Below are 55,939 nucleotides of genomic sequence, written 5' to 3'. Positions count from 1 at the left end.
GCCGGCGCAGCAGGACCTGGCTGTCGAGGCCCGCGGGCAGCTCTGCCACTGTGCCGGCGGCTTCCTCGATCGAGGCGGGCAGAAGCGCCGGATCGATCGGCGCGCCGACGAGCAGTTGCAGCGCATTGATATCCTGCGCCAGCGCGGTGCGCTGGCTGGCGATATTGGCTTCCGCCGTGGCCAGGATCTGCTCCGCCTGGCGCAGGTCGGTGCGCGGCGCAATGCCGCCAGACACGCGCGCGCGGGTGAGGTCCACCGACCGCCGTGCGGCTGCGGCGGTGTCCTGCGCGATCTTCAGCAGGCTCTGGTCCGCGGCATAGGTAAGCCAGGCACTGGCAACATCGCCGGTCAGCGTCAGGCGGACGGCGCGTGCAGCGGCCTCCTGACCGAAATAACGCGCGAGCGCGGCGTCGCTGAGCGAGCGGACACGGCCGAACAGATCCAGTTCGAACGCGCTCGTTCCCAATGTTGCTTGATAAGTGGTGCCGCCGACGGCGAAATTGCCGCCCGCCGCCTGCCGGCCGATCTCGCGCCGGGTGATGGTGGCGCCGGTGTCCACCTGCGGGAACAGCTCCGCACGTTGGATGCGGTATTGCGCACGCGCTGCCTCGATATTGGCGACGCTGGCGCGAAGATCGCGATTGTTCGCGAGCGCCTGGTCGATGAGACGCTGCACCCGTGGGTCGCGGAAGATGTCACGATAGGTGACGCTGGGCAGCGCGGCCTCGCTCTGCTGCAGATAGGCGTCGCCCGTCGGCCACGACGCCGGGACCGGAAGGTCGGGTCGCACATATTTGGGCGCCATGCCGCATCCGGCGAGCGCGGTGCCGAGCAGAAGCGGCAGGAGGAGGCGCATCACGATTGCTCCAGCTGCGGTGTGCCCTTGGGGGGCACATTATTGTCTTCAGGCGGGCGGTGGCCGGGTTCCTCGCCGCGCAGCTTTGCCATGCCGTCACGGAAGCCGCGACGCACCAGCACGAAGAACAACGGGATGTAGAAGATCGCCAGCACCGTCGCGGTGAACATGCCGCCGATCACCGCCGTGCCGATGGCAATGCGGCTGTTCGCGCCAGCGCCGGTGGAAATGGCAAGCGGCAGCACGCCGAAGATGAAGGCGAGGCTGGTCATCAGGATCGGGCGAAGGCGGATGCGCGCTGCGGTCAGCGCCGCTTCGATGACGCGCGCGCCCTTTTTCTCTTCCTGCTCGGCAAATTCGATCATCAGGATGGCGTTCTTCGCCGCGAGCCCCATGGTCGTGAGCAGGCCGATCTGGAGGTACACGTCGTTCGTGAGGCCGCGCAGCGTGACGAAGGCAACTGCGCCGATCAACCCGACCGGGATGACGAGCAGCACCGCCAGCGGGATCGACCAGCTTTCGTACAAAGCGGCGAGGCACAGGAACACCACGATGATCGACAGGCCGTAGAGCAGCGGGGCCTGGCCCGCCGACAGGCGTTCCTGATAGGAGATGCCGGCCCAGGCTACGCTGGTTCCCGGGATCTGTCGCGCGAGTTCCTCGATCCGCGCCATTGCGTCACCCGAGCTGCCACCCTGCGCCGCCGAACCCTGGAATTCGAACGACTGGATGCCGTTGAAGCGTGACACGGTCGTTGGCGCCTGCGACCAGCTGGTCGACGCGAAGCTGGAGAAGGGCGCCATCTGCCCGTTCGCGCCGCGCACGAACCATTGGTTCAGCGAATCGGGATTGTCGCGATAGGGTGCGTCGCCCTGCACGAACACGCGCTTCACGCGGCCACGATCGACGAAGTCGTTGACGTAGCGGCCGCCCCAGGCGGTCGACAGCGTCGTGTTGACGTCGGTCTGCGACAGGCCAAGCGCTGCGATACGTTGCGGATCGGTGTTCACGCGCAGCGTGCCGATGTCCGGCAGTTCGGACAGGCGCACGCCTGACAGCTTCGGATCGGCATTCGCCATCGCGAGCAGCTTGTCGCGCGCGGCGGCAAATTCCTTGGTGCTGAGGCCGCCGGTATTCTGAAGCTCCATGGTGAAGCCCTCGGACTGGCCGAGGCCACGGATCGCGGGCGGGACCAGCGCGAACACCTGCGCATCGCGGAACGCGCGGAAGGCGGCTGCGGCACGCGCGACGATCGCGTCGGCCGAGTTTTCCTTGCCCTTGCGGTCGGCCCAATCGGTCAGCGAGATGAAGCCCTGACCGGTATTCTGCCCGGAAGCGCCGCCACCGCCGCCGCCGGCGACGGTCAGCATCGTGCGGACGTTGTTCTTCTCATACTCCTGGAAATAATGCTCGACTGCCTTCTGCACTTCCTCGGTGCGGGCACGGGTGGCGCCCGCAGGCAGGCGGAACTGCACCTGCGTGCCGCCCTGATCCTCGGTCGGCAAGAAGCCGGTGGGAAGGCGAAGGAACAGCACCGCGAGCAGTGCGACGATCACCAGATAGATGCCGACGAACAGCCACTTGCGATCGATGACGCGGCGGGTGGCAGCGACATATCGCTCGGTCGCACGCTCGAAACTGGTGTTGAACCAGTGGCTCGCGCGGTCCAGCCGGTCGCTGACCCAGCCGAAATGGCGCGCGAAGCGACCTTCGCGGTGGTCCTCATCCTTCTTGTGGCGCTGCTTCAGCAGCGTTGCCGTGAGGGCGGGCGACAGGACGATCGCCACGGCAACCGACAGCACCATTGCCGAGATGATGGTCAGCGAGAACTGGCGGTAGATCACGCCGGTCGACCCGCCGAAGAACGCCATCGGCAGGAACACCGCGGAGAGCACCAACGCGATCGCGATCAGCGCAACGGTGATCTCGTTCATCGACTCGATCGTCGCTTCACGCGGCGTCATGTCGGGATTTTCCTCAAGCAGACGCTCGACATTCTCCACGACCACGATCGCGTCATCGACGAGCAGACCGATCGCCAGCACCAGCCCGAACAGGGTCAGCGTGTTGATCGAGAAGCCCGCCAGATAGAAGACCGCGAAGGTGCCGAGCAACACGACCGGCACCGCAATCGTCGGGATCAGCGTCGCGCGCCAGCTCTGCAGGAAGACGAACATGACGATGACGACGAGGATGATCGCCTCGATCAGCGTCTTCACCACCTCGTCGATCGACAGCTTGATGAAGTCCGTCGAATCGTTGGCGTAGGCGACCTTGATGTTGGGCGGATAGGTTTTGGCGATGCGTGCGATTTCCGCCTTCACCAGTTCCGCGGTGGTCAGCGCGTCGGCGCCCGGCGCGAGCAGGATGGCGATGCCGGCGCCCGGATGGCCGTTGATCCGGCTGCTGGCATTGTAGTTTTCGGAGCCGAGCTCCACCCGCGCGACATCGCCGACGCGCACGGTGGCGCCCGATGGCAGCGTCTTGAGAATGATGTCGCGGAATTGCTGCGGCGTCTGGAGACGCGATTGCGCGGTGACGGTCGCATTCAGCATCTGGTCGGACGGCATCGGCTGTCCGCCGATCTCGCCCGCCGCGACTTCGGTATTCTGCGTCTGTATCGCGCTTACCACGTCGCCCGGCATCAGCTGGAAGCTCGCGAGCTTCGCCGGATCGAGCCAGATGCGCATGGCATATTGCGAACCGAAGACATTGGTGTCGCCGACGCCCTGCACACGGCCCAGTGGGTCCTGCAGCGTCGAGGTCATCAGGTCGGAGACGTCCCGGTTGGTCATCCGGTCGCTCTCATCATAGACGCCGGCGATCATCAGGAAGTCCGGGTTGGACTTGCGCACGGTGACGCCCTGCTGTTGCACCTGCGCCGGCAGGCGGGTGAGCGCCTGCTGGATCGAGTTCTGGACCTGGACCTGCGCAATATCGGGATCGGTGCCCTTTTCGAACGTCGCAGTGATCGACACCGAGCCGCGCGAGCTGGACGACGAGGCGAAGTAGAGCAGGCCGTCGATTCCCGTCAGCTGCTGCTCCAGAATCTGGGTGACCGAGTTCTCGATCGTCTCCGCATTCGCGCCGGGATAGGTGGCGCGGATCGACACCTGCGGCGGCGCCACGTCGGGATATTGCGCGATGGGAAGGCCCATGATCGCACCGGCACCCGCCATCATGACGATGATGGCAAGAACCCAGGCAAAGATCGGACGGTCAATGAAGATGCGCGACATCTCAGCCGCCCTTCGCCTTCTGCTGTTGCTTCAGCTGTTCGGGCGTGGGGGGCTTGGGTTGCTGCGGCGCCGAGGCGGGGACAGGACGTACCGTGCTGTTGGGACTCAGGCGGGCGGTGCCCTGCGTGATGACGCGATCGCCGGGATTAAGCCCGCCGGTCACGATCCAGTTCGCGCCATCGGCGCGGACGGTCTGCACCGTGCGCTGCACGGCCTTGTTGTTGGCATCGACGACCCACACGGTCGCATTGCCCTGCGGATCGCGCGCGACCGCTTGCTGCGGCACGAGGAAGGCGTTGGCCTCGATCGCTTGAGCGAACACGGCACGCACGAACATGCCCGGCAGCAGCAGCCCGTCCGGATTGGGGAAGCGGGCGCGCATCGTCACGGTGCCGGTCTGCTGATCGACCACCACTTCGGAGAATTCGACAAAGCCGGTGCGACCATAATCGCTGCCGTCTTCCAGCTTCAGGCGGACGGCGGCGCTGGCCGGCAATGCGCCACCGCTGGCGAGTTGCCGGCGCAGCCGCAACAGGTCGGCCGCGGATTGCTGGATATCGACATAGATCGGGTCGAGCTGCTGGATCGTCGCCAGCGGGTCCGCCTGGCTGGTGGTCACCAGCGCACCGACGGTGAACAGCGACCGGCCGATCCGGCCGGTGATCGGGGCGGGAACGGTGGTAAAGCGCAGGTTGACGCGCGCCGTTTCCAGCTGGGCGCGGTTCTGCGCGATGCTCGCCTCCGCCTGACGCTGGGTTGCGACCGCGTCGGTATAATCCTGCTTGCTGACTGCCTCGATCTCCGCGAGCGGACGGAAGCGTTCGGCACGCACACGTGCGGCGGCCGCCGTCGCCTGCGCGCTTTGCACCGCGGCCGATGCCTCGTTCACGGCCGCGCGGTACAGGCTCGGATCGATCTGGTAGAGCGGCTGCCCCTGCCGCACCAGGGAGCCCTCCTTGAACAACCGCTTCTGGATGACGCCGCTAACCTGAGGGCGCACCTCGGAGCTTTGGTAGGCGAAGGTCCGGCCGGGCAGTTCGGTCATCAGCGGGACACGGGTCTGCTGGACCACGACATAGCCAACCTGCGGCGGTTGCCCGCCGTCACCCTTGCCCGCGGCCTTGCCCTGGGTTCCGGCGCCCTGATTGCCGGTGTCGCCGCCGCTGCTGCACGCCGCCAGAGCCACCGCGCTGACCAACGCGAGCGTTCGCACCTCTATCAACCGCATCAATCCTGCTTGCTCGTCAGATCATTAGCCGACCGGGCACACGCGAGTGCACGAACTTTCGCTCGATACATTGACCATGATCTCCGCAGAAAGCGGCCGCTCCGGTGCGGCAGCCCAGTGGCATCGTTAAGCCTGTCGCGTAATCGCTTTCAAGCGGGGTTGCCACCCTGAACATGTCGCAACTTGTCGCACCGGTTACGGTGCGGAAACTTATCGTTCAACAAAGCGTTGGGCCATGAGGGGGGATTCGAAAAATCGGACGTCCCGAGGTTGAGAAGGGGCGTTTGTGCGGTTCAATTCGGGGTGTCATCGGTGGCTCGCGGTAGCGCTGGTTGCTGCATCTTCAGCGGCAGCGAGCGGGCAGATGGCAAAGCCGGGGACCGCCCCTGCAACTGGACCTGACGCACCCAAATCAGCGACGGCACCGCAGAATGCGCAAGGGAACGAGCCCATCGTGCCCGATGCGGCATTCGACGCCGCGCTCCCGTCGCTCTCCGGCGATATCAATGCGCCGCTCGAGCCGATGCCGCCGCAGACCGTTCAGCCGTCACCCGACGGATCGTCTGCCGCGCCGATCAATGGAACCGCCACCATCCCGCCGCCCGCACCCGAGGACCCGGCGCTGAACCAGCCGTTGCCGCCGCTCAGCGCGACCGACACGGTGCCGCTGCAGACCGCCGCGGACGTCACGGACAGCGATGCACCCGAGATCCGGTATGAGACGGTGGTCCGCGGGTTGAATGACATCGGATTGGAGGATGAGTTCAATTCGCTGTCTGCATTGCGCGAAGGCGGCGGCAAGGCGGCCAATGCGACGCAGGTAAATGCGCGCGGGCGCGAGGACGAACAGCTTGCCGTCCGGCTGATGAAGTCGCTCGGCTATTATGATGGCACCGCGTCGATGGTGCTGGAGACGATCCCCAACGAACCGGGCCGTCTTCGCGTGGTCCTGACCGCGACGCCGGGACCGATATTCAAGCTCGGCACCATCACCGTGGTCGCGAACCCGACGGTGCCGCCCAATCTGGTGCGCGAGCAATTGCCCCTGAAGACCGGCGACCCGATCGAGGCCGCGCGCGTGCAGGGGGCAGAGGCAAATGTCTCGCTCGTGCTGCCGCAGCGGGGCTATCCGTTCGTGGAGGTAGGAGAGCGCGACATCCTGCTCGACGACGAGACGATGACGGGCGATTACACGCTGCCGGTGGATACCGGGCCGCGATCGTCCTTCGGCGTGGTGCAGACCGAGGGCGATAACGTCTTCGACCTCGACCATCTCAGCATCTTCCCGCGGTTCAAGCAGGGCGAATTGTACGACCAGCGGCTGCGCGACGATCTGCGCGAGGCGCTGATCGCGACCGGCCTGTTCGACACGATCAGCGTCGAACCGGTGCGAACCGGACGGCCGGGCCCGGAGGGGACCGAGCAGATCGACATGATGGTCCGCCAGACCAAGGGGCCGTGGCGCAGCCTGGCGGGCAGTGCTGGTTACGGCACGGGTGAGGGCGTCAAACTGGAAGGCGGCTGGACCCATCGCAACCTGTTCCCGCCGGAGGGCGCCTTGATCCTCGCCGCAGTGGCGGGCACGCAGCAACAGGGCGCGGCGGCCACGTTCCGGCGGCAGAATGCCGGGCGCCGCGATCGCAGCTTCTTCACCGGCATCACCGCCAGCCATTCCAATTATGATGCATTCGATTCCTACACCGGTTCGCTCTTCGCGCGCTGGGCATATGAATCGACGCCATTGTGGCAGAAGCAATTCACCTACGCGTTCGGCGGCGAGCTGATCGCGACCAACGAGAGTGTCTTTGACTTCGACCTGAACGAGCGCGTGCGCCGCACTTATGGCATCGCGGCGATCCCGATGCAGACCGTGTGGGATCGGTCGAACGACCTGCTCAACCCCACCCGCGGCTTCCGCCTCAAGCTGAACGTCAGCCCGGAGGCATCGGTGCATGGGCAGGTGCGGCCCTATGCGCGCACCATGCTGGAGGCGACAGCTTATTACCCGGTCACCGACAGCCTGGTGATCGCGGGCCGCGCGCGGGCGGGATCGATCTTCGGCATCTCGCGCGATGATCTGGCGCCGTCGCGGCGCTATTATGGTGGCGGCGGCGGATCGGTCCGCGGCTACGGCTATCAGCGTCTCGGGCCGCTCGAGCCGGTATCGTCGCTGAAGCCAAACGAGGACGGCGAGATCAACCTCGCCGATCTGCGCCCGGTGGGGGGACGAAGCATCAACGAATTTTCGCTGGAGGCGCGCTACCGGTTCGGCAATTTCGGCATCGTGCCGTTCATCGACGCCGGCAATGCCTATGAAAGCACGTTCCCCAATGCGTCTGACCTGCGGTTCGGCGCGGGCATCGGCGGGCGCTTCTACACCAATTTCGGACCCTTGCGCGTCGACGTCGCCACCCCGCTCAATCCGCGGCCGGGCGATCCCAAGGTCGCGCTGTACGTCTCGATCGGGCAGGCATTCTGATGGTCGAGGACAACACAGCGCCCACCACCGAGGTAATCATCGAGCGTCGTCCGCTCTGGCAGCGCGTCGTCAAATGGATCGGCATCGCACTGGCGGCGCTGGTGCTGCTGCTGCTGGCGATCGTCTTCGGCATCAACACCGATCCCGGGCGGCGCTTCGTCGCCAACCAGTTGGGCAATTACACGACGGCTGGCGGCCTCAACATCAAGGTCGGCCGGATCGACGGGTCGTTGTACGGGCGGATGGTGCTGACCGATGTTCGCGTAAGCGATCCGAAGGGCGTGTTCATTGTGTCGCCGCGCCTTGACGTGGACTGGCGGCCGTTCGCGTTCCTCATCAATCACGTGAACGTGAAGAGCCTGCAGAGCGAGCTCATCACGATGGCGCGCAATCCCGAACTGATCCCGCAGCCGAGCGACCCGAACGCGCCACTGCTGCCCGATCTCGACATCGATATCGATCGGCTGCGCGTGGCTCGCTTCGTCATGGAGCCGCCGGTGGCCGGTCGGCGGCACATCGCGCGGATCGACGGGTCGGCGCATATTGCCGATCGGCGTGCCCAGCTGACGGTGGATGCCGGGGCGCTGCGGGGACCGGGCGTGGCCGGTGGCGATACGCTTCGCCTACGGCTGGATGCGGTTCCCGACGACAACAAGCTAACGATAGACGCGCGCCTGTTCGCGCCCGCTGGCGGCCTCGTTTCCGGCCTGGCCGGTACCAAGGCGCCGCTTACCGCCACGATCGACGGTCGCGGCAGCTGGAAGTCGTGGCAGGGCAAGTTGAACGCGACGCTCGGCGGCGGGCGTCTGGCGGATCTCAACCTGTCGGCCCGCGACGGGCATATCGAGGTGCGCGGCACGACCCGGCCGGGGCTGTATCTTGAAGGGCCGGTCGAGCGACTGACCGCGCCGCAGCTCGACGTAGCAATCGATTCGACGCTCGCCGAGCGGCGTGCGGATACCCGGTTCAAGCTGCGCTCCAGCGCGCTGGCGGTGGACGGCGGCGGCATCGTCGACCTGGCGAACAGCCGCTTCGGCAATTTCGCGGTCGATGCCAAGCTGCTGACGCCGGGCGCCATCGCCCCCAATCTGCGTGGTCGGGACGTGCTGGCACGAGTAGTGCTGAACGGCGCCTTCGCGACGCCAACGGTGGACTATAAGCTGCGTGCGACCACGCTGGGCTTTGCCGAAACCACGGTCGAGAACCTGTATGCCGAGGGGCTGGCACGGGTGGATGCGGATCGCATCCTGGTGCCCGTCCATGGTCGTGCGCGGCGCATTTCCGGGCTGAACCCTGCACTGGGTGGCCTCACGACTAACGTCCGGCTAGATGGCGATATCGCGATCGACATGCCGCAGATCCTCTCCGACAATCTGCGCATCCGCTCCGACACGATCGATGCGACCGCGATCATCGCCGCCAATATGGAAACCGGCCGGTACACGGGCGCGCTCAAGGGCCGGGTCAACAATTTCCGGGTCGAGAGTGTCGGCATCCTCAACCTGACGACCGATGCCGAATTGGTGACAAAGCCCAATGGCGGGTTCGGGATCGTCGGTCGCGTGGGCGTGCAAACGCGCCAGATCTTCAACGACGGCGCGCGCAGCTTCCTCGGCGGCAACGCCGTCGCCTTCACGAACTTCGGCTATGATACCGACGGAATCGTCACCTTCCGCAACATGAAGCTGACGGCGCCGCTGTTCCGCGTGACGCGGGGCGAGGGGCGTTATGACCTGAATACCGGTGCGGTCGCGGTGTCGGCCGACGCCTATTCCAACCAATATGGCTCGCTGTTCGCGCGGGTCAGTGGAAGCGCTGCCGCGCCGGTGGTGAACCTGCGCGCGCCGCGCCCCGGCGTCGGGATCGGCCTTGCCGACCTCAACGCGCGTATCGTCGGCCGCAACGGCGCCTATGCCGTGACCGCGACGGGCGGGACCACCTATGGTCCGTTCAATGCCGACGTCTTGGTCACGCCGGGATCGCAGCTGGCGATCGACATCCGCCGGGTCATCTTTGCCGGGGTCAATTTCGCCGGACGCGTGGTGCAGACCGCGGCGGGGCCGTTCGCCGGCCGCGTGCAGTTTGCCGGCTCGGGCACGCGAGGCACCGTCCAGTTGGGCGGGCAGGGACGCTATCAGACGGCTGCGATCGACGCGCGCGCCAATGCGGCCCGCTTCCCCGGCGACGTCGACTTCGTCATCGGCCGCGCGATCGTGAAGGCCAATGTCGTCCTCTACGATCAGCCCCAAGTGATCGCGGACGCCCAGGTTGCGGACCTGCGCTATGGCCCAACGGTGATCGAGAGCGGCCGCGTGAAGGTGAATTACGCCGGCGGCAATGGGACGGCACAGGCCCTGTTCACCGGCTCCAACAGCGTGCCGTTCCGACTGGCCGCTAACGCCCGTCTGTCGCCCGACAATTATCTGGTGGCGTTGCAGGGACAGGCCAACAACATCAACTTCCGCACCGGCAATCCGGCGCGCATCACCAACAATGCGGGCGTGTACCGGCTGGCGCCGACCCAGATCATCTTTGACCAAGGTCGTTTGCGCATTGCTGGCTCCTATGGTGACGGGCTCAGTGCGCAGATGCGTCTCGACAGCCTCGACCTGTCGATCGCCAATGCGCTGGTCCCGAACCTCGGCCTTGGCGGCAAGGCGACGGGCAGCCTGGACTTCGTCCAGGCGAGCGCCGAAGCCTTCCCGCAGGCGGACGCCCGGATGACGATCACCGGCTTCCAGCGGTCCAGCCTAGCCACGGTGTCGGAACCGGTGGACGTCGTCTTTGCCGGCCGGCTGTCGAGAAGCGGTGCCGAGGCGCGTGCGCTGATCAATCGCGGTTCGACGACGGTCGGCCGGTTGCAGGCGTTCCTGCGACCGCTCGGCACCGGCGGATCTTGGGCATCGCGCCTGATGGCCGCCCCGCTGAGCGGCGGCATCCGCTACAATGGCCCGTCGGGCGTGCTATTCAGCCTGAGCGGCCTCGCGCACCAGCAGCTGACCGGGCCGATCGTCGTCGCCGCGGACTTCGGCGGCCGTGTTTCGGCGCCGCAGCTGAACGGCCTGATCCGCGCCGACAATCTGACCTATGACAATGAAACCTACGGTACGCGCCTGTCGAACATGGCGATCCGCGCGCGGTTCAATAACGACCGGCTGCAGCTCGACAGCCTGACGGGGCGGGCGGGCGACGGAACCGTGCGCGCGCAGGGTTATGTCAGCCTGGCGGCGGATCAGGGGTATCCGATGCAGATCGATGCCCAGCTGAACGACGCACGGCTCGCCCGGTCGGATTCGCTGGGTGCGACCGCCACCGGCACTCTGTCGGTGACCAACGGGCGTGGCGGCGGGCTGATCAAGGCGGATCTCACCATCCCCGAGGCGCGCTACCAGATCATCCGCCAGGGGTCGGCGGAAGTGCCCGAGCTGACGGGCGTTCGCCGCAAGAGCGACATTCGTCCGGCGCGGATCACCGATCGGCCGGCGGCGGCGGAACCGCAGTCCATGGGGCTGTTCCGCCTCGATATCCGCATTCGCGCCGACAACCAGCTGTTCGTCTCCGGCATGGGGCTGGAGAGCGAGTGGGAGGCCGACATCAAGGTGGGCGGCACGTCCGCGGCGCCGCTGATCACCGGCGGGCTGGATCTGGTGCGCGGCACCTATTCCTTCGCCGGCAAGCGCTTCGACCTGGAACAGGGCCGGGTCCGCTTCCGCGGCGGGGCGATGACCGACCCGGATATCGATATACGCGCGACCACGGTGAACGACGGCGTTACCTTCGCCATCAACATCGCCGGCACGGGCCAGCGGCCGCAGATCACCTTCTCCTCCACGCCCTCGCTGCCGCAGGACGAGGTGCTGAGCCGGTTGCTGTTCGGCACCAACCCGGAGAATCTGTCGGCGATCGAGGCGCTGCAACTCGCATCCGCACTCAACTCGCTGCGCGGGTCGGGAGGCGGGCTGAACCCGCTGGGCAAGCTTCGGTCGGCCACGGGCTTCGATCGCCTGCGCATCCTCGGCGCGGACGATGCGGCTGGGCTCGGCACGGCGCTTGCCGCCGGAAAGTATCTGACCGACGATATCTATATCGAGATCGTCACGGATGCCCGCGGCTTCACCGCCACGCAGTTGACCATTGCGCTCAGCCGTTCGCTCAGCCTGCTGACCCAGGCGGGATCGTTCGGCGGATCGAATGCGCAGCTGCGCTACTCCAAGGATTATTGAGGGAGGCGGCGGCCAACGGATCATCAGCGATCTGGTGGCCGCCACTTACTGACACGCGAGTAAGTCTGGTCCTTTCCCCGCCCGGCGTGTTGCGGTACGCTCGGGCACAAGGAGAGGATCGGCCATGACCGAACACGTCGACGTCATCATCGTGGGGGCCGGACTGTCCGGCGTAGGCGCCGCGCATCACCTGCAGCGGCGTTGCCCGAACCGATCCTATCTGATCCTTGAGGCGCGCGCGGCGATGGGCGGGACGTGGGACCTGTTCCGGTATCCCGGCATCCGCTCCGACAGCGACATGCACACGCTGGGCTACAACTTCCGGCCGTGGACCAAGGCGAAGGCGATCGCCGACGGCCCGTCGATCCGCGAATATATCGAGGATACGGCACGGGAAGGCGGCATCGATCGCCGCATCCGGTTCAATCATCGCGTGACCGGCATGTCCTGGTCCACCCCCGATGCGTGCTGGACGGTGACCGCGGAAACGCCGGAGGGACCGGTAAGCTTCACCGCCAACTTCCTGCACATGTGCTCCGGCTATTATGATTATGAGCGTGGGCACGCGCCGCAGTTTGCCGGGCAGGAAGACTTCGCGGGGACGATCGTCCACCCGCAATTCTGGCCCGAAGACCTGGACTACAGCGGCAAGCGCGTGGTCGTGGTCGGCAGCGGTGCGACGGCGGTAACGCTAGTGCCGGAGATGGCGAAACGTGCGGCCAGCGTGACGATGTTGCAGCGATCGCCGACCTATGTCGTGTCGCGGCCGGCGCAGGATTCCATGGCCAATTGGCTGCGCGCGAAGCTACCGCAACATGCCGCCTACGGCATCACGCGGTGGAAGAACGTGCTGTTCGGCATGGTCTTCTACCGCATGACCCGCAAGAAGCCGGAAAAGGTGAAGCAGAAGCTGCTCGATCAGGTGCGCGAGCATCTCGGGCCTGATTACGACGTCGCAACCCATTTCACGCCGCGCTACAATCCCTGGGACCAGCGGTTGTGCCTGGTGCCTGACGCCGACCTGTTCGACACGATCAAGGCGGGCAAGGCGGAGGTCGTGACCGACACGATCGAACGGTTCACGCAGGACGGGATCAAATTGCAGTCCGGTCGCACGCTGCCGGCGGACGTCATCGTGACGGCGACAGGGCTGGAGGTGAAGCTGCTCAGCGGCATCGCGCCGGTCGTTGACGGGGAGACCAAGGATCTGTCCGCGGCGCTGCAGTACAAGGGGATGATGTTCTCCGACATTCCCAACCTCGCCTTCACGTTCGGCTACACCAATGCATCCTGGACGTTGAAGGCGGATCTGGTCGCCATGTACCTGTGCCGCGTCCTCAACACGATGAAGAAGCGGGGGATGCGGCAGGCCACTCCGCGCATCGGCGCCGAGCCGGTGGGCGTCGAGCCCTTCGTCGATTTTTCGTCGGGCTACATCCAGCGGGTGGCAGACCAACTGCCCAAGCAGGGCAACCGCAAGCCGTGGCGGCTGAATCAGAATTACGCCCTTGATGTCATGGCCTTGCGGTTCGGATCGGTGGACGACAGCATGGAGTTTTCCAACCCGGCGCCAGCGCGGGCGCGCTTCGCCGCGTGATATCGGTCGCCGGGACGCGGGGCCTTTCGATCGCCGGCAACTTGGGTCATGGCGCTGCTCGTTAACAGAACGGCGGAGTGTTGCCCGTGACTCAAGTGCTGATCCTCACCACCGGCGGAACCATCGACAAGCTCTATTTCGATGCGCTGAGCACCTATCAGATCGGCGACACGGTGGTGGACCGGCTGCTCCACACCGCGCGCGTGACGCTGCCCCACCGCATTGTCGGCCTGATGCGCAAGGACAGCCTGGAACTGACCGATGAGGATCGCGCCGCCATTCGCGACGCCGTCACACACGCGCCGGAGGACCGGATCGTCATCACGCATGGCACCGACACGATGACCGAGACGGCGCAGGCGCTGAGCGGGCTGGAAGGGAAAACGGTCGTACTGGTCGGCGCATTGTCGCCGGCGCGCTTTGCGGAGAGCGACGCGGCCTTCAATCTCGGCATGGCATTCGCCACCGCGCAGGTGGCGCCGCCAGGCGTCTGGATCGCGATGAACGGAACCGTGTTCGACGGTGCCAAGGTGCGCAAGGACCGCAGCCAGAACGCCTTCGTACCGGTGTGATCGTCAATCGGAGCTGCCGAATGAAAACGGCGCCGCATCGCTGCGGCGCCGTCCAGATCCTGGCAAAGCCTGAGGCTTACCGCTGCGCGAGGCTCACTGCGGCCACCGGCGGCGGGAAATCGAGCGAGCCGCACTTCTTCGTCTGCCACTCGCCCTTCTTTGACCAGCAGACCTTGTCGAGCCGCGGGACGCGTGATTCCGCATAGAAGGAGCGGGGGAACTGCTGCTCACCCCAAGGCGACAGGCTATTGCGCATCTCGCGCATCCGCTCCTGCGCGACCGCAGCGAAGCTGCCGCGCGGCGCATAGATCAGCGCACGGCCGATCGAACCGGCGGTCTGGCAGAAGTTGTACTGCGCCGCGATCGCGTTGAAGCTCGAATACGTCTTGGTGCCGAACTGGTCGAACGCCGTTTGCGCAGCCTTTGGCGTCTTGTGCGTGCGCTTGAAGTAGTCGTAAACCGTATCGTACGAATCCTTCAGCTCGGTCCGATGGTCGAGCAGGATTGCGTTGTAATTCTCGACCGTTAGCAACGTCGGTTCGAACTGGCACTGAAGCGCGGCGACATTCATGCCGGCACGCAGCGTCCAGGTGAGGGCCGCGCGGACCTCCTTCTCGGTCGCGCCGGGCAGTGCCTGCGCAATGCCCGGCTCATCCCCCCGGACAGCCTGACCGGAAAGGTCCTTGGACTTCATGAAAAACTGCGCCGACGCCGGCGCCGACGCGACCAGCGCGGCCATGACCACGCTCGCACCGAAGACCCGCAACCCAACCATTGATACCACTCCCCGCTACTCGCAACGCGCGGGATTCTTACGCCTTTTGGACCGAACCTCCAACACAGATCATGCACGGCCGGTCGAATTTGTGACGCCCGAATCAGAAAGGCCGCCCGGTTGCCCAGGCGGCCCATTAAATCACGTCAGAGACGCGATGATTACATCGCGTTCGTGCCGTTCATCATCATCATGTCGTTCGACAGCATCGTGTCGTTCGCCAGCATGCCGTCGTTCATCGCGCCGTCAACCGCCGTCATGTTGTCGGTCATGGTGTCCATGCCCTCGGTGGCGTTCAGATCAGTGATGGTGGTGTTGTCGACGTTGGTTTCGGTCTTGGAACCGCAAGCCGACACGGCGAGCGCTGCAGCCGCGATGGCCGAACCGGTCAGGATCTTCGAGATAGCACGCATGGATAGCTCCCTAGATAAAGGATTTGGACGGCGGACGGATCCTTAATACCCAAATCAGACTGGATATTAGTCAGAGAACGCCGCCCCCTCAAGTCTCGATTTTACGCGAACAAGTTAGACTTTCGAGGAAAGCGCGGCTCGTCAACGCCAGCGCAGCATCAAAGGTTTCAATATCATGGCTGGCCCCCAACGCCGCGGCGCTGGTCACGGGATAGTCGGCGATGCCGCAGGGCACAATCCCCGTGAAGTGCGACAGATCGGGCGAAAGGTTCACGGAGAAGCCGTGCATCGTCACCCAGCGGCGCACGCGCACGCCGATTGCGCCGATCTTCGCTTCGCGGCCCTGCGCGTCCTGGGTCCAGATCCCGATCCGGCCCTCGGCGCGAAATGCGGGAATGTCCATCTGCGCCAAAGCGGCGATGATCCATCCTTCCAGTGCGTGGACGAAACAGCGCACGTCGCGCCCACGCTCCGCCAGGTTCAGGACGAGATAGCCGATCCGCTGCCCAGGCCCATGATAGGTGTAGCGGCCACCGCGGCCCGCATCGATGACGGGAAAGCGCGCGTCGAGCAACTCGTCGGCGGACGCGCTGGTCCCGGCCGTATAGACGGGGGGATGTTCGAGGAGCCAGACAAGCTCGCGCGCCTCGCCCGCAGCGACAGCGGCCGCCCGCGCCTCCATCTCCTTCAGTGCCGCAGAATAGTCGGTCAGCCCCGGCGTCACCCGCCATTCGAGATCGTTGATGTCCATCGCACTGGAGCAGATGCGACCGGGCAGGGCGATTGGCAACCATTCGTCCGATCGAGTAGCGTCTACCCGTCGCAACAGCAGCAGAGTCGATTGATGATCAGCATGGGAACGGTGTGGGACCGCACAAAGGCGGTCATCGCCGGACGGCTCGGTATTCTGTTGTCACTTGCATTGGTGTTCCTGTTCGCGCCCACCGTCGTGCAGGCGAGCGTCGATGCCATGGCCGAGACCCCCGGCCAGCCGGGTAGCGGAACCGCGATCCTGTCGTTGATGGTGTCGCTGCTCGCGACCGTTGGCACGCTGGCGATCACGGCGGTTGCCACCGATCCTAACGTCGATCGTCCGCGCGCGGCCGCGCTGGGCATCCAGCGCCTTGGGCCGGCAATCGGGATCGTCCTTCTCCTGACGCTGGCGGCGTTGCTGATCGTGATGCCCGGCGTTCTGCTGATGGTGGCGGCGGGGCTGGACGTGACTCGGGCGCAGCTTGGGCAGGCGCAGGCCAATCTGAACCTCGGGGTGGCGGCCGCCGCCGGGCTGTACTTCATCCTGTTCTTCGCCCTGATGTTCTGGGTGACCGCGCGCTTCGTGCCGCTGCTGGCGGTAATCGTGAACGAACGCCGCGGCCTGGGCGCGATCCGCCGCAGTTTCGAGCTGACGCGCGGGAGCACATGGAAGCTGATCGGCGTGCTGATCCTGTTCGGGATCGTCTGCCTCGTCGCGGTGGTGGCCGCCACCAACGTGGCCGGGCTGATCACGCGATTGATCGTGGGGCCGGATCAGCCTGGCCTGGTGGCGCTGGCGGTGGCGATCACGACGGCGGCCCTTACGGCGCTTTTCGGGATCATCCAGTCGGTTTTTTCCGGCCAGTTCTACCTTGCCGCGCGTGATGTTAAGGACGCTGCGTGACCCCTACTTTCATGAACCTGCTGGCCAACGCCTGGCGGGTGTTCCGCCGCGATGCGGACCTCATCCTGCGCATTGCCGGGCCGCTCATCTTCCTGCCGGCGCTGGCGGTCCAGCTGCTGTGCGACCCGCTGCCGGCACTGCCGACCGAGCGCGGCGATGAAGCTGCCATGGAGCAGTGGATCAACGCCGTATCCGCCTGGGGCAACAGTAACGCCTTTTTCTACGTGCTGGCGGACCTGATCGGGATGATCGGCCTGGCGGCGATCGCATTGTTGCTGCTGTCGCCGGACCGGCTGACAGTGATCGGCAGCCTTGGCGCCGCCGTCCGACGCCTGTGGCGATTCGTGCTGCTCAACCTGCTCATCGCCATTCCCGTCGGGCTGGGATTGTGGCTGTTCGTCTTTCCGGGTCTCTATTTTCAGGCGCGCTTGATCGCGGCGCTGCCGGCGCTGGCTGCGGCGCCTGAGCTAAGCGCGGCGCGCGCCATCGGTCGTAGCTGGCGTCTCACTGCCAAGCCTGCCTGGGCGATCCTGGGCGCGGTCGTGTCGCTGTTTCTGGCGCAGTGGATCATCGTTCGCCCGCTGTTCCCGCTCGACACCTGGCTGCGTCAGCCGGAGCATGAGAACCGGTTCCTGATCGCCATGGTGGCGATATTGCTGACCGCCGCGACCACGATCTACAATATCGCGATCCTGATGGTGGGAACGGTGGTCTATCGCCGCGGGGTCAACAGCGGGATGTGAGGCGCGACGTCCGCGGGGAGCAGCCCGGCGACCCGCGGATCGGCAAACGTCTCCACCGTTCGCCGGATCGGGGCAAAGCCCTGCGCGCGGTAGAAATTGAGCGCTGACGGGTGATCGAGCGTGCAGGTATTCACCGTGAGCCGTTCGATCCCCGGCCGCCAGGCGCGCAGCAGCGCCTCCGCCATCAGCCAGCGGCCGTGGCCACGCCCGGTCAGTTCCGGGACCAATCCGAAATAGGAAATCTCGCCAACCGACGGCTGACGAAAGTCGAGTTCGACAAAACCGATCTCGATCCCCATCGAATCCATCACCGGATAGACTTCGATCCGCGGGTCCTGAATGATCGGCAGCAGCGTGGCGTCGTCCATCACCAGCCGCGAAAACCACAGCCAGGGCGCGCCAACCCGGCGGAACAGGATTCGGTAGGCGTCGGCGCCCGGTTGCCGCCAGCGAAAGATTCGCAGGGGAGACGAGGGCAGCGGCCGTAGCGGCGGCCGCGTCGTCATCTCCAGCGTCGTGACGACGGTGGCCAGTTGGTCATCAGGAACGGGCGTCAGCCCCATGTGGCGACCGGTGGCAGGCTCATCAGAATCGCGTCGATGTTGCCGCCCGTCTTGAGGCCGAACAGCGTCCCGCGGTCATAGACGAGGTTGAACTCGGCATAGCGCCCGCGCCATTCGTTGCGCGCTGCCATCTCCGCATCAGTGAAGGGCATGTTCATGCGCCGCCGCACGATTTGCGGGTAAATGTCGAGAAAGGCACGGCCGACATCCTGCGTGAACGCGAAATTGTCGGCGAACGCGCCTTCCAGATGGTCGTAGAAGATGCCGCCGACACCGCGATGAACCTTCCGGTGCGGGATGTAGAAATAATCGTCCGCCCATTTCTTGAACCGCGGGTAATGATCCGGATCGTGCGCGTCGCACGCCGTCTTCAGCGCCGCGTGGAAGTCCTCGGTGTCCTCGCTGATTGGCAGCGGCGGGTTGAGATCCGCGCCGCCGCCGAACCACCGCTTGGTGGTGACGAGGAAGCGGGTGTTCATGTGAACCGCCGGCACGTGCGGGTTCGCCATGTGCGCCACCAGGCTGATGCCGGTCGCGAAGAAGCGCGGATCATCGCCCGCCCCATGGATGGTCTTGCCGAACTCGCTCTCGAACGTCCCGCCGACGGTGGACACGTTCACGCCGACCTTTTCGAACACGCGGCCCTTCATCACCCCGCGAACGCCGCCGCCGCCCGGCTCGCCCGACGGGTCGTGACGATCCCAGGGCGTGTAGGTGAAGCTGGCCTCCGATCCTGCCTCGCGCTCGATCGCCTCGAACGCGGCGCAGATCTGGTCGCGCAGATGCTCGAACCATTGGCGAGCGGCGGTCTGTTCTGGGTCGAGCGTCAGCATGATCGCGCCTTTAGAGACAGGGTGGATCGGGTGTCGAGGTGCCAGAATGTCCTACCGGGCAGGCGCCTCAGCATGCCTGAGCTGGCGCAGGGCTTCGGCAAGGATGATTCCCGCGCTGACTGCGACATTGAGCGATCGCATGCCCGAAAGCAGAGGAATCCGCACGGCCAGATCGGCACAAGCATGCACGTCGTCGGGTACGCCAGCGCTTTCGCTGCCGAAAAGCAGGATATCCGACTGTTCAAAACGGGCGTCCCACAGGTCGGTCGCGCCGCGCGTGCTGGCAAGCACCAGCCGGCCATCACGCTCCTTGTTGAACGTCGCCCAATCGACATGCCGCGTGACCTGTCCGGCCGGAAGATAGTCCATGCCGGAGCGGCGTAACGCCTTGTCACTCCAGGGAAAACCCATTGGTTCGATGAGGTCGACGGGAACGCCAAAGCAAGCGGCGGTGCGCAGGATCGTTCCCACGTTGCCGGCGATGTCCGGTTCGTAAAGCGCAAGTCGCATGGCAATGCTTTAGCAATGGTGAGCCGTGCCGCCATGATGAAGCGCCGGTGAATGATCGCAAAATCACCATTGGCAGGCGCAGGGTGCGAAGCTATCAACCCGCCGACCCCGCGGGGCGATGGGGAAAAAAGGCGGGCGTCGGGGAGGCTCTTTCCAAATGCGCGTTCCCCGCCGGGGCCGGTTGGACAAGGGTTGGTGAATGGCGACGGCTGACAACACAATTACTCCGGGCGATTACCCAACGCCTGAAGCGGAAGACGGGCACGATCCCCGTCGTAGAGATTTCATCAATATCGCGGCTGTTGCATGGGCTGGCGTCGGCGCGGGCGTTATCGTCCTGCCGCTGATCAACCAGATGAACCCGTCGGGCGACGTGCTGGCTTTGTCGACGACTGAGATCGACATCAGCAAGATCGAGCCGGGTCAGTCGATCAAGTCGACGTTCCGCAAGCAGCCGCTGTTCGTGCGCAATCTGACGCCGAAGGAAATTGCCGAGGCCGATGCCGTTCCGGTGAGCGATCTGCGCGATCCGCAGACGCTGGAGGAACGCACCAAGTCGGGCAAGAAGAACTGGCTGATCACCCTGGGCGTGTGCACCCACCTGGGCTGCGTGCCGCTGGGTGCGGGCGAGGGCGAGAACAAGGGGCCGTTCGGCGGCTATTTCTGCCCGTGTCACGGCTCTGCCTATGACACTGCCGGCCGCATCCGCTCCGGTCCCGCACCGACGAACCTCGTCGTTCCCGAATATGAATTCACGTCCGACACCGTCGTGACGGTCGGTTGAGGTAGCACACAGATGAGCTTTCCCTGGGCCAAGCATTATGAGCCAAAGCAGCCGCTGATGCGGTGGATGGACGAGAAGCTGCCGCTGCCGCGCCTCGTCTACAACGCTGTTGGCGCCGGTTATCCGGTGCCGCGCAACCTCAACTATTTCTGGAACTTCGGCGTGCTCGCCGGCCTGGCGCTGGTGTGCCAGATCGTGACGGGCATCGTGTTGGCGATGCATTATGCGCCTAACAGCCTGGTCGCCTTCGGCTCGGTCGAAAGCATCATGCGCGACGTCAACGGCGGCTGGTTCCTGCGCTATGCGCATGCCAACGGCGCCTCGATGTTCCTCGCCGTGGTCTACATCCACATTGCCCGCGGCCTGTATTACGGGTCGTACAAGGCGCCGCGCGAAATGGTGTGGCTGCTGGGTGTCGTGATCTTCCTTCTCATGATGGCGACCGCCTTCATGGGCTACGTGCTGCCGTGGGGCCAGATGAGCTTCTGGGGTGCGCAGGTGATCACCGGCTTCTTCTCGGCCATTCCCTTGGTCGGTGAGCCGATCCGCGTGCTGCTGCTGGGCGGCTATGCGCCGGATAATGCTGCGCTGAACCGGTTCTTCTCGCTGCACTATCTGCTGCCGTTCGTCATCGCGGGCGTCATCATCCTGCACATCTGGGCGCTGCACATCCCGGGTTCGAACAACCCGACCGGCGTCGACGTGAAGGGTGAGCAGGACACCGTTCCGTTCCACCCGTATTACACGGCCAAGGACGGCGTCGGCGTTGCCGTGTTCTTCCTGGTCTTCGCGGCGCTGATCTTCTTCTCGCCGAACATGCTGGGTCACCCGGACAATTACATCGAGGCGAACCCGCTCTCGACGCCGGCGCACATCGTTCCGGAATGGTACTTCCTGCCGTTCTACGCGATCCTGAAGAGCTTCACCGCGGACTTCATCCTGACGGGCAAGCTGTGGGGCGTGCTGGCGATGTTCGGCTCGATCCTGCTGCTGTTCTTCCTGCCGTGGCTCGACAGCTCGCCGGTTCGTTCGGCCAACTATCGTCCGACGTACCGCTGGTTCCTGGCCGTGCTCGCAATCGACGTGCTGGTCCTGGGCTATATCGGTGGCGCGGAAGCGAATGCTCGCAACGTCATCATCGGTCAGATCGCGACGGCTTATTACTTCGCGCACTTCCTGATCATCCTGCCGATCGTCTCGCGCTCGGAGCGTCCGCGCCCGCTGCCGAATTCGATCACCGAGGCGGTGCTTGCCAAGCATGGCGGAACCTCGCCTGCACAGACCGCGCTGGCACACTGAGCCGATACGGGGGAATTGAAAGAAAATGGTTCGTACCATCGCACTCCTGATCGGCGCGGGATTCGTCTTCGTGCTCGGTATCGCGCTGTTCGGGACGGTTTCCACCGCGATCAGTGATCCGGCACCGGAGACCGCCGAACATGAGTTCCACCTCCATCCCAAGGATGCGGGGCTCTCCTCCGCTGGCCTGTTCGGCAAGTTCGACAAGCAGCAGCTGCAGCGTGGCCTCAAGGTCTACCAGGAGGTTTGCGCCGCCTGCCACAGCCTGAAGTATGTCTCGTTCCGCGACTTCGAGCAGCTCGGCTACAGCGAGGGCCAGGTGAAGGCGCTTGCCCAGGCGTGGCCGATCGAGCAGCCGAGCGTGAACCCGGACACGGGCGAAGCGATGACGCGGAAGAACATCCCGTCTGACCGTATCCCGAGCCCGTACCCGAACGAGGTCGCGGCGCGTGCGGCCAACAACAATGCGCTGCCGCCTGATCTGTCCCTGATCACCAAGGCTCGTCATGATGGCGCCAATTACGTTGCGTCGCTGCTGGACGGCTATCAGAACCAGCCGGCAGAGTTGCTGCGTAAGTTCCCGGACGCGAAGACGCCGCAGGGCCTTCACTACAACCCGTACTTCGCGAACCTGAACATCGCGATGCCGCCGCCCATCACGGCCGACGGGCAGGTGACCTACGAGGACGGCACGCCGGCGACCAAGGAGCAGATGTCGAAGGACGTGTCGGCATTCCTCGCCTGGACCGCGGAGCCGAACCTGGAATCGCGTCACGCCGCAGGATTTGCCGCGATCATCTTCCTCGCGATCTTCGTGTTCCTGACCTGGGGCGCGTACCAGAACGTCTGGCGCGGGGTTAAGCACTGAGCTGAACCAGAACGATCCCGGGCACGCCGGCCGGGATCGATAGCGAGAAAGCCCCGGTCGCCATTCGCGGCCGGGGCTTTTTTGTTGTGCGGCTTGCGGTCGCTTCGGTGCGAGCGCATGACCCGCCGTATGAGCACGAACGAGAGCCCTGAGATCAGCGCGGCCAGCCGCCATGTCGCAGCGGCAAACGCCGATAATGCCGATCTGAAGGCGCTGATCCGGACCATCCCGGACTTCCCGAAGCCGGGTATCCAGTTTCGTGACGTGACCACGCTGCTGCTGGATCGTTGCGGCTTTTCGAGCTGCGTCGGGCGGATGGCAGCGGCAGCTCCCGATCCGGTTGATCTGGTCGCCGGGGTCGAGGCGCGGGGCTTTCTGTTCGCCGGTGCGCTCGCCGATCGATTGAATGCGGGCGTGCTCCTGATCCGCAAGGACGGCAAGCTGCCGGGTGCCACGATCGCGGAGGATTATGCCCTGGAATACGGGCAGGATCGGATCGCGATGCACGCCGACGCCTGTGCCCCCGACGCACGCGTGCTGCTGGTCGACGATCTGATCGCCACCGGCGGGACGGCACGCGCGGCCGTTCGCTTGTTGCGCAAGGCGGGGGCCCGGGTCGTCCAGGCACAATTCCTCGTTGACCTGCCCGAGCTGGGCGGCGCCGACGCGCTACGGAAGGACGGGGTTGATGTGCATGCCCTGGTCGCCTTCGAGGGCCATTAGGAACTTCGCCGACCGCTTGTCGTTGTCGATGAATTGGCGGCGCGTATCAGCCGCTTCTCCGCCGTTGTAGGAGGATGCCATGAAGTGGCAGCGTGCAGGGCTGATCGCCATCATCTCGGCCCTTGGTTTCGCCTCGAGTGCCTGTACCGACGGCTATGGCTATAGTGGCGTCGGCCTCGGCTACGGCTCGGGCTATTATGGCGATCCCTATTACGGGGACCCCTATTATTACGGCGGTGCACCCTATGGCGTCGGGCTGGGCGGCACCTTCGGCTGGTACGACAATTTCTATTATCCCGGCACCGGCGTCTATGTGTACGATCAGTACCGTCGCCCGCGGCGCTGGAACAATGCGCAGCGACGCTATTGGCAGAGCAGGCCTGGCTGGAACCAGCCCAATCGTCGACCCGATTGGGGTGGCTTCAATCGTCCCGACCGCCCCGGGCGGCCGAACTGGGGTTCGGGTCGCCCGGGCAATCCCGATGCCGTGCGTCCGGGGCGGCCGCGCCCGCCCGGCGCCGCCCCGGGCCAGCGGCCAAATCCCTGGAACACTCCGGGATATAATCGTCCGCAGAACCCCGGTCGCCAGCCCGGTGCCGGTCGTCCGCAAGGCCCCCGGCCGGGTGGCTTTGGCAACCGCGGTGGGCCAGGGCGCGGCGCCGACCGCCCCGTCACCCGCCCACAGTGATCCCGCCCGCGCGCTGAACGGCGCGCGCGGCAGGCATTGGTGATGGTCAGCTAGGTCGCCGGTCGCGTGGCAATCAGGCCGTTCGATACCATGGTCATGACCACGACGTCGTCCTGGTTGAAGACGCTCATCCGGCTTTTGAAAATGCCCATCTCGGGCCGCGACTGCGACTGGCGCTTTTCGATCACCTCGGTCTCGCAGCGAAGCGTATCCCCGGGATAGACCGGCTTGACCCAGCGAAGCTCGTCGATCCCCGGCGAACCCAGCCCGGCAGACGGGTGGCGCTTCCCGTTCTCCACGATCATCGACATCACGATCGCGCAGGTGTGCCACCCGCTGGCGGACAGCCGCCCGAAATGGGTCTGGGCGGCGGCGTCGTCGGACAGGTGAAAGGGCTGCGGGTCGTAGCGCGATGCGAAGTCGACGACCTCCTCGCGCATTACCTTGTAATTGCCGAAACTTGCCCGCGCACCGACCTCGATGTCTTCGAAATATTGCATTGCCTCTCCTATCTGCGCCGTAGCACCGGGCGGAACACCGCATCCGTGCTGTCCAGCGTAGGGTCGGCGGGCAGGCCGAGCAATGTACGAAGCAGGGGGGCAACGGCGACATTGTCAAAGGCGCCGACCTTCTTCCCCGGGGCGAACGCGGGGCCGTTGGCGATGAACAGCGCCTGCATGCTGGGCGCATAAGGGTCAAAGCCGTGGTTGCCGCGCGTGTACGTCATGGTCGGTGCCGTCTTCTGAAGCTCCCAGCCGTCCTCGGCGAGGCACAGGAACGCAGGAACGCGGACGTTCTGGCCATAATGGAACCGGGCCGGAATCGCCTCCTTGCGCCAGCATTCCATATGGGCGTGCGGCTTGAGCAACGCCGCCGCGACGGCGGCATCGCGGCCGGGCAGCGGCGCGAAGGTCGCATAGGGGCCGCTTTCGACAACGCGCGCGTCGGTGGCGGGAACGATGCGGTCAAGCGCGACCACGCGCTCGCTCGACGTCTGCGACATGCCGTGGTCTGATACGATGATGAGGTTGGCGGGCTGCCCCAGCTCGGCAAGGCCCTCCACCAAGGCGCCGATCTGGCGATCCACCTCGGCAAGCGCGGTGTTCACGCCTGGTGAGTTCGGCCCGTTGCGATGTCCTTCCGTATCGACCACGTCGAAGTAGGTGGTGACGAAGCGCGGGCGGCTGGCGGCCGGACGCCGCATCCAGTCGATCACCTGGCGCACGCGATTGTCGCCGGGAAGCTGCTGGCTGAAGGCTTGCCAGTCATAGGGCCGGGTGCCGCCGGTAATATCGTTCGGCCAGGCTGTCGCGCGCGCGCCGCCCCAAGCGACGTTCGAGCCGGGCCAGAACATCGAGGCGGTCGGAATGCCGGCCTCTTCCGCGGTCACCCAGATCGGCGGCACGGCGTTCCACCAGAAGGGATCGTCGCTCGCCATGGTGAAGACCTCACCCGGGCGACTGGGATCCTCCATCATGTTGGCGGCGATGCCATGCCGGTCGGGACGTACGCCTGTGACGATGGTCCAGTGATTGGGAAAGGTCTTGGAGGGAAAAGAGGGGCGCATCGGCCCTGTCACGCCCCCCGCCGCGAGACGCGACAGGTTCGGCGTCAGACCACGCTTCAGATAATCGGGATGAAAACCGTCGATCGAGATGAGGATCGTGACGGGTGCCCGCTGCATTTCGATGGCCGCGCTTGTCACGCCAGCCGGCGCGGTTGCGGAGGGGAGGGCCGGCGGGGTCTCGGGATAGGCGCAACCGGCGAGGGCGGTGAAAGCAGCGAAGGCAGGCACGAGTCGACGGATCATGGCGCCCCGTTAGCTCGCGTCACCGCTCCTGTCTTGCGCAGCATTGTTACAACAGGCGATTTGCTCGCCGGATGGAGGCCGCGATCAGCGGCCCTCCATCGCGTCACCGAAGCCTCAGCGCGCCGCCGGTGCGTCCGCCGGCGTAACCCGCCAGATGACGTTGCCGACATCGTCCGCGACCAGCATGGCGCCGGCGCGATCGCCGATGACCCCCACCGGGCGGCCCATCGCCTTGCCGTCCGCGTCGAGGAAGCCCGTCAGCACGTCGACGGGCTTGGAGCCGGGCACCGGCCAGCCCTTGTCGGTAAAGGGCACGAAGACGACCTTGTAGCCAGACGGCGGCACGCGGTTCCACGAACCATGTTCGCCAATGAACGCGCCATAGTTGAACCGCTGACCCAGCTTCACGTCACCTGCGAAGGTGAGGCCCAGCGCCGCGACGTGCGGTCCCAGCGCATAGTCGGGGCGCTTCGAATATTGCTGAAGCTGCGGGTTGCCCGGCTCCACGCGCTTGTCCGGATAGCCGCCCCAATAATACCACGGCCACCCGAAATGGTCGCCGAGTTCGACGGCGGTCAGGTAATCGGGGACGATGTCGGAGCCGAGCATGTCGCGCTCGTTGACCACGGTCCACAGCTGGTTCGACTGCGGATTGATCGCCATGCCATTGGCGTTGCGCAAGCCTGCGGCATAGATGCGCGAGGTCTTTTCCTTCGGCCACACCTGCAGGATCACCGCGCGACGACGCTCCAGATCGAGGCCCTTTTCGGCGATGTTGGAGGCCGATCCCACCGACACGTACAGCGTGCGGCCGTCCTCCGCCGGGATGACGTTGCGCGCCCAATGGTTCTCCCCGCCCGGCAGCTTCACCACCACTTCCGGTGCGGCGGTAATTTTGGTCGCGCCTTCCTCATAGGGCACGCGCACCAGCGCATCGGTGTTGGCGATGTACAGATGCCCGTCGAACAGCGTCATGCCGAAGGGCGAGTTCAGGCCGGTCATGAATTCCGACCGGAAATCAACGCGGCCGTCGCCATTCTCATCCCGCAGCAACGTGATGCGGTTGGCCGACGGTACGCCCGCGCCCGCACGCCCCATCAGGTACCGCATGACACGATCGACGAAGCTGCGCCCGCGCGGCGGAGAGTTGGTCTCTGCCACCAGGATGTCGCCATTGGGCAGGCGATACATCCAGCGGGGGTGATCGAGATTGTCGGCGAAACGCTCGACCTTAAGGCCCGCCGCCGGCGTCGGCTTCGCACCCGCCGGCCAGCCGATCGCATCGGCAACCTTGACGGTCGGGATGATCTGACTGCGCGGCGCGGTGATGTTTGGACGCTGCCCGGTCACCTCCTGCACATCGAGCCGCGCCTTGTCGGGCCAGCTCAGCCAGGCGAAAATGCCCACCGCCACCAGGACGATCAGGCCAAGCACGATCAAGATGTGTTTGCGCATGCGCGGTGAGATAGACTGACGCCGCAGGGCGGGGAAGGGGGGAGATGCTTCGCCCCGCCAGCGACCGCTGCGTCAGCGCAGAAGCTGATCGCCCAGCAGCAGGAGCAATTTCACGTCCATCGCGACGCCTTCTGCGCGCTTGGCGTCGACGAAGAATTTCACCTCGGCCAGCGGCACGAGATGGACGGTGATCTGCTCATGCTCGTCGCCGCCGCCATCACCCACCTTGCTAAGGTTGCCCGCGCGCACCAGCGTGAAGCCCTCGCTGACCATGCCGGGCGATGAGTTGAACTCACCGATGATGTCGATCGCACCGGCGCGGTAGCCGGTTTCTTCCTCCAGCTCGCGCACGGCGGCATCCGCCACATCCTCGCCCGCATCGGTGTCACCCACCAGGCCGGCGGGAAGCTCAAGACAGCGGCGGCCGAGGGGGACGCGGTACTGCTCGACCAGAACGATCTCGTCTGCGTCGGTGATCGCCAGGATGACCGCGGCCTGCATGTCGCCTGACCGCGCGGCATATTCCCACGGCCCCTGCTTCAGCACCTTGATGAAGCGGCCTTCCCACATCGTGGCGGGCGGTTCATCTGCCATCGTCAGAGCTCGATCAGGCGGTCGGGCAGCTCATTCGGATTGCTGCCGCTGCGGGGGAAATGCTCGGCCAGCACGACGCCGATCTCCTCGACCGCCGCGGCCATGCCCTCGCCGGCGCGGCCGTCCTTCACGCCAGCAATCAGCGCCGCCATCGCATGGCCCCAGACGTCGGGCGACACACGCTCGTGGATACCGACGTCCGCGATGATCTCCGCGCGATGCTCGGCGAGGCTCAGGTACAGGAGCACGCCGGTGGCCGCCATCGTGCGATGCTCCGCGGAGGCGCGAAACAGCGCCAGCGCCCGGCGGCGCACGCGGCGCGCCTTGGTCGCGCGCGGCGTCAGCGCGATCCGAAGCGGCGCAGCCGTCAGGATCAGCCGAACCGCAACAAAGGCCAGCGCCGCCAGCGCGGTCGCAATGGTGAGAGCCGCGCCGGTGGAGACATGATCGGTCCAGGGATCGCGGATCAGCGCGTGGAGGTGATCGACCCATTCCGGAAAGGTCGCCAGTACCGCCAGCACCAGCAGCATGGCGAGCGCGGCATAGTGAACGACGATGTCGACATAGCTGTCCGACCGGCCGGCGACGATCGTGACGATCTCGCCGCTCGTATTCGCTTCGGCAGCCTTAACCGCGGCGGTTACCGCCGCATGATCTTCGGGGCTCAAATGCATTACCAGTCCCCCGAGGCGCCGCCGCCGCCGAAGCCGCCACCGCCGCCGCCGCCGAAGCCGCCGCCACCCCAGCCGCCACCGCCGCCACCCCAATCGCCGCCGCCGGAGCCACCGCCCCAGCCGCCACGGCCGGCCTCGCGGCCAATCTCGCTGGCGATCGACCAGAGGACGACCGGGAGAGCGCCGCTGCCATCGCCGCGATAGCGCTTCCCGCCACCGCCGCGACGACGCGCGACCGACAGAAAGACGAAGAGCGCGACCATGCCCCAGAAGACGATGCCGATCGGCACGCCGTCGCCGCCGGTGCGCTGCGCCTTGTGGGCCTGATCGAACTGCTTCACCGCCGCATCGAGCCGCGCCTGCGCCTCCTCGGGCGAGGAGCGCAGCTGAGTCACCAGCGCATCGGTGCCCGCCGCGATGCCGCCCGGCAGGTCACCCGCCTTGAAGCGCGGGAGGATTGCCTGGCTGATGATCACGCTCGACAGTGCATCGGTGATGAAGGGTTCCAGCCCGTAACCGACCTCGATGCGCACCTTGCGCTCGTTCGGCGCGACGAGAAGGATGGCGCCATTGTCGACATCCTTCAGGCCGACGCCCCATTCGCGTCCCAGCTTGTAGCCATATTCCTCGACCGGATAATTCTCGAGGCTAGGTACCGTGACCACCACCAGCTGCCGCTTCGTGTCACGCTGAAGCGCGTCGAGCTTGGTGGTCAGGTCCGCCTCCACCTGGGGTGGCAGGACGTTCGCGGCATCGACGACGAACCCGGTGAACTTCGGGAAGGTCTGCGCCGATGACGGGCTGGCGACGAACGCCAGCACCATCATCATCGCGGCAAGCAGCCGGACGATCCAGGCGCGCAGCACCAACGGGCTCAATCCGCTGGTGCCGGCAGCGACACCTGCGACGAACGATCCGGCATTCCAACGAATGGGGACGGAGATGGTCATTCGGTGATCAGGCCCCGAAATCGACCTTGGGGGCTGTCTCCGCGCCCGGCGTCGTCGCGGCGAACGGCACCATCGGCTTCGCGCCGTAGAAGATCTTGGCGCCGATCGCATCCGGGAAGGTGCGGATCCTGGTGTTATATTCCTGCACCGCGGTGTTGTAATCGTTGCGCGCGATCGTGATCCGGTTCTCGGTGCCCTCGAGCTGGCTCATCAGGGTGGTGTAATTGCCCTGGCTCTTCAGCTCCGGATACGCTTCCTGCAGCCGCTGCAGCGACAGCGTCAGGCCGGCCTGCGCGCGCTGATACGCCTGCATCTTGGTCGGATCGCTCAGCTCCTCGGGCGAGACCTGGATCTGGTTGGCCGAGGCGCGGGCCTGGGTCACTTCGGTCAGGATCTCCTTCTCCTGCGCGCCGGCCGCCTTCACGGTCGACACCAGGTTGGGGATCAGATCGGCGCGGCGCTGATACTGGTTCTGCACATCAGCCCAGCGAGCCTTGGCATTCTCCTCCGCGGTGGGCACGCTGTTGATGCCGCAGCCGGCGAGGCTCGCGGAAACAGCGACAAGAAGCAGGGGACGGAACGTCATGGGCGTGGGTCTCCAAGAAAACACTGTATGATCAATATAGGACGGTGTGCGCTCTTGGCGATAGGGCAATGCCCCGATATCGTCGCGGAAACGATGAAGGGATGAGCCATGCTCAAGGAATTCCGGGCGTTCATCGCGCGGGGCAACGTGCTGGATCTCGCCGTGGCGGTGATCATCGGCGCCGCATTCGGCAGGATCGTCACCTCCCTGACCGAAGACGTATTGATGCCGATCATCGGCCGGATCTTCGGCGGGCTCGATTTCTCGAGCTATTTCATACCGCTGGGCAAGATTCCGCCGAACCTCGCTGGCTCCACCGATTATGTCGCGCTGAAGCAGGCCGGCGTGCCGCTGATCGGCTATGGCGCCTTCGTCACCCAAGCCGTCAATTTCCTGATCGTCGCCTTCATCATCTTCATGTTGCTGCGCACGGTGAACCGCGCGATGGCCATGTTCGAGAAGGAAAAGGCGCAGGCGGCCGAGGAGCCGAAGGCAGAAGCGGCTGAAATCGCGCTTCTTCGCGAGATCCGCGACGAACTGAAGGCGCGTCCCCCTGCATGATCGCCGGGGGCGGCCGCAGCCTGCTCAGGCCGCGGCCATCTCCTCTGCCGTCGCGTCGGCCAGGCTGGTGCCGTCGAGGATCCGTGCGGTTTCGTCGCGAACCCGCGCCATCGCGTGCCGGATGGCGCAGTCCGCCTCGCTCTTGCAGTCCTTGCAGGGGCGATAAGCGGTGCGGCTCACGCAGGGCACCAGCGCGAGCGGCCCTTCGATCACGCGGATGATCTCGCCCAGGGAGATGAGGTGTGCTGGCCGGGCGAGCATGTACCCGCCCATCTTGCCACGATGGCTGTGCAGCAACCCGGCATCGCGCAGATCGGCGAGGATCAGCTCAAGAAACTTGCGCGGCACATTCGCCTCTACGGCGATGCGGTTCATCGGCACGGGCGGGCCGCCGGCCGGTGTCGTCGCGAGGAAGATCATCGAGCGGAGGCCGTAACGGGAACGCTGGGTAAGCATGATACCCTGTTATATGCACCCGCATTATGGCGACTGGAAGGCGCGCCGGCCAACTTTCTAGCCCTTCCAACTTTCTGTCCGCCATCCTATATGGGTCGGGCTCGCGGGGCTTGCCCCGCGGCTATGGCGATAAACGCCGGCGAAGAATAGGCACAGCGGACCCGGGGGCAGTACCCGGCGGCTCCACCATCGCTTCTGCTTTCAGCAGGGACGTTGACGGGGCCGAACCAGGATCGACGTGTGTTGAAAAGCGCTGGTTTTTGCTCGGAATGGGACCACCGTGACGGCCCATACACAAGTGCCAACGATAACGAAGCACTCGCGATTGCGGCGTAACCTGACGGCTTAACGGCCTAAGGTTACACCAAAATAGCGCGGTTGGACCGCACCGGGCAACAGAAGCGGATTCCAGCGGCACGGGGAGCGCCGGGCAACAGAAGCTCCCCACCCGTTCCGTTCGGCCCGCTGTTCGAAGGCGTGTCGCCGATCCCCGATCGACCTTCGTCTTGCTATCGCCGGACTGGCGCGCAAATAGACGTCATGGCGATCACCAGCGTACCCGGTCATCCTTCCGCTCACCGCGCCGCGATCGGCGCTGCGGTGGCAGCACGGCTTGATGCGGACCCCCGATCGATCCGGCTGCCCAGCGAGCAAGCGGCGGCGTGGAAGATTCCGAACTATCTGGACGTGGCGACGTGCAAGCGGCTGGTCGCGATGATCGACGCCAATCGCCGCCCCTCGACCTTGTTGTCGGACAGTGGCGACAGCTCGTTCCGCACGTCGGAAAGCTGCGACATGAACCGCCGCGCGCCGGATATCGAGCCGATCGACGTGGGCCTCGCCAACCTGCTGGGCATCGACCCTGCCTGGGGCGAGACGATGCAGGGGCAGCGCTACGCCCCCGGCCAATATTTCAAGGCGCATCACGATTATTTCCACGAAGGCGAAAGCTACTGGCCGTCGATGAAGGCGTCCGGCGGGCAGCGCGTGTGGACCGCGATGATCTTCCTCAACGACGTCGACGAGGGCGGCGCGACATGGTTTCCACAGGCCGGCGTGCGCGTGAAGCCAAAGCGGGGCACGCTGCTCGCCTGGAACAACATGAACCCCGATGGCAGCCCCAACACCGCGACCCTGCACGAGGGGACGTCGGTGTCGGAGGGCGTGAAGTACATCATCACCAAATGGTTCCGCGAAGCGCCCTGGACCCCGGCGGCGTGACGTCATGAGACACGTGCTGGGTGTCGAACGCTCGATCCTGGGCCAGCCGTGGCGCTGGCGCGCGACCGCGGCGGAGGATCTTGCCCCTACCGATCTCGTCACCCAGCTGCTGCTGGCGCGGGGGTGTCCGCCCGAGGCGCTCGACGATCATCGCGCGCCCTCGATCCGCGCGTTCATGCCCGACCCCTCGATCTTCCGCGACATGGACACGGCGGCAATGCGGCTGGCTGATGCGGTCGAGCGCGGAGAGAGCATCGCCATCTTCGGCGATTATGACGTGGATGGCGCGACCTCCTCGGCGCTGATGCTCCTCCTCCTGCGTCAGCTCGGTGTCGAGGCGCGGGTCTATATTCCCGACCGGATGACGGAGGGATATGGCCCCACCGTCGCGGCCATGACCCGGCTGGCGCACGAAGGCGCGTCGCTGATCGTGACGGTGGATTGCGGCGCGCAGGCGTTTGACGCGCTTGCTGCCGCCCACGCTGTCCCGGTGGATGTTATCGTGGTCGATCATCACCAATGTTCGAGCGAGCTGCCGCTGGCGCATGCCGTGGTGAACCCCAACCGCCTCGACGAAGGGGAAGGGGCCGCACACGGCCATCTGGCAGCGGTCGGCGTCGCCTTCCTCCTCGGTGCAGCGCTGCTCCGCGTTCTGCGCGGGCGCGGCTATTTCGCCGCCCGCGCAGAGCCGCGGCTGCTCGACCTGCTCGATCTCGTCGCATTGGGCACCGTCGCCGATGTCGCGCAATTGCGCGGGCTGAACCGGGCGTTCGTCGCGCAGGGGCTGAAGGTCATGGCCGGCAGGCGCAACATCGGCCTCGCCGCGCTGATCGAGGCTTCGCGGCTGACCCGCGCACCGACCGCGACCGATCTTGGCTTTGCCCTCGGACCGCGCATCAACGCGGGTGGCCGGGTGGGGCGAGCAGATCTTGGCGTGCGCTTGCTCACCACCAACGATCCGGCGGAGGCGCGCGCGATCGCCGCTGAGCTTGACCGGCTGAACGAGGAGCGCCGCGCGATCGAGGCCGCGGTCCAGGCAGAGGCCGAGACGATGTGCGCCGCGGGCCGCAGCATGACCGTCGTCGCGGGTGTCGGCTGGCACCCGGGCGTCATCGGCATCGTCGCTGGCCGCCTGAAGGAGAAACTGGGTCAGCCAGCGATCGTCATCGCCATCGACGAGAACGGCGTCGGCAAGGGCTCCGGACGCTCGATCACCGGCGTCGATCTGGGGCAGGCCGTCCACGCAGCGAAGGAGGCCGGGCTGATCGTCGCTGGCGGCGGCCACGCCATGGCAGCCGGGCTGACGATTGCGGCGGACCAGATTCCGGCCTTTGCCGACTTCCTCGAAGAATTGCTGCGCGACCGGATCGCCGCGGCCGTGGCTGACCGCGCGCTGCTGGTTGATTCGGTTCACGCCCCCGGCGGGGTGACGCCCGACCTGGTCCATGCGCTGGAGGCGGGCGGGCCCTATGGCGCCGGGTGGCCGAGCCCGCGTGTCGCCATCGGCCGCGTCCGCCCGGTACGCGTCGATGTCGTCGGTAACGGCCATGTCCGTGCGATCGTCGCCGGGGATGACGGGCGCAGCCTGAAGGCGATGGCGTTCCGCGCGGCGGATACCGCGCTCGGCGCCGCATTGCTCGGCGCGCCCTCGCACCGTCGCTTGTGGCTCGCCGGGCGCGCCAAGGTGGATGACTGGGCGCAGCGGCCTGCCGCAGAATTGCATATTGATGATGCTGCATGGGCAGATTGATGCATCGGGGCGTTGACAGCCGGCTTTGGCCCCTCTAGCAGCCCCCTCGCTGGCCCCTTCGTCTAGTGGTTAGGACGCGGCCCTTTCACGGCTGAAACACGGGTTCGAGTCCCGTAGGGGTCACCAGCTAAAAGCCCGCTTCGCCGGACTGGCGCCATGATGGGCGTCAGGAGGGGCGAGATGAGTTTCGATCTCACGGGGCGCACCGCGCTGATTACCGGCGCATCGTCGGGCCTGGGCGCTCACTTCGCTGAAATCTTCGTTGCTGCGGGTGCGCGGGTCGTGATGGGCGCGCGCCGTGTCGATCGGGTGCGCGACCTTGCCGACCGGCTCGGGGATCGTGCCTTGCCGGTCGCCATCGATGTCCTGGATGAAGCCTCCATCACCGCCGCTTATGATGCCGCCGAAGCGCATTTCGGCGCGATCGACACGGTTGTCGCCAATGCCGGTGTTGCCAATGGTGGCCGCGCGATCGACATCCCCGCGGACAAGCTGCGCCAGACGATCGATACCAATTTCACCGGCGTGCTGCTGACCGCGCGAGAGGGGGCGCGGCGGATGATCGCCGCCGGCTCGCGTGAGAGTGGCCGCGGCCGCATCGTGCTGATCGGGTCGATCACCGCGCACGTCACCGGCCATGGCGACAGCGCCTATGCCGCGTCGAAGGCGGCCGTCGCGCATCTCGGCCGCAATCTGGCGCGCGAATGGGTGCGGCTGGGCATCAACGTGAACGTGCTTCAGCCCGGCTATATCCAGACCGAGATTGCCGGCGACTGGTTCGAGACCGAGGGCGGCGCCCGGCAGGTCGCGGGCTGGCATCGCCGCCGCTTCATGCCGATCGACGTCCTCGACCCCCAGCTGCTGTATTTCGCCTCGGACGCGAGCGCGATGGTGACCGGGTCGGTGATCGACATCGACGACGGCCAGTCACTCTGAACCACGCGGCTTCGACAATCCGATGCTGGACGCGTAAGCAGGCGCGGTGCGGACGATTGATCTGAATGCCGATCTGGGGGAGGGTTTCGGCCCCTGGACGATGGGCGATGATGCGGCGATGCTGTCGCTCGTCACCAGTGCCAATGTCGCCTGTGGCGGCCATGCAAGCGACCCGGAGACTATGTTCCGCACGCTGGAGATGGCGCGCGATCGGCGGGTCGTCGTCGGCGCGCATCCAAGTTACCCCGACATGGCCGGCTTTGGTCGTCGTCGGCTGATCGCGCCGCCTGAGGAGATCACTCGTTTCGTCGCCGCGCAGGTAGGGTCGCTGGTGGCGATCGGTGCGCTCGCTGGGCATCGCGTCCGCTATGTGAAGCCGCATGGCGCACTCGCCAATGTCGCGGCGGTGGAGCGCGACGTGGCCGATGCCATCGCGCGGTCGGTTCAGGCGATCGATCCGCAGCTCGGCATCCTCGCCATCGCGGGCACGCAGCTTGAGCTCGCGACCCGTGCGCTCGGCATGACGGTGTATCGTGAGATCTACGCCGATCGCGGCTACACCGCGGCGGGCCTGCTGGTGCCGCGCGATCAACCCGGCGCGATCATTCACGATCCGGCGGAGGCGACCGATCGCCTGCTGCGCTTCCTCGAAACCGGCGCCATGCTCACCGTCGATGGCGGGCAGGTCCCGCTACAGGCGGATTCGATCTGCGTGCACGGCGACAATCCCTCCGCGGTCGACATGGCGCGATCGATCCGCACGGCGCTGAGCGAACACGGCATCGCGATCACCTCCTTCGTGCACGACGCATGACGAGCCCGGTGCTCCGGCCGGCAGGTGCGGCGGCGCTGCTGGTCGATTTCGGCGAAACTATCGACGATGCGGTCTACTCGCATGTCGTAGCGCTCGATCAGGCCGTGCAGGCCGACCCGCCGGTGGGCCTGTGCGAGACGGTGCCGGCGTACGCCAGCCTCCTGCTGGTCTTCGATCCGCTGATGACGGACCACGAAGCGGTGGGGCGCCATGCACTCCGGCTGGTGACGAACGCAGAAAGGCTGACGGCAGCACCTCGCGTCCATGACGTGCCGGTCTGCTATGATGGGGAGGCGGCACCCGACCTCGCGGCGGCAGCCGAGGCGCTGGGAATTACGCCGGAGGCGCTGATCGAGCAGCATCTGGCGGGCGACTATCGGGTGTATATGTACGGCTTCGCGCCGGGATATGCCTATCTCGGCGGGGTGCCCGAGGCGATCCATCTGCCGCGCAAGCCGGCCGCGGTACGCGGCTATCCGGTGGGAAGCGTCATGATCGCGGGCCCGCAATGCCTAATCACGACGCTGCCTATGCCGACCGGCTGGTGGGTGATCGGGCGCACAGCGGTGCGCGTGCTGGATGCAGATGCCCAGCGCGCGTTCCTGTTCGATCCCGACGATCGCGTGCGCTTCACGCGGGTTCATGGGGATATGTTCGGGTGAGCCGGGTGCGTCTCAGGATCGTTGATGCCGGTCCGATGACCAGTGTGCAGGATGGCGGCCGGCCCGGCTGGCGCCGCTTCGGCGTGCCGCCCTCGGGACCGGTCGACCGGCGCGCCTTTGCCGCTGGGATGGCGGCGTGCGGAGGCAGTACCAGCGGCATCGAAGTCGCGCCCGGCGGCCTGACGTTCGTGTGCGAGGAGGGCGCGGTGGCCATGGTGGTCACTGGCGCTGCGCAGGCCACCGTCAACGGGGTCGATCTTGGGGGATGGAGCCGCTTAACGCTGCCGCAGGGGGCGACATGCGTCGTGCGGGTCGAGCAGGCGTGCTGGGGCTATGTTGCCTTCGCCGGAACGCTGCAGGCGCCGTCGTGGCTCGGCAGCCAGTCGACGCATCTGATCGCGGGGCTGGGCGGGGGGCGGCTGGGCGCGGGCGACGTGGTGGAAATCACCGAGGCGCGCGAAAACCTGGCCTTTGCGATGTTGCCGGCGGCGCCGGATCGGCCTGTGCGCGGCCTTTTTCGCGCGGTGCTCGGCCCCCAGCAGGATCATTTTGGCCAGGAGGCACTCGCGCTGCTGACGTCGGCCAGCTTTGTCGCGACGAGCCGCTTCGATCGCATGGGGCGGGGGCTCGACGGGCCGGCGCTCCAGCCGCTGCGGATCGACATGCCGAGCGGGCCGGCGGTGCGCGGCGCGCTACAGATTGATGGCGAGGGGCGGGTCAGCCTGCTGACTGCCGACCATCAGACGACGGGCGGCTACCCGCGCATCGCGGTGGTGATAGAGCCGGATATCGATGCGCTCGCCCAGCTGCCCCCCGGCGAGGCGGTGCGGTTCGAGCTGGTCAGCGCGGCCGAGGCGATTGCCGCGACCCGAGCCGCGGCGTCACCCGATCAGGCGTGGCTGAAGGAAATTGCGGCGGGCGTGCGCCAGCGCGCGCCATTGATGTTGGCCAATCTGGTCGACGGCATGGCGGTGCGGCAGGGCACCAGCCGGTAGCGGCCCGCCTGACGGCAGGCAGGCCGCGGGGGCCGGGAGCTCAGGCCGGCTTCTTGGCGACGCCGACAAGCGAGGGGCGCAGCAGCCGGTCGCGGATCATCCAGCCCGACTGCATTTCCTGCACGATCGTGCCCGGCTCCGCGTCCGAAGGCACTTCGATCATCGCCTGGTGCCGGTTGGGGTCGAGCGGCTGGCCCATCGCCTCGATCCGGGTCAGGCCGTTGCGCTGGAACACGTTGACCAGTTCACGCCCGGTCGCCTCGATCCCGGCGATCAGCCCTTTCACCCGCTCATCCTCGCGCAATTCGGCGGGGATCGACGACAAAGCGCGTTCGAGGTTGTCGTTGACGCTCAGCACGTCGCGCGCGAAGTTGGTCGCGGCATAGGCGCGGGCATCGGCCACGTCCTTTTCGGCACGGCGGCGCACGTTCTGGATCTCGGCCTGCGCGTAGAGCGTCTGCTGCTTCGCCTCGGCCAGCTGGTTCTCCAGTTCCGCCGTGCGGTCATGCTCGGCCACTTCCGGCGCCTCAGCAGCGGTCTCTTCGCGGAGATCTTCGGCCGGCGGGGTGCTTTGCGTGTCGGTCATCATTTCCCTGTCATCTTCTGGCTGCTCAACCCATCAGGCGAGCGAGCGTTGCTGCCGTGAAATCCACCATGGGCACGACGCGGGCGTAGTTCAACCGCGTGGGGCCGATCACACCCACCACGCCGACGACGCGGCCGTCGCTGCCGCGGAACGGCTTTGCGATGACGGACGAGCCGGACAGCGCGAAAAGCTTGTTCTCCGCACCGATGAAGATGCGCGTCGCGTCGCCCGCGCGGGCAGAATCGAGCAGCGCGGCGATTTCCTGCTTTCCGTCGAGATCATCGAGCAGATCTCGCACCCGATCGAGGTCGGCGGCCGCCGCATCGTCGAGCAGCCGGCCCTGGCCGCGCACGATCAGCACCGGGCGGCGTTCCCCATCCTCGCTCCAGACCGCGATGCCGCGTTCGATCAGGACGCGGGCCGCGCTGTCGAGCGCCGCGCGATCGCGCGCCAGTTCCTGGTCGATCCGTGCGCGGGCCGCCGCCAGCGTCAGGCCCGACAAAGTGGCGGACATGTAATTGCCCGCCTCGATCAGGGCGGAGGCGCCGACGCCGGGCGGAAGATCGACGACGCGATTTTCCACCGCGCCATCCTCGCTGACCAGCACGGCGAGCGCCTGTCCATGCGACAGGGGCACGAAGCCGATCGAGCGCAGCACCTGTTCGCGTTTCGGCACCATGACCAGACCGGCGCAGGCGGAGAGGCCCGACAGCGCCGCCGTGGTGGCGGCCAGCGCCTCCTCCACCGGGCCGCCAAGACCGGCGCGCGCCTCGATCGTGGCGCGTTCATCGGCGGACGGCTCCAGCGCCTGCATCATGCCGTCGACGAACAGGCGCAGGCCAAGATCGGTCGGCATCCGCCCGGCCGAGGTATGCGGGGACGCGAGCAGCCCGGCCTCCTCAAGCTGGGCGAGGACGCTGCGGATGGAGGCGGGCGAGAGGTTGAGCCCGGCCTGCGCCAGCGTCTTCGATCCGACCGGCTGGCCGCTGTGGAGATAGCCGTCGACTACGCGGCGGAAGATGTCGCGCGCACGATCCGACAATTCGGCGATGGGAGGGGATGCACTCACAACGCAAATCTAGGGAAGACAGGCTGGCGCGACAATTGCCAAGCGGCTACCGCGGTTGCACATCAACATCCTGATGACATTTGCCGATGGTCGCCTTCCTCCCGGAAACCAGCGCCCATGCAGATGGTGTCGGATGATCTGCGGAGAATAATGATCATGCGTCCCAGCGGCCGTGCGCCCGACCAGATGCGCGCCATCACCATCGAGCCGAATTTCACCCGTCATGCCGAAGGGTCGGTGTTGATCGGTTTCGGCGACACCAAGGTGCTGGTCACCGCCAGCGTCGAGGAACGCGTGCCGCCGTTCCTTCGCGGCAAGGGCCAGGGCTGGGTGACGGCGGAATATGGCATGTTGCCGCGCGCCACCCACACCCGCGGCAGCCGCGAGGCGGCCAAGGGCAAGCAGTCCGGCCGGACGCAGGAAATCCAGCGGCTGATCGGCCGTTCGCTGCGCGCCGTCACCGACATGCAGGCGCTCGGCGAGCGGCAGATCGTGCTGGATTGCGACGTGATCCAGGCGGATGGCGGCACGCGGACGGCGTCGATTTCCGGCGCGTGGGTCGCGCTGCGCATGGCGGTGAACAGCCTGATGGCGGCGGGCAAGATCGAGAAGGACCCGATTTCCCAGAAGGTCGCGGCGGTGAGCTGCGGCATCTTCCAGGGGCAGCCGGTGCTCGACCTTGATTATGACGAGGATTCGAACGCGGACGCGGACGCCAATTTCGTGCTGCTGCAGAACGGGCATATCGCGGAAGCGCAGGCGACCGCCGAACATGCGACCTATGACGAGGAAGCGCTGCTGCGCCTGCTGCGGCTGGCCCGGATCGGTTGCAACGAGATCTTCGCCGCGCAGGATCGGGCGATCGGCGCATGAGCGGCGAGGGGAACGAGCCGCAGGCGATCCGCAAGCTGCAGCCCGGCAAGCTGGTGATCGCCAGCCACAATCCCGGCAAGGTGCGCGAGATCGCGGCCCTGCTGGCAGGGCACGGCCTGGAAGTGGTGTCGGCCGCCGAGCTCGACCTCCCCGAGCCGGAAGAGACCGGCACGACATTCGTCATGAATGCCGAGCTGAAGGCGCAGGCGGCGGCCGACCTGTCGGGCCTTCCGGCGCTGGCCGATGACAGCGGCATCTGCGTCGATGCGCTGAACGGCGAGCCGGGGATCTTCTCCGCGCGCTGGGCGGGCGAGACGAAGGATTTCGGCGAGGCGATGCGCCGAGTCCACGCGCGCGTGTCGGAGATCGAGGATGCGCCGCGCGACGCGCATTTCGTCTGCGCGCTGGCGCTGGCCTGGCCCGACGGCCATGTCGAATGGTTCGAGGGGCGCGTCGACGGCACGCTCGTCTGGCCGCCGCGCGGGACCAAGGGGTTCGGCTATGATCCGATGTTCCTGCCCGACGGACATGACCTGACGTTCGGCGAGATGGAGGAAGAGGCGAAGCACGCCATCAGCCACCGCGCCGATGCGTTCCGCCAGATGGTTGCCGCCATTTTCTGACAATGGCGGGCCGGCGCGCGTCAGAGCGTGCGCTGGCCCACCACGTTGCCGGGTGGGCTGTACCGGCAAACCAGATAATCGTCGCGCCGGTTGGACGCGATCGCGCAGCCGACGCGCGTCGTGTTGCGCCAGATGATCTGGGTATAATGCGACACGTCACGCCACTTGCCCGTGCGGCTGAACGCGGGCGTGACGCCGTTCACGAAATAGCGCTGCTCGGCCACCCAATGCCCGGACATTTCGTCGAAGCGATAGGCGCCGCGCGTGCCGGTCCACAGATTTTCCCCCTCACGCGTCGGGCCCTGCGGCTGCCTGGCGTGGGCGAAGCGGCGGGTGCGCGCCAGTTCACGGGCATAGCGACTGGCCGATGCGGCCAGCGCCGGATCCCAGGTGAGCGGCGGGACGCCCACCTCGGCCCGCGCGCGATTGTGCGCGGAGAGCATGACCTGCCTCAGCAATGCGCCGCCACGGGGGGCGGGCGCCTGCGACACCTTTTCCTCATACACCCGTTCGGGGCCTTGCGCGCAGCCGGAAAGAAAAAGGCAGCCGGAAAGAAAAAGAACGAGCGCGGCGAGGTGGCGTCGGAGGAGCATCGCGGCCATATCGGCGGCACCATGCCCTTCGACAATGCCCTGGCGCTCTACATTCATTGGCCGTTCTGCGTCTCCAAATGCCCCTATTGCGACTTCAACAGCCATGTGCGCGCCTCCGTCGACCAGGAGAAGTGGCGCGAGGCGCTGCTGATCGACCTTGCGCATGAGGCCGCGGTGCTGCCGGGGCGCAAGCTGCGCTCGATCTTCTTTGGCGGGGGCACGCCCTCGCTGATGCCGCCGGCGACCGTCGCCGCGTTGCTGGACGCGGCGGAGCGGCATTGGGGGTTCGACGAGGGCATCGAGATCACGCTGGAGGCGAACCCGTCGTCGGTCGAGGCGGCGTGCTTCGCCGATCTGGCGGTGGCGGGGATCAACCGCGTGTCGCTGGGGCTGCAGGCGCTGGACGACGCGGCGCTTCATTTCCTGGGGCGCGCGCATGACGTGGCGGAGGGGCTGGGCGCGCTCGAGATCGCGCAATCGGTTTTCCCGCGCGTCAGCTTCGACCTGATCTATGCCCGGCCCGAGCAGACGCTGGCGCAATGGGAGGCGGAGCTTCGCCGTGCCTTGTCGTTCGGGACCGAGCATCTGTCGCTGTACCAGCTGACGATCGAGCCCGGCACGCGCTTCGCCACCGAGGCGGCGGCGGGGCGGCTGACAATCCCTGATGGCGACGATGCGGCCGACCTGTTCGAGATGACGCGCGCGATCACGGCGGCGGCGGGGTTGCCGGCTTATGAGATCAGCAATCATGCCCGGCCGGGTGCGGAGAGCCGGCACAATCTGGCCTATTGGCGCTACCAGACCTATGCCGGGGTCGGCCCGGGCGCGCATGGCCGGCGGCAGGGGCTCGCCACCGTGCGGCGCAAGAAGCCGGAGAACTGGCTGACCGCGATCGAGCGCAACGGGCACGGGATGGAGGCGGAGGAGCCGCTGGCCCCCGCGACGCAGGCGTCGGAAGCGTTGCTGATGGGGCTGCGGCTGCGCGAAGGCGTGGATCTGGCGCGGATCGCGGCGATGGCCGGGCGCGACATGGCCGCCATCGTCGATCTTGCCGCGATCGCTCGGCTGCCCGAGCTGATCCGGCTCGACGGCAGCCGCCTGACGGTGAGCGAGCAGGGGATGCTGCTGCTCGACGCGATCCTGCCGGAAGTGGTGCGCGATTCCGCGCCTGCCTGACCGGCCGGCGGCGCGTCCAGATTGCAAGCGATGGGTTGTCGGTGCGGAGGCGCCGACGCTAAAGGCCCGACAGAACAACGGAGAGTATCATGCGCGTCATCGACCATCACATCGTCGGCCATCAGGGTGGCGCCGGCGGGCGCGTGTCCGAGGTGTTCGATCCCAATACCGGGCGCGTTCAGGCGCAGGTGACGCTGGGCACGCAGGCCGATCTCGATCGGGCCGTCGCGGCTGCCGAGGCAGCGCAGCCGGCCTGGGCCGCGACCAACCCGCAACGCCGGGCGCGCGTGATGTTCGCGTTCAAGGCGCTGGTCGAGGCGAACATGGACGAGCTGGCGCACCTCCTGTCGTCCGAGCACGGCAAGGTGATCGCCGATTCCAAGGGCGACATTCAGCGCGGGCTGGAAGTGGTCGAATTTGCCTGCGGCATCCCGCATGTGCTGAAGGGTGAGTTCACCCAGGGGGCGGGGCCGGGCATCGACGTCTATTCGATGCGCCAGCCGATCGGCATCGGTGCCGGCATCACGCCGTTCAACTTCCCGGCGATGATCCCCTTGTGGATGGGTGCGGTCGCCACCGCCTGCGGTAATGCCTTCATCCTGAAGCCGTCGGAGCGTGACCCGTCGGTGCCGGTGCGCCTTGCCGAACTGATGCGCGAGGCGGGGATGCCGGAGGGCATCTTCCAGGTCGTCAACGGCGACAAGGAGATGGTCGACGCGATCCTCGATCATCCGGCGATCGGCGCGGTCAGCTTCGTCGGATCGTCCGACATCGCGCATTACGTCTATCGGCGCGGTGTCGCGGCGGGCAAGCGCGTGCAGGCGATGGGCGGCGCGAAGAACCACGGCATCGTCATGCCCGACGCTGACCTCGACCAGGTGGTCGCCGACCTGTCGGGCGCGGCGTTCGGCTCGGCTGGCGAACGCTGCATGGCGCTGCCGGTGGTGGTGCCGATCGGCGACAAGACCGCCGATGCGCTGCGCGAGAAGCTGATCCCCGCGATCGAGAAGCTGCGTGTCGGCGTCTCGACCGATGCCGAGGCGCATTACGGCCCGGTCATCAACGCCGCGCACAAGCAGCGCGTCGAACAGTGGATCCAGACCGGCGTCGACGAGGGCGCGGAACTGGTCGTCGATGGCCGCGGCTTCACGTTGCAGGGGCATGAGGACGGGTTCTTCGTCGGCCCGTCGCTGTTCGACCGCGTGACGCCGCAGATGAAGAGCTATCAGGAGGAAATCTTCGGCCCGGTGCTGCAGATCGTCCGCGCGCCCGACTTCGAGACCGCGCTTCGCCTGCCGAGCGACCATCAATACGGCAATGGCGTCGCGATCTTCACGCGCAACGGCCATGCCGCGCGCGAATTCGCGGCGCGCGTCAATGTCGGCATGGTGGGCATCAACGTGCCGATCCCGGTGCCGGTCGCCTATCACACCTTTGGCGGGTGGAAGAGGTCCGCCTATGGCGACACCAACCAGCACGGCATGGAAGGCGTGAAGTTCTGGACCAAGGTGAAGACCGTCACCCAGCGCTGGCCGGACGGCTCCGCTGATCTGCCGCGCGGCAGCGAGGACGGCGGCCCGTCGCGCGTCCAGGACGCGTTCGTCATCCCGACGATGGGCTGAGGTACCTTGGCGCGTAACTTCCTGTTTGCTGCCGCAGCCGCGGCGTCACTCGCCGCCTGCGGCACGCCGGTCGAGGAGATCGGCAACAATGCGCTGGAAGCGGCGGAGAACATCGTGGCGGTCGACAATATCGCTGCGATCGTTCCCGTCGAGATCAAGCCGCCGGTGAACCGTCTGCCCCAGCCCTTCATCGGGCGCTGGGGCCTGACGGCGGAGGATTGCACGGGCACGGCCGGGAACAATGCCGGGCTGATGGTGATCGCGCCGGACCTCCTGACCTTCTACGAATCGCGCGCCGCGGTGCGCGGTCTTCAGGCGATCTCCCCGACGGAGGTCCGCGTGACGCTGACCTTCACCGGCGAGGGGCAGGAGTGGACGCAGGAAACACCCCTGATCCTCGGTGAGGATGGCGTCACGCTGACGCGCCTCGTCGACGGTCGCAAGCTGCAATATACGCGGTGCGGCGCATGAGCGGGGGAAGCGCGACAGGCTGGATCCTGACCTTTTCCTGCGAGGACCGCGGCGGGATCGTGGCCGCGGTCGCCGGCTGCGTGGCGGAGGCGGATGGCTTCATCCTCGACAGCCAGCAATATGCCGATCTTGAGAGCGGCCGCTTCTTCATGCGGCTGGTGTTTCGCGGGCCGGACTGCCGAGAGGGGCTGTCGCGCGTCGCGGCGCGGTTCGGGTTCGACTGGACGCTGGTGCCGGCCGATCATCGCCCCAAGGTGCTGATCGCCTGTTCCAACACCTCGCACTGCCTGAACGACCTGCTGCACCGCTGGTCGATCGGCGCGCTGCCGATCGAGCCGGTCGGCGTGGTGTCCAACCACACGACGTTGCAGGGGCTGGCGGAATGGCATGGCCTGCCGTTCCATCACCTGCCGGTATCGGCCGCCAACCGCGCGGAGCAGGAACAGGCGCTGTTCGACCTGTTCGAGCGCAGCGGGGCCGAGCTGCTGGTGCTGGCGCGTTACATGCAGATCCTGTCGGCGGACCTGGTGGCCAAGGTCGCCGGACGCTGCGTCAACATCCACCACAGCTTCCTGCCGAGCTTCAAGGGGGCCAAGCCCTATCACCAGGCGCATGCGCGCGGGGTGAAGCTGATCGGGGCGACGGCGCATTACGTCACCACCGACCTCGATGAAGGGCCCATCATCGAACAGGCGGCGGAGCGCGTCGACCATCGTGCGACCGTGGAGGAACTGATCGGCATCGGACGCGATATCGAGGCGCAGGTGCTCGCGCGGGCCGTTCGCTGGATGGCGGAGCGCCGCGTCCTGCGCAATGGTGCACGCACCGTTGTCTTTCGCTAGAGCCGGAACATGACTGACCAGTTTGATCTTACCGACGACCAGCGCGAGATTCAGGATCTCGCGCGCCGCTTCACCGCGGACCGTATCACCCCCTTCGCTGCCGAATGGGACGAAAAGCACATCTTCCCGCGCGAGACGATCAAGGCCGCCGCGGAGCTTGGCTTTGCGGCGATCTATGTCAGCGAGGAAAGCGGCGGGATCAATCTCGGCCGATTGGAAGCCGCGCTGATCATGGAGGCGATGGCCTATGGCTGCCCCGCCACCAGCGCCTTCATCTCGATCCACAACATGGCGTCGTGGATGATCGACCGCTTCGGCTCCGACGACCTGAAGGGCCGCTATCTGCCCAGCCTCGTCACCATGGACAAGATGGCGAGCTATTGCCTGACCGAGCCGGGCTCCGGCTCCGACGCGGCGGCGCTGAAGACCAGCGCGCGGCTGGAGGGCGACCATTATATCGTCAACGGATCGAAGCAGTTCATTTCCGGCGCGGGCGAGAATGAAGTCTATGTGACGATGGTGCGCACCGGCGCCGATGGCCCCAAGGGCATTTCCTGCCTCGTCATCGACAAGGACATGCCGGGCGTCTCCTTCGGCGCGAATGAGCGCAAGCTCGGCTGGCATGCGCAGCCGACCCGGCAGGTATTGTTCGACAATGTGAAGGTGCCGGTGGCGAACCGCGTCGGGCAGGAAGGCGAAGGCTTCCGCTTCGCCATGATGGGCCTTGACGGCGGTCGCCTGAACATCGGCGCCTGTTCGCTCGGCGGGGCGCAGCGCTGCCTGGACGAGGCGATCGCCTATACCAAGGATCGCCAGCAGTTCGGGAAGCCGATCGCCGATTTCCAGAACACGCAGTTCACGCTCGCCGACATGGATACCGAGCTTCAGGCGGCGCGCTACCTGCTCTATGTCGCCGCCGCGAAGGTGACGGCGAATGCGCCCGACAAGACGCGCTTTGCCGCGATGGCCAAGCGACTGGCGACCGACACCGGTTCGTCGGTGGTCGATCGCGCGCTACAGCTGCACGGCGGCTATGGCTATCTGATGGATTACCCGATCGAGCGCTTCTGGCGCGACCTGCGCGTCCATTCGATCCTGGAGGGAACGAACCAGGTGATGCGGATGATCGTCGGCCGCGAACTGACGCGCCAGTAACTGTCCTACACGCGGTACGTGTGAGAGAAGATAAGATCGCCTGCGAAACGAACGTCTTTATCTTCTCTCTCTCACGCACAAGTTTCGGGAATTTTGCGGATGACCAGTGACGTTCTGACCTTTGTCGACGGGCCGATCGGCCGCATCCGGCTGAACCGCCCGAAGGCGATCCACGCGCTCACCACCCCGATGTGCGTCGCCGTGCTCGACGCGCTGGAGGCATGGCGCGGCGACGATGGCGTCCGGGCGATCATCGTCGATCACGCGGAAGGCCGTGGCTTCTGCGCCGGCGGCGACATCCGAATGCTCGCCGAAAGCGGCGCGAAGGACGGCGCGGAGGCGCGTGAATTCTTCCACACCGAATATCGCATGAACCACCGCCTGTTCACCTATGTGAAGGCAACGGTCGCCTTCATGGACGGCATCACCATGGGCGGCGGCGTCGGCATTTCGCAGCCGTGCCGCTATCGCGTGGCGACCGAGAACACGAAGTTCGCCATGCCCGAAACCGGCATCGGCCTGTTCCCCGATGTCGGTGGCGGCTGGTATCTGTCGCGCCTTCCGGGGCGGATCGGACAATATCTGGCGCTGACCGGCCACCGGCTCGACGGCGAGGAGACCTTCGCGCTGGGCCTCGCCACGCACTACCTGCCGGCGGATCAGGTCGAGGAGGCCAAGCGCCGCATCGCTGCCGATCCCGGCGCGATCGTTGAGGCGCTGGATACGCTGTCCGCCGAGCCGGGGCCGGCGGCGCTGCTCGACAAGCGCGCCGAGATCGACCGGCTGTTCGCATCGGACAAGCTCGAGGACATCTACGCCGCGCTGGAGGCGGATGGCGGTGAGTTCGCCGCCGCGACGCTCGCGACGCTGAAGACCAAGTCGCCGCAGACGATGAAGGTCAGCCTGAAGCTGCTGAAGGACGGCAAGGGGATGGCGAGCTTTGCCGACGAGATGCGCCAGGAATATGCCGTCGGCGCGCGCGTGGTGCAGCGCCACGACTTCCTCGAAGGTGTCCGCGCGGTGATCGTCGACAAGGACAATGCGCCGAAATGGGATCCGGCGACACCTGAAGGCGTCAGCGATCATGTGATCGACCAGATCTTCGCACCGCTGCCCGATGCAGAGGCGTGGACGCCGCACGATTGACCAATGAACCCTTCGCCGCTGGCAGTGCCGCGGCGAGGGATGGGGAGAGAATGATGACCGACTACGCCAACATCCTCGTCGAGCAGCGCGGTGCCGTCACGCTCGTCACGCTCAATCGCCCGCAGTCGCTGAATGCGCTGAACAGTGATGTGCTCGCCGATCTGTCGGCGGCGTTCGGTGCGTATGACAAGGACGACAGCCAGCGTTGCCTCGTCCTCACCGGATCGGGCGAGAAGGCGTTCGCCGCCGGCGCGGACATCAAGCAGATGGCCGACATGGCCGCAGCCGATTTCTTCCTGCAGGACTTTTTCGCCGGCTGGCAGACCGGCGTCGTGGCGACGCGCAAGCCGTGGATCGCGGCGGTCAACGGCTTTGCGCTGGGCGGCGGGTGCGAGCTCGCGATGATGGCGGACTTCATCTACGCGGCCGACACGGCGAAGTTCGGCCAGCCCGAGATCAAGCTTGGCGTTGCGCCGGGCATGGGCGGCTCGCAGCGGCTGACGCGTGCGATCGGCAAGGCCAAGGCGATGGAAATGTGCCTCACCGGCCGAATGATGGATGCTGCCGAAGCGGAACGCTCGGGCCTCGTCGCCAAAGTGGTGCCGCTCGCCTCGCTCCTTGAAGAGACGCTGAAGACCGCGGAACTGATCGCCTCGATGCCGCCGATGGCCGCGATGGTGAACAAGGAAATGGTCAACACGGCCTTTGAGACCGGGCTGGCGCAGGGCATCCTGACCGAGCGTCGACTGTTCCAGATCCTGACCGCGACCGAGGACAAGGCCGAGGGCATGGCCGCTTTCGTCGAGAAGCGGCAGGGGGTCTGGAAGGGGCGCTGAGCCCCCGCCGGCTCATCCGCACGAACCACCATTGAACAGCGGGGCGGGTGATCTCAGCTCCGCGGGACAAGGCGCCTGCCGCAGCGGCGCGGCGCTAAGGAGAAGAATATGGCACGCGTTGCATTCATTGGCCTGGGCAACATGGGCGGCGGCATGGCCGCGAACCTGGCCAAGGCCGGCCATGATGTGCGCGCCTTTGACCTCGATGCCGAAGCGCTCAATCGGGCGAAGCAGGCGGGGTGCCTGCCCGTTCAGAGCGCGGCAGAGGCCGTGGTCGGCGCGGAGGCCGTCATCACCATGCTCCCCGCCGGCGCCCATGTCGCGGCGACGTACAAGGAGGCCGTGTTCAGCAATGCGGCGCCGTCGGCCGTTCTGATCGACTGTTCCACCATCGACGTACCAACCGCGCGCGAGCTGGCCGCGGCGGCCGCAGCACGCGGGCTTGAGGCCGTCGATGCGCCCGTATCGGGCGGGATTGCCGCCGCCAATGGCGGCACGCTGACGTTCATGGTCGGCGGCACCGCAAAGGGGTTCGAAGAGGCGCAGCTCTATCTGGAAGCGATGGGCAAGGCGGTTATCCATGCCGGCGACAGCGGCGCGGGGCAGGCCGTGAAGATGTGCAACAATTTGATCCTGGCGGGTACGATGATCGCGACCTGCGAGGGGCTGGCGCTGGCCGAGCGGCTGGGGCTGGACCTGCAGGTTTTCTACGACATCGCCAGCAAGGCGACGGCGCAGAGCTGGTCGCTCAACACCTATTGCCCGGTGCCGGGCGTCGGCCCGGAGAGTCCCGCCGACCGCAATTATGAGGGCGGGTTCGCCGCTGCGCTGATGCTCAAGGATCTTCGCCTCGCCATGGGGGCGGCGGAGCGGGCGGGCGTCGACCTGCCGTTCGGCACGCACGCGACCGAGCTGTACTCCTCGTTCGTCAATGGCGGCAACGCGGGCACCGATTTCTCCGGGATCATCCGCACGCTTCAGGACAAGCCGTGAGCGTCGCCTTTCGCCGGGAGAGCGACGAGGAGCATCGGGAGCCGCGGTTCGAACTGCCGCTGCCCAGCGGACCCAATCTCGTCACCGAGCGCGGCCTTGCGCTGATCGAGGAGCGGATCGCGGCGCTGACCGAGGAACAATCCGGCGCGGACGAGATGCGCGCGACCGAGATCGCGCGCGAGCTTCGCTACTGGAATACGCGCCGCGTGACGGCGGTGCTCGCCCCGCGGCCACCGGAGGACGAGGTGGCGTTTGGCAGCCGCGTCCGCTTCACGCTCAACGGCAAGGAGCAGGAGATCGTCATCGTCGGTGATGACGAGGCCGATCCGGCAGCGGGGAAGGTCGCGTTCTCGGCACCGCTCGCCCGCGCATTGATCGGCGGTGCTGCGGACGAGGTGGTGGCGTTCAACGGACGCGAGGATGCGATCACGATTCTGGACGTTCGCCCGGACTGAGCCGCGGCGGCCCGGGTCTGGTGGACTGCCGCGTGGCGGGTTTTCTGGAAGCCTTGCCGTACGTGGCTACCACGGGGTCGGCGACCCTCAGCTTCGTGGTCGCCGGGTAATGCTGCGCAGCATGGCCAATGACGCGCAGACGGCGCTCTTCGCGCCCAGGCATGAATTCGGCGCCTGCCGTCAAGCTGCCGTCAGGTCTTGCTACGATCGAGTGAAGCTAAGTTTCTGCATGCTGCACGCCTTTTGCGCAGCATGACACCGATGTCTCAAAGGTCAGACTTGTTGCAGCGCCATATGGGATGCTGTACCGCGGAAAGACATCATTAGCGGGGCAGCGCGATGAAGAAGCAGCATAGCGTAGATGGCGTGATCATCATCAAAAAATACGCCAACCGGCGCCTCTACAATACCGAAAGCTCTTCCTACATCACGCTCGAGCATCTCGCCGCGATGACCCGCGATGGCCGCGAGTTCAAGGTCGTCGACGCCAAGACCGACGAGGATATCACCCACAGCATCCTCACCCAGATCATCATGGAGGAGGAGGGACGTGGCGATCAGCCGATGCTGCCAGTGAACTTCTTGCGGCAGCTGATCTCGATGTACGGCGACTCGATGCAGGCCATGGTGCCCGGCTATCTGGAAGCGTCGATGGAAAGCTTCCGCCGCAACCAGGCGCAGTTCAAGTCGGCGGTCGAGGGCGCCTTTGCCGGATCGCCCTTTGCCGAAATGGCCAAGCGCAACATGGCGATGTTCGAAGCCGCGACCAGCGCGTTCAAGCCGGCGGCGACGGCAGCGCCGCCCGCGAGCAAGGATGATGAGATCGCCGCGCTGAAGGCGGAATTGTCCCGCCTTCAGGAGAAAGTGAACAAGCTGGGCTAAGACGGCCTACGCGCGCTACGTTGGCGAGAGCATTGGTCGGTCAGGTTGCGGCGTCGCTGCAGCTGCGCGCATGAGCGAGCATCAGTCGTACCCACAGGAACAGGGGTACGCCATCGTCGCTGAACACATAAGTGTCTGGTTCGTCGACGACGGGAACGATCAGGCCATATCTGTCATGAAGCGGCTGCAGGAGGGCTGACGTATTCGGCTGGCCGGCCGGATCACGCGGGATCTGCGCCACGGGCAGTCGAAAGCTGTTGATCAGGGACACCTGCGCGAGGCTGCCCAATGCCCGCTCGTGACCGTCCCGTATCGCTTCGTCCACACGCAATCTGGTGCCCGGCGCGATGCGTAGCTGGAGATGGTCAAGCACCTGACCCATTCCTCGTTCGACGTCATTGTGATCCACCCGGTCGGAGCGTCGCTCGAGCGCCGCAAACCCGGCATGCTGGGCGATGAGGCTGGCCAGATAAGGAAGCCCCAGTGCCGCCAGGCTGATGAGCTGCAGCGCCTTGGGCGTGAAGCTCATCCCGCTGGCTTGTTGTCCAGCGTCGATCAAGTCGGCGATCTCGTCCTGCGTCATGTTGGGCAGTAGCAGGCCCAGGATGTTGCGCCGGATCGAGGGTACATGCTCGATGATCTCGGTCAGGCTCTGCGCGACGCCCGCGATGATCAGCTGAACACGGCTGCCGCGGTCGGACAGGTTCTTGATGAGCTCTGCGATCGACCGGCGCAGATCCGCATCGCCCGCCCGGTCGAATTCATCGAGGACCACAAGCAGCCTCGTTCCGGCAAGCCGATCGAAGATGTCGGATACGAGATCCACCGTCAGCGGCTGATCGTCGAGCAGGTCCTTGAAGCTGAGGCCGGATTCGATCTCATTGGCGGTGGGATCATAGCTGTCGTGGAACAACAGCGGCGTGTCCGCCAGGATCGCGCGGAACAAGGCGTCGAAATTGCTGCGTTCACCGCAGGATACGTAGCGTACGAGATAACGGGATTCGCGGGCGATACCGCACAGGACGTGCAGCGTGGATGTCTTGCCGATGCCCCGCGGACCGAAGAGCACGACGTGCAAATATTGATCCTCCACCGCCCGTATGACGGTTCGAAGCAATTCACCCCGTCCAGCGAACCTCGTTGGCTCCATGACGGGTCGGGCGGGCGTGAAGGCCGCCCTTAGCCGGAGGCGAAGCTGGTCGTAGCTGCTGGTGCTGGGGGCGACGCGATCGACCGCTGTGCCGCGGAAACGGGGAAGGACATGCGCCGTGCGGCGCGGCGTTGCGACCGGCTGCTCGATGTGCGGCGCCGATCCGATTTCCGGCGTGGTCGCCTGCTCTTGTGCCTGGCCGAACAGGGAAGACCACCATCGCATATCGTATTCCGCTCATTTTACCGTGCAGCATCGGTGATGCTGGGGGCGGGTTCCGGCAAGCGGGCTGGTCCGTTATGGATAGATCTTGCTTTGTTCCGCCGCTTTGTGCTGGCCGAGCCGAGGGATTGCAGCGAGGATTGAGGAGCGGTTTGCCGTCAATCCCGCGAGCCGCAGCCCGACAATTGCGAAAGGGGCGGCGAGCAACAGCGCATAATAGCCGTTCACATAGTGTGCGAGCAGGACGAGCGTGATCGAGGCAGCAAGAAGCGCCAGCGTGGCATAATAGCCATCGTGCATGCGGCCATGGGGCACGTTGGTGAACAGGCCAGCACAGTAGGCAGCGGCGAGTTCCGCGCCGATCCCCGCGAGGATCATGGCGTCGATCCTGCCGGTTGTTGCGGCGATCGCCAGTGCGGCCGGCACGCCGGCGAGCCGCACGATATTGGTGTAAAGCGGGCTGCGCGTTTCGGCAGAGGCAAGGGCAGCAATCGCGGGCGCGGCGCGAAATAGTCGCAAGGCGTTCAGGCAAGCGAGCGGCACGATGTACGCAGCCGCGGCATGAAAGCGGGCGCCGAACAGGAGGTCGAGCACGGCCGCTCCGAGAAGCAGTGCGCCCACCGTCAAGGTCATTGCCAACAGCGCGGAAAGGGCGATCAGGACGGTGTAGAGATGTGCATGATCCTGCGGCCTTGCCTGTGTTTTCGCCAGTGCGGGCAGCGCCAGCGTCTGGAGGGACTTGGCGGCGAGATTACTGGGGATCATCGTCAGCATCAGCGCCGCGCTGAACCAACCCAGGGATTCCGGGCCGAACCTATTGAGGACGATCATCCGGTCACCGTTCAGGATGAAGAACATCAACAGGCCGTTCACGACCAGCGGCCAGCCAAAGCGGAAGGCATGCCGGGCGATCGTGCCGTCGAAACTGACCCGATAGCTCTGCTGGACACCGACGTGGGAGAGGGCGACGGCGCTCACCTGCTGCGTGAGGATGGCGGCCAGGGCGACGCGGTGATCGTGGAAGAACCAATAGGCTGGCAGGATGGCGAGCAGGCCCAGGGGTTGCGAGAGCAGCGACCGCAGCGCTTGCGGAGCGAAGTGTCCATCGCGCTGCATTCGGAAAATATCTAGGTTTGTGAAGGCGTTGATGAGCGGAACGACGGTGAGGATCAGGTAGTCGCCGGTCTGGCTGATGGTTTTGGTGGCCGCGGCGAAGATGAAGGCGACCAGTATGAGAAGGATGGTCGCCATGAAGCTGACCACGATCTGCGCGCCGTGGAGGTTGGAGACGAAGGCAGGATCGTCGGCACGGGGATCCTGCACCACGAGACGGTTCAGGCCAACGTTCTGAAATGTCTCCACAATCGTCATCAGTATGGCGAAGGTGGCGGCGAGGCCGAACTCCGTCACGGAGAGCAAGCGGGCGAGCAGGACGTTGCGCACGAGGACCGCGGCGACGTCCACGCAGTTGCTGAACAGTACGATCGATCCTGATCGCAGTAAGCGCACGGTGATGGATTCCTTGCCTTGGATCAGGATGGCAGTGGCGCGAAATGGCCGGCGACGACGGGGGGAGCGGCCTGTCCCCGGCGCACTTTGGCCTCGTTCCGGGGGCGAGCGGCCTCGACCAGCCAGCCGCCCGCGCCGAGCACGAACATCAGCCAGATGTAGCTGTTGTTCCAAAGGTGAACGCTGACGATGGCGACCATCGTCGCGACGACGGCGAAGACGTAGCCGAGGCGGATTGCCGCCTCATCGTCCCCGGCTGTGCCGCCCTTTGATGCGCGGAACAATGTGAGCATGAACACGGACGCCAGCAGGGCGAGGCCGACCAGCCCGTAACGGTAGGCGATGACGAGCCAGAAATTGTCCATGCTGTTGCTCATGTACGCCGGCCGTTCCCATTCGTCGGTGCCGTGGCCGATCAGCGGGCTGCGCATCACGTCTGCCGTGCCGAATTCCCAGATCAGGATGCGGTTGTAGGAGTTGCGGGTGTTGAAGGTGGCGTAGTCGACGAAGAGGTGAAACGGTGTTCGATCCGACAGCAGGTCGGTCACGACAAAGGCGGCGACGCACAGGGCGATGAGGATGATCCAGCGGCGCTGGACGCGGCGGAGCAGCAGGTTCCAGATCATCAGCGCGAACTGGACGTTCATGCTGAGCAGCGCGCCGGTGGACAGCGAGGTCAGCGTGGCTATGGCCACGGTCGACGCGATGCCGCTGCGGAACGCGAGCGTGCGACGGGCGGCGGTGATGTAGATTGCCGGCGCCATCAAGGTTGCACAGAAGACGCCGAGGAGGATCGGGTGTTCGAACACGCCCTGCGCGCGGCTGAAGCCCCAGCGTTCCTCCATATAGGTGGGTGCGAGTGCCTGTCCGAAGCGGCCGGCCAGGTCGAGCAGCGGCTTCGTTCCGCTGACGGATTCCCAGATGAGGAAGGGGGCGAGCAGGATGACGCCGACGATCGCGACGGCGAAGGTGTAGCGCATCGAGGGTGCGTCGCGCACCAGCACGCGGCCCGCAAAACAAGCGCCGGCGCTTTGCAACAATACGACGCCGGCCGGCTCGATCGCGTCGCGCGGGTCGAGCAGGAGGAAGCGGGTGGCCGCGGCCCAGATGGCGAAGGCCAGCACTAGGGCGTCGATCACCGACCGCTGCCCCGCGCGGCCGACTGCCCACAGGCCCAACATTACCGGCAAGGTGACGATCAGGAGGATCAAGGAGGGCGAGAGCCGGATCGATCCGACATCGTAGAGCGACGGCAGGAAAAGAGTGGCGATGAAGCCGATGATCATCAGCCGGCGGGCAAGCGACAAATGCGCAGGTGCTGCCGCCATCTCCGTCGGCAGCGAGGGTGTATCGAGCGGCTGCCGGTCCACGGCGGTGTCGGTACGGACGAGCCGCCCATTGTGGACGCGGACGAGCGGCCCCTTGCGCTGAGGCCCATGCGCACGGGAAGCGGGCGTCACCATGGTGCGGCGGAGCGCGAGCGGCCGGTTCAGATCAGTCACTGGCAGGCTGCCATCCCGGCGGCGCGCGGCGCGTCACAGGCCGGGCGCCTGTTGCCGCCACGTCGCATGATAACCGGCCATGGAACGGTTGCTGATCCAGCGGCGCAGCGCGAATCGGCCGCGGTCGCCGGTGACCGGCATGACCGTGTTGCTGGGCGGCGTGGCCGGGGCGGCCGCGCCGATCAGGTAGAGCGGCGCGGCATTGCCGGTGAGGCGGGCCCCTTCCTGAACCCGAATCCAGCTTTTCTGATCGGGGAAGCGCGCGACCACATTGTCCTTCACCACCAGCGAGGGGCTTTTCGACAGGACGGCAATGCCATTGTACATCGCGCCGATGACGATGTTGTCGGCGATCACGACGTCGCGATAGGGCAGGCCGGACTTTTCATCGCGCAGGAAGATGCCCTGCATCGCGGCACCAGCCCCGCGATCGATGATGTTGCCGCGGATCGTGATGTTCGACGCGGCGCTGCCCTGACGCGAGGTCCACATCTGAATGGCGTCGGGGTGATCGCCCGGCGCCGGGGCAAAATCGGTGATCACATTCTCGGCGATGACGATGTGCGAATTGCCGCCGCCGCGCACGCCATCCATCCGCAGATGGTGGAGGTAATTGCCTGTGACGGTCGCGTTATGCGTGTCGTGTAAATGTCAGCGCTGATTGGCACGTCCTGTCAGCGGTAAGTGGCACACCGGAACGGCCGGGTTTGGTGGACTGTG

Annotated in this window: 53 protein-coding genes, 1 tRNA gene, 1 other RNA gene and 1 pseudogene (1 of these 56 cut by a window edge); 32 read left to right on the top strand and 24 right to left on the bottom strand. The window is 66.1% G+C overall.

Annotated features, from left to right (window positions below; all coding sequences use genetic code 11):
* The 3 genes in view from ACH0BU_RS12135 to ACH0BU_RS12125 are tightly spaced (at most 1 nt apart) and all read right to left on the bottom strand, a layout consistent with a single transcriptional unit that may run on beyond the window.
* Positions 1–856 carry the 5' portion of an efflux transporter outer membrane subunit gene (locus ACH0BU_RS12135; RefSeq protein WP_500264093.1) on the bottom strand. 608 nt of this gene lie to the left of the window's left edge, so 856 of the gene's 1,464 nt are visible here — the first part of the coding sequence; it begins with the start codon at positions 854–856; the stop codon falls past the left edge of the window.
* Positions 856–4,095 carry a multidrug efflux RND transporter permease subunit gene (locus ACH0BU_RS12130; protein WP_500264067.1) on the bottom strand — a complete coding sequence of 1,080 codons (3,240 nt, stop codon included), beginning with the start codon at positions 4,093–4,095 and terminating at the stop codon, positions 856–858. The genes ACH0BU_RS12135 and ACH0BU_RS12130 overlap by 1 nt, the downstream gene beginning before the upstream one ends.
* A 1-nt stretch (position 4,096) precedes the next feature.
* Positions 4,097–5,323, bottom strand: coding sequence for an efflux RND transporter periplasmic adaptor subunit (locus tag ACH0BU_RS12125; RefSeq protein WP_125944444.1), 1,227 nt, complete (start codon positions 5,321–5,323; stop codon positions 4,097–4,099).
* A 364-nt stretch (positions 5,324–5,687) separates the two neighbouring features.
* Between ACH0BU_RS12125 and ACH0BU_RS12120 the strand changes: the two genes are divergently transcribed.
* The 4 genes from ACH0BU_RS12120 to ACH0BU_RS12105 all read left to right on the top strand — a co-directional run bounded on the left by ACH0BU_RS12120 (position 5,688) and on the right by ACH0BU_RS12105 (position 14,194).
* Positions 5,688–7,802 carry an autotransporter assembly complex protein TamA gene (locus tag ACH0BU_RS12120; RefSeq protein WP_500264066.1) on the top strand — a complete coding sequence of 705 codons (2,115 nt, stop codon included), beginning with the start codon at positions 5,688–5,690 and terminating at the stop codon, positions 7,800–7,802.
* Positions 7,802–12,025 carry a translocation/assembly module TamB domain-containing protein gene (locus tag ACH0BU_RS12115; RefSeq protein WP_500264065.1) on the top strand — a complete coding sequence of 1,408 codons (4,224 nt, stop codon included), beginning with the start codon at positions 7,802–7,804 and terminating at the stop codon, positions 12,023–12,025. The genes ACH0BU_RS12120 and ACH0BU_RS12115 overlap by 1 nt, the downstream gene beginning before the upstream one ends.
* A 124-nt stretch (positions 12,026–12,149) precedes the next feature.
* The gene (locus ACH0BU_RS12110) at positions 12,150–13,622 is read left to right on the top strand and encodes a flavin-containing monooxygenase (protein ID WP_334654703.1); all 1,473 of its coding nucleotides are present in this window, start codon (positions 12,150–12,152) and stop codon (positions 13,620–13,622) included.
* 80 nt (positions 13,623–13,702) lie between these two features.
* Positions 13,703–14,194, top strand: a complete 492-nt coding sequence (locus ACH0BU_RS12105) for an asparaginase domain-containing protein (protein ID WP_046410105.1) — start codon at positions 13,703–13,705, stop codon at positions 14,192–14,194.
* A gap of 76 nt (positions 14,195–14,270) precedes the next feature.
* Here the strand turns inward: ACH0BU_RS12105 and ACH0BU_RS12100 are convergent, their stop codons facing one another.
* The 3 genes from ACH0BU_RS12100 to lipB all read right to left on the bottom strand — a co-directional run bounded on the left by ACH0BU_RS12100 (position 14,271) and on the right by lipB (position 16,133).
* Entirely contained in the window at positions 14,271–14,969 is a 699-nt protein-coding gene (locus ACH0BU_RS12100) for a hypothetical protein (RefSeq protein WP_500264064.1), read from the bottom strand.
* Between the two features lie 161 nt (positions 14,970–15,130).
* A complete protein-coding gene (locus ACH0BU_RS12095; RefSeq protein WP_046410108.1) occupies positions 15,131–15,382 on the bottom strand; it encodes a hypothetical protein in 252 nt (83 codons plus the stop codon).
* A gap of 88 nt (positions 15,383–15,470) precedes the next feature.
* Positions 15,471–16,133: a lipoyl(octanoyl) transferase LipB gene (lipB, locus tag ACH0BU_RS12090; protein ID WP_500264092.1), complete on the bottom strand. Its 663-nt coding sequence runs from the start codon at positions 16,131–16,133 to the stop codon at positions 15,471–15,473.
* Between the two features lie 93 nt (positions 16,134–16,226).
* On the opposite strand from lipB, the gene ACH0BU_RS12085 reads away from it, so the two are divergent.
* Together ACH0BU_RS12085 and ACH0BU_RS12080 are read left to right on the top strand one after the other, a co-directional pair.
* On the top strand, positions 16,227–17,039 hold the full coding sequence (locus ACH0BU_RS12085; RefSeq protein ID WP_500264063.1) for a glycerophosphoryl diester phosphodiesterase membrane domain-containing protein: 813 nt from the start codon (positions 16,227–16,229) through the stop codon (positions 17,037–17,039).
* Positions 17,036–17,782, top strand: coding sequence for a hypothetical protein (locus ACH0BU_RS12080; protein WP_500264062.1), 747 nt, complete (start codon positions 17,036–17,038; stop codon positions 17,780–17,782). The genes ACH0BU_RS12085 and ACH0BU_RS12080 overlap by 4 nt, the downstream gene beginning before the upstream one ends.
* Here the strand turns inward: ACH0BU_RS12080 and ACH0BU_RS12075 are convergent.
* The 3 genes from ACH0BU_RS12075 to ACH0BU_RS12065 are packed head-to-tail and all read right to left on the bottom strand — an operon-like array spanning position 17,752 to position 19,688.
* Positions 17,752–18,345 carry a GNAT family N-acetyltransferase gene (locus ACH0BU_RS12075; protein WP_500264061.1) on the bottom strand — a complete coding sequence of 198 codons (594 nt, stop codon included), beginning with the start codon at positions 18,343–18,345 and terminating at the stop codon, positions 17,752–17,754. The two genes, ACH0BU_RS12080 and ACH0BU_RS12075, sit on opposite strands and share 31 nt — an antisense overlap.
* Positions 18,336–19,178, bottom strand: a complete 843-nt coding sequence (gene hemF, locus ACH0BU_RS12070; RefSeq protein ID WP_500264060.1) for an oxygen-dependent coproporphyrinogen oxidase — start codon at positions 19,176–19,178, stop codon at positions 18,336–18,338. The genes ACH0BU_RS12075 and hemF overlap by 10 nt, the downstream gene beginning before the upstream one ends.
* 51 nt (positions 19,179–19,229) lie before the next feature.
* Positions 19,230–19,688 (bottom strand): tRNA (cytidine(34)-2'-O)-methyltransferase, encoded by a 459-nt coding sequence (locus ACH0BU_RS12065; RefSeq protein WP_046410118.1) that lies wholly within the window; start codon positions 19,686–19,688, stop codon positions 19,230–19,232.
* Positions 19,689–19,887: 199 nt separating this feature from the next.
* Here ACH0BU_RS12065 and petA point away from each other — a divergent pair, with 199 nt between their 5' ends.
* From petA to ACH0BU_RS12040, 5 genes are all read left to right on the top strand, one after another.
* A complete protein-coding gene (petA, locus tag ACH0BU_RS12060) occupies positions 19,888–20,472 on the top strand; it encodes a ubiquinol-cytochrome c reductase iron-sulfur subunit (RefSeq protein WP_046410119.1) in 585 nt (194 codons plus the stop codon).
* A 12-nt stretch (positions 20,473–20,484) separates the two neighbouring features.
* Positions 20,485–21,771: a cytochrome b gene (locus ACH0BU_RS12055; protein ID WP_046410121.1), complete on the top strand. Its 1,287-nt coding sequence runs from the start codon at positions 20,485–20,487 to the stop codon at positions 21,769–21,771.
* A 25-nt stretch (positions 21,772–21,796) separates the two neighbouring features.
* On the top strand, positions 21,797–22,639 hold the full coding sequence (locus ACH0BU_RS12050) for a cytochrome c1 (RefSeq protein WP_046410122.1): 843 nt from the start codon (positions 21,797–21,799) through the stop codon (positions 22,637–22,639).
* A 129-nt stretch (positions 22,640–22,768) separates the two neighbouring features.
* Complete coding sequence (locus ACH0BU_RS12045) at positions 22,769–23,362, top strand: adenine phosphoribosyltransferase (RefSeq protein WP_296219509.1); 594 nt, start codon at positions 22,769–22,771, stop codon at positions 23,360–23,362.
* 79 nt (positions 23,363–23,441) lie between these two features.
* Positions 23,442–24,050, top strand: a complete 609-nt coding sequence (locus tag ACH0BU_RS12040) for a hypothetical protein (RefSeq protein ID WP_500264059.1) — start codon at positions 23,442–23,444, stop codon at positions 24,048–24,050.
* A 50-nt stretch (positions 24,051–24,100) separates the two neighbouring features.
* Here the strand turns inward: ACH0BU_RS12040 and ACH0BU_RS12035 are convergent, their stop codons facing one another.
* From ACH0BU_RS12035 to ACH0BU_RS12005, 7 genes are all read right to left on the bottom strand, one after another.
* Positions 24,101–24,550: a MaoC family dehydratase gene (locus tag ACH0BU_RS12035; RefSeq protein WP_500264058.1), complete on the bottom strand. Its 450-nt coding sequence runs from the start codon at positions 24,548–24,550 to the stop codon at positions 24,101–24,103.
* Between the two features lie 8 nt (positions 24,551–24,558).
* Entirely contained in the window at positions 24,559–25,860 is a 1,302-nt protein-coding gene (locus ACH0BU_RS12030) for an alkaline phosphatase family protein (RefSeq protein WP_296219502.1), read from the bottom strand.
* 114 nt (positions 25,861–25,974) lie between these two features.
* Complete coding sequence (locus ACH0BU_RS12025; RefSeq protein ID WP_500264057.1) at positions 25,975–27,315, bottom strand: PQQ-dependent sugar dehydrogenase; 1,341 nt, start codon at positions 27,313–27,315, stop codon at positions 25,975–25,977.
* A gap of 72 nt (positions 27,316–27,387) precedes the next feature.
* The gene (locus tag ACH0BU_RS12020; protein ID WP_046410130.1) at positions 27,388–27,909 is read right to left on the bottom strand and encodes an NUDIX hydrolase; all 522 of its coding nucleotides are present in this window, start codon (positions 27,907–27,909) and stop codon (positions 27,388–27,390) included.
* 2 nt (positions 27,910–27,911) lie between these two features.
* Complete coding sequence (locus ACH0BU_RS12015; RefSeq protein ID WP_417158921.1) at positions 27,912–28,589, bottom strand: TPM domain-containing protein; 678 nt, start codon at positions 28,587–28,589, stop codon at positions 27,912–27,914.
* Positions 28,583–29,413 (bottom strand): TPM domain-containing protein, encoded by an 831-nt coding sequence (locus tag ACH0BU_RS12010; protein WP_500264091.1) that lies wholly within the window; start codon positions 29,411–29,413, stop codon positions 28,583–28,585. The genes ACH0BU_RS12015 and ACH0BU_RS12010 overlap by 7 nt, the downstream gene beginning before the upstream one ends.
* A 127-nt stretch (positions 29,414–29,540) precedes the next feature.
* A complete protein-coding gene (locus ACH0BU_RS12005) occupies positions 29,541–30,119 on the bottom strand; it encodes a LemA family protein (protein WP_046410133.1) in 579 nt (192 codons plus the stop codon).
* Positions 30,120–30,227: 108 nt separating this feature from the next.
* Between ACH0BU_RS12005 and mscL the strand changes: the two genes are divergently transcribed.
* Entirely contained in the window at positions 30,228–30,680 is a 453-nt protein-coding gene (mscL, locus tag ACH0BU_RS12000; RefSeq protein WP_500264056.1) for a large conductance mechanosensitive channel protein MscL, read from the top strand.
* 24 nt (positions 30,681–30,704) lie between these two features.
* On the opposite strand, the gene ACH0BU_RS11995 is transcribed toward mscL, so the two are convergent.
* Positions 30,705–31,136 (bottom strand): RrF2 family transcriptional regulator, encoded by a 432-nt coding sequence (locus tag ACH0BU_RS11995; protein ID WP_046410136.1) that lies wholly within the window; start codon positions 31,134–31,136, stop codon positions 30,705–30,707.
* A 60-nt stretch (positions 31,137–31,196) separates the two neighbouring features.
* On the opposite strand from ACH0BU_RS11995, the gene ssrA reads away from it, so the two are divergent.
* From ssrA to ACH0BU_RS11955, 8 genes are all read left to right on the top strand, one after another.
* Positions 31,197–31,546, top strand: a transfer-messenger RNA (tmRNA) gene (ssrA, locus tag ACH0BU_RS11990).
* A 130-nt stretch (positions 31,547–31,676) separates the two neighbouring features.
* On the top strand, positions 31,677–32,357 hold the full coding sequence (locus ACH0BU_RS11985; protein WP_046410137.1) for a prolyl hydroxylase family protein: 681 nt from the start codon (positions 31,677–31,679) through the stop codon (positions 32,355–32,357).
* A gap of 4 nt (positions 32,358–32,361) precedes the next feature.
* Positions 32,362–34,107, top strand: a complete 1,746-nt coding sequence (gene recJ / locus ACH0BU_RS11980; protein ID WP_500264055.1) for a single-stranded-DNA-specific exonuclease RecJ — start codon at positions 32,362–32,364, stop codon at positions 34,105–34,107.
* Between the two features lie 51 nt (positions 34,108–34,158).
* Positions 34,159–34,233, top strand: a tRNA-Glu gene (locus ACH0BU_RS11975).
* Between the two features lie 54 nt (positions 34,234–34,287).
* Positions 34,288–35,043, top strand: a complete 756-nt coding sequence (locus tag ACH0BU_RS11970) for an SDR family NAD(P)-dependent oxidoreductase (protein ID WP_500264054.1) — start codon at positions 34,288–34,290, stop codon at positions 35,041–35,043.
* 46 nt (positions 35,044–35,089) lie between these two features.
* On the top strand, positions 35,090–35,857 hold the full coding sequence (locus tag ACH0BU_RS11965; RefSeq protein WP_334654674.1) for a LamB/YcsF family protein: 768 nt from the start codon (positions 35,090–35,092) through the stop codon (positions 35,855–35,857).
* A complete protein-coding gene (locus ACH0BU_RS11960; protein WP_500264053.1) occupies positions 35,854–36,519 on the top strand; it encodes a 5-oxoprolinase subunit B family protein in 666 nt (221 codons plus the stop codon). Before ACH0BU_RS11965 ends, ACH0BU_RS11960 begins: the two co-directional genes overlap by 4 nt.
* 35 nt (positions 36,520–36,554) lie before the next feature.
* Entirely contained in the window at positions 36,555–37,514 is a 960-nt protein-coding gene (locus ACH0BU_RS11955) for a 5-oxoprolinase subunit C family protein (protein WP_500264052.1), read from the top strand.
* A 40-nt stretch (positions 37,515–37,554) separates the two neighbouring features.
* Here the strand turns inward: ACH0BU_RS11955 and grpE are convergent, their stop codons facing one another.
* Together grpE and hrcA are read right to left on the bottom strand one after the other, a co-directional pair.
* A complete protein-coding gene (gene grpE / locus ACH0BU_RS11950) occupies positions 37,555–38,100 on the bottom strand; it encodes a nucleotide exchange factor GrpE (RefSeq protein ID WP_211095228.1) in 546 nt (181 codons plus the stop codon).
* A 25-nt stretch (positions 38,101–38,125) separates the two neighbouring features.
* Entirely contained in the window at positions 38,126–39,169 is a 1,044-nt protein-coding gene (hrcA, locus tag ACH0BU_RS11945) for a heat-inducible transcriptional repressor HrcA (protein ID WP_211095227.1), read from the bottom strand.
* 156 nt (positions 39,170–39,325) lie between these two features.
* Here hrcA and rph point away from each other — a divergent pair, with 156 nt between their 5' ends.
* Both rph and rdgB read left to right on the top strand, forming a co-directional pair.
* The gene (rph, locus tag ACH0BU_RS11940; protein WP_046411647.1) at positions 39,326–40,042 is read left to right on the top strand and encodes a ribonuclease PH; all 717 of its coding nucleotides are present in this window, start codon (positions 39,326–39,328) and stop codon (positions 40,040–40,042) included.
* A complete protein-coding gene (rdgB, locus tag ACH0BU_RS11935; protein WP_500264051.1) occupies positions 40,039–40,665 on the top strand; it encodes an RdgB/HAM1 family non-canonical purine NTP pyrophosphatase in 627 nt (208 codons plus the stop codon). The genes rph and rdgB overlap by 4 nt, the downstream gene beginning before the upstream one ends.
* 20 nt (positions 40,666–40,685) lie before the next feature.
* Here the strand turns inward: rdgB and ACH0BU_RS11930 are convergent, their stop codons facing one another.
* Positions 40,686–41,267, bottom strand: coding sequence for a CAP domain-containing protein (locus ACH0BU_RS11930; protein WP_500264050.1), 582 nt, complete (start codon positions 41,265–41,267; stop codon positions 40,686–40,688).
* A gap of 12 nt (positions 41,268–41,279) precedes the next feature.
* Between ACH0BU_RS11930 and hemW the strand changes: the two genes are divergently transcribed.
* From hemW to phaR, 10 genes are all read left to right on the top strand, one after another.
* Positions 41,280–42,434 carry a radical SAM family heme chaperone HemW gene (gene hemW / locus ACH0BU_RS11925; RefSeq protein ID WP_500264090.1) on the top strand — a complete coding sequence of 385 codons (1,155 nt, stop codon included), beginning with the start codon at positions 41,280–41,282 and terminating at the stop codon, positions 42,432–42,434.
* A gap of 89 nt (positions 42,435–42,523) precedes the next feature.
* On the top strand, positions 42,524–44,056 hold the full coding sequence (locus ACH0BU_RS11920; RefSeq protein WP_145118758.1) for a CoA-acylating methylmalonate-semialdehyde dehydrogenase: 1,533 nt from the start codon (positions 42,524–42,526) through the stop codon (positions 44,054–44,056).
* 6 nt (positions 44,057–44,062) lie between these two features.
* Entirely contained in the window at positions 44,063–44,527 is a 465-nt protein-coding gene (locus ACH0BU_RS11915) for a hypothetical protein (protein ID WP_052742571.1), read from the top strand.
* Positions 44,524–45,369: a formyltetrahydrofolate deformylase gene (purU, locus tag ACH0BU_RS11910; protein WP_500264049.1), complete on the top strand. Its 846-nt coding sequence runs from the start codon at positions 44,524–44,526 to the stop codon at positions 45,367–45,369. Before ACH0BU_RS11915 ends, purU begins: the two co-directional genes overlap by 4 nt.
* 9 nt (positions 45,370–45,378) lie before the next feature.
* On the top strand, positions 45,379–46,524 hold the full coding sequence (locus ACH0BU_RS11905; protein ID WP_046410152.1) for an acyl-CoA dehydrogenase family protein: 1,146 nt from the start codon (positions 45,379–45,381) through the stop codon (positions 46,522–46,524).
* A gap of 99 nt (positions 46,525–46,623) precedes the next feature.
* Positions 46,624–47,670, top strand: coding sequence for an enoyl-CoA hydratase/isomerase family protein (locus ACH0BU_RS11900; RefSeq protein WP_500264048.1), 1,047 nt, complete (start codon positions 46,624–46,626; stop codon positions 47,668–47,670).
* 53 nt (positions 47,671–47,723) lie between these two features.
* Positions 47,724–48,506 (top strand): enoyl-CoA hydratase-related protein, encoded by a 783-nt coding sequence (locus ACH0BU_RS11895; protein WP_046411653.1) that lies wholly within the window; start codon positions 47,724–47,726, stop codon positions 48,504–48,506.
* A 75-nt stretch (positions 48,507–48,581) separates the two neighbouring features.
* Positions 48,582–49,499 (top strand): 3-hydroxyisobutyrate dehydrogenase, encoded by a 918-nt coding sequence (gene mmsB / locus ACH0BU_RS11890; RefSeq protein WP_350026932.1) that lies wholly within the window; start codon positions 48,582–48,584, stop codon positions 49,497–49,499.
* Positions 49,496–49,954 (top strand): GreA/GreB family elongation factor, encoded by a 459-nt coding sequence (locus ACH0BU_RS11885; protein ID WP_136451715.1) that lies wholly within the window; start codon positions 49,496–49,498, stop codon positions 49,952–49,954. The genes mmsB and ACH0BU_RS11885 overlap by 4 nt, the downstream gene beginning before the upstream one ends.
* Before the next feature lie 339 nt (positions 49,955–50,293).
* Complete coding sequence (gene phaR / locus ACH0BU_RS11880) at positions 50,294–50,836, top strand: polyhydroxyalkanoate synthesis repressor PhaR (protein WP_046410158.1); 543 nt, start codon at positions 50,294–50,296, stop codon at positions 50,834–50,836.
* Between the two features lie 40 nt (positions 50,837–50,876).
* On the opposite strand, the gene ACH0BU_RS11875 is transcribed toward phaR, so the two are convergent.
* The 4 genes and pseudogenes from ACH0BU_RS11875 to ACH0BU_RS11860 form a co-directional block, all read right to left on the bottom strand.
* The gene (locus ACH0BU_RS11875) at positions 50,877–52,211 is read right to left on the bottom strand and encodes an AAA family ATPase (RefSeq protein ID WP_500264047.1); all 1,335 of its coding nucleotides are present in this window, start codon (positions 52,209–52,211) and stop codon (positions 50,877–50,879) included.
* 72 nt (positions 52,212–52,283) lie between these two features.
* On the bottom strand, positions 52,284–53,651 hold the full coding sequence (locus tag ACH0BU_RS11870) for an oligosaccharide flippase family protein (RefSeq protein WP_500264089.1): 1,368 nt from the start codon (positions 53,649–53,651) through the stop codon (positions 52,284–52,286).
* A gap of 89 nt (positions 53,652–53,740) precedes the next feature.
* Entirely contained in the window at positions 53,741–55,219 is a 1,479-nt protein-coding gene (locus tag ACH0BU_RS11865; RefSeq protein WP_500264046.1) for an O-antigen ligase family protein, read from the bottom strand.
* A gap of 33 nt (positions 55,220–55,252) precedes the next feature.
* Positions 55,253–55,846, bottom strand: a pseudogene (locus ACH0BU_RS11860) (right-handed parallel beta-helix repeat-containing protein); the annotation flags it as partial.
* Positions 55,847–55,939 lie beyond the last annotated feature (93 nt).

The sequence above is a fragment of the Sphingomonas olei genome (assembly GCF_045369765.1).
Taxonomy (GTDB): domain Bacteria; phylum Pseudomonadota; class Alphaproteobacteria; order Sphingomonadales; family Sphingomonadaceae; genus Sphingomonas; species Sphingomonas panaciterrae.
The sequence above is the reverse complement of the archived record's forward strand: the minus strand, read 5'-3'. Positions and strand labels throughout refer to the sequence as shown.

What these genes read in the sequence shown, in the direction of transcription:
- purU (WP_500264049.1), top strand. Translation starts at nt 44,524, where the DNA reads ATGAGCGGGGGAAGCGCGACAGGCTGGATCCTGACCTTTTCCTGCGAG.
- ACH0BU_RS12115 (WP_500264065.1), top strand. Translation starts at nt 7,802, where the DNA reads ATGGTCGAGGACAACACAGCGCCCACCACCGAGGTAATCATCGAGCGT.
- hemF (WP_500264060.1), bottom strand. Translation starts at nt 19,178, where the DNA reads ATGCTGACGCTCGACCCAGAACAGACCGCCGCTCGCCAATGGTTCGAG.
- ACH0BU_RS11900 (WP_500264048.1), top strand. Translation starts at nt 46,624, where the DNA reads ATGACCAGTGACGTTCTGACCTTTGTCGACGGGCCGATCGGCCGCATC.
- ACH0BU_RS11970 (WP_500264054.1), top strand. Translation starts at nt 34,288, where the DNA reads ATGAGTTTCGATCTCACGGGGCGCACCGCGCTGATTACCGGCGCATCG.
- ACH0BU_RS12055 (WP_046410121.1), top strand. Translation starts at nt 20,485, where the DNA reads ATGAGCTTTCCCTGGGCCAAGCATTATGAGCCAAAGCAGCCGCTGATG.
- ACH0BU_RS12005 (WP_046410133.1), bottom strand. Translation starts at nt 30,119, where the DNA reads ATGACGTTCCGTCCCCTGCTTCTTGTCGCTGTTTCCGCGAGCCTCGCC.
- ACH0BU_RS12085 (WP_500264063.1), top strand. Translation starts at nt 16,227, where the DNA reads ATGATCAGCATGGGAACGGTGTGGGACCGCACAAAGGCGGTCATCGCC.
- grpE (WP_211095228.1), bottom strand. Translation starts at nt 38,100, where the DNA reads ATGACCGACACGCAAAGCACCCCGCCGGCCGAAGATCTCCGCGAAGAG.
- petA (WP_046410119.1), top strand. Translation starts at nt 19,888, where the DNA reads ATGGCGACGGCTGACAACACAATTACTCCGGGCGATTACCCAACGCCT.
- ACH0BU_RS11895 (WP_046411653.1), top strand. Translation starts at nt 47,724, where the DNA reads ATGACCGACTACGCCAACATCCTCGTCGAGCAGCGCGGTGCCGTCACG.
- ACH0BU_RS12045 (WP_296219509.1), top strand. Translation starts at nt 22,769, where the DNA reads ATGAGCACGAACGAGAGCCCTGAGATCAGCGCGGCCAGCCGCCATGTC.
- ACH0BU_RS12130 (WP_500264067.1), bottom strand. Translation starts at nt 4,095, where the DNA reads ATGTCGCGCATCTTCATTGACCGTCCGATCTTTGCCTGGGTTCTTGCC.
- ACH0BU_RS12025 (WP_500264057.1), bottom strand. Translation starts at nt 27,315, where the DNA reads ATGCGCAAACACATCTTGATCGTGCTTGGCCTGATCGTCCTGGTGGCG.
- ACH0BU_RS12120 (WP_500264066.1), top strand. Translation starts at nt 5,688, where the DNA reads ATGGCAAAGCCGGGGACCGCCCCTGCAACTGGACCTGACGCACCCAAA.
- lipB (WP_500264092.1), bottom strand. Translation starts at nt 16,133, where the DNA reads ATGGACATCAACGATCTCGAATGGCGGGTGACGCCGGGGCTGACCGAC.
- hemW (WP_500264090.1), top strand. Translation starts at nt 41,280, where the DNA reads ATGCCCTTCGACAATGCCCTGGCGCTCTACATTCATTGGCCGTTCTGC.
- ACH0BU_RS11960 (WP_500264053.1), top strand. Translation starts at nt 35,854, where the DNA reads ATGACGAGCCCGGTGCTCCGGCCGGCAGGTGCGGCGGCGCTGCTGGTC.
- ACH0BU_RS11905 (WP_046410152.1), top strand. Translation starts at nt 45,379, where the DNA reads ATGACTGACCAGTTTGATCTTACCGACGACCAGCGCGAGATTCAGGAT.
- ACH0BU_RS12050 (WP_046410122.1), top strand. Translation starts at nt 21,797, where the DNA reads ATGGTTCGTACCATCGCACTCCTGATCGGCGCGGGATTCGTCTTCGTG.
- ACH0BU_RS11930 (WP_500264050.1), bottom strand. Translation starts at nt 41,267, where the DNA reads ATGGCCGCGATGCTCCTCCGACGCCACCTCGCCGCGCTCGTTCTTTTT.
- ACH0BU_RS11920 (WP_145118758.1), top strand. Translation starts at nt 42,524, where the DNA reads ATGCGCGTCATCGACCATCACATCGTCGGCCATCAGGGTGGCGCCGGC.
- ACH0BU_RS11985 (WP_046410137.1), top strand. Translation starts at nt 31,677, where the DNA reads ATGGCGATCACCAGCGTACCCGGTCATCCTTCCGCTCACCGCGCCGCG.
- ACH0BU_RS12100 (WP_500264064.1), bottom strand. Translation starts at nt 14,969, where the DNA reads ATGGTTGGGTTGCGGGTCTTCGGTGCGAGCGTGGTCATGGCCGCGCTG.
- rph (WP_046411647.1), top strand. Translation starts at nt 39,326, where the DNA reads ATGCGTCCCAGCGGCCGTGCGCCCGACCAGATGCGCGCCATCACCATC.
- ACH0BU_RS12030 (WP_296219502.1), bottom strand. Translation starts at nt 25,860, where the DNA reads ATGATCCGTCGACTCGTGCCTGCCTTCGCTGCTTTCACCGCCCTCGCC.
- ACH0BU_RS12040 (WP_500264059.1), top strand. Translation starts at nt 23,442, where the DNA reads ATGAAGTGGCAGCGTGCAGGGCTGATCGCCATCATCTCGGCCCTTGGT.
- phaR (WP_046410158.1), top strand. Translation starts at nt 50,294, where the DNA reads ATGAAGAAGCAGCATAGCGTAGATGGCGTGATCATCATCAAAAAATAC.
- ACH0BU_RS12075 (WP_500264061.1), bottom strand. Translation starts at nt 18,345, where the DNA reads ATGGGGCTGACGCCCGTTCCTGATGACCAACTGGCCACCGTCGTCACG.
- ACH0BU_RS12065 (WP_046410118.1), bottom strand. Translation starts at nt 19,688, where the DNA reads ATGCGACTTGCGCTTTACGAACCGGACATCGCCGGCAACGTGGGAACG.
- rdgB (WP_500264051.1), top strand. Translation starts at nt 40,039, where the DNA reads ATGAGCGGCGAGGGGAACGAGCCGCAGGCGATCCGCAAGCTGCAGCCC.
- ACH0BU_RS11995 (WP_046410136.1), bottom strand. Translation starts at nt 31,136, where the DNA reads ATGCTTACCCAGCGTTCCCGTTACGGCCTCCGCTCGATGATCTTCCTC.
- ACH0BU_RS12010 (WP_500264091.1), bottom strand. Translation starts at nt 29,413, where the DNA reads ATGATGATGGTGCTGGCGTTCGTCGCCAGCCCGTCATCGGCGCAGACC.
- ACH0BU_RS12110 (WP_334654703.1), top strand. Translation starts at nt 12,150, where the DNA reads ATGACCGAACACGTCGACGTCATCATCGTGGGGGCCGGACTGTCCGGC.
- ACH0BU_RS12035 (WP_500264058.1), bottom strand. Translation starts at nt 24,550, where the DNA reads ATGCAATATTTCGAAGACATCGAGGTCGGTGCGCGGGCAAGTTTCGGC.
- ACH0BU_RS12125 (WP_125944444.1), bottom strand. Translation starts at nt 5,323, where the DNA reads ATGCGGTTGATAGAGGTGCGAACGCTCGCGTTGGTCAGCGCGGTGGCT.
- ACH0BU_RS11955 (WP_500264052.1), top strand. Translation starts at nt 36,555, where the DNA reads ATGACCAGTGTGCAGGATGGCGGCCGGCCCGGCTGGCGCCGCTTCGGC.
- mscL (WP_500264056.1), top strand. Translation starts at nt 30,228, where the DNA reads ATGCTCAAGGAATTCCGGGCGTTCATCGCGCGGGGCAACGTGCTGGAT.
- recJ (WP_500264055.1), top strand. Translation starts at nt 32,362, where the DNA reads ATGAGACACGTGCTGGGTGTCGAACGCTCGATCCTGGGCCAGCCGTGG.
- ACH0BU_RS11875 (WP_500264047.1), bottom strand. Translation starts at nt 52,211, where the DNA reads ATGCGATGGTGGTCTTCCCTGTTCGGCCAGGCACAAGAGCAGGCGACC.
- ACH0BU_RS12020 (WP_046410130.1), bottom strand. Translation starts at nt 27,909, where the DNA reads ATGGCAGATGAACCGCCCGCCACGATGTGGGAAGGCCGCTTCATCAAG.
- ACH0BU_RS12095 (WP_046410108.1), bottom strand. Translation starts at nt 15,382, where the DNA reads ATGCGTGCTATCTCGAAGATCCTGACCGGTTCGGCCATCGCGGCTGCA.